The sequence below is a fragment of the Brachybacterium sp. AOP43-C2-M15 genome (assembly GCF_052446295.1).
GTDB lineage: Bacteria > Actinomycetota > Actinomycetes > Actinomycetales > Dermabacteraceae > Brachybacterium.
In genome coordinates this window covers 1-55,716 of sequence record NZ_JBQSWB010000014.1, presented here as the reverse complement: position 1 = coordinate 55,716, position 55,716 = coordinate 1, and the positions used below count along the sequence as shown (strand labels likewise).

At 71.9% G+C, this 55,716-nt stretch carries 54 protein-coding genes and 4 tRNA genes (1 of these 58 only partly in view); 16 read left to right on the top strand and 42 right to left on the bottom strand.

Annotated elements, in window-relative coordinates:
• The 4 genes in view from ACT3SP_RS15055 to ACT3SP_RS15040 are tightly spaced (at most 55 nt apart) and all read right to left on the bottom strand, a layout consistent with a single transcriptional unit that may run on beyond the window.
• A protein-coding gene (locus ACT3SP_RS15055) for an alpha-mannosidase (protein ID WP_444588117.1) crosses the window boundary here: on the bottom strand, positions 1-542 show its 5' end (the start). The gene continues 2,020 nt to the left of window position 1, outside the view; the window shows 542 of its 2,562 coding nt (coding positions 1-542); it begins with the start codon at positions 540-542; its stop codon lies beyond the left edge, outside the window.
• Positions 543-597: 55 nt separating this feature from the next.
• Complete coding sequence (locus ACT3SP_RS15050; RefSeq protein WP_444588116.1) at positions 598-1,692, bottom strand: Gfo/Idh/MocA family protein; 1,095 nt, start codon at positions 1,690-1,692, stop codon at positions 598-600.
• Entirely contained in the window at positions 1,677-2,393 is a 717-nt protein-coding gene (locus ACT3SP_RS15045; protein WP_444588115.1) for a ThuA domain-containing protein, read from the bottom strand. Before ACT3SP_RS15045 ends, ACT3SP_RS15050 begins: the two co-directional genes overlap by 16 nt.
• A complete protein-coding gene (locus tag ACT3SP_RS15040) occupies positions 2,390-3,256 on the bottom strand; it encodes a helix-turn-helix domain-containing protein (protein WP_444588114.1) in 867 nt (288 codons plus the stop codon). The genes ACT3SP_RS15045 and ACT3SP_RS15040 overlap by 4 nt, the downstream gene beginning before the upstream one ends.
• Before the next feature lie 193 nt (positions 3,257-3,449).
• Here ACT3SP_RS15040 and ACT3SP_RS15035 point away from each other — a divergent pair, with 193 nt between their 5' ends.
• From ACT3SP_RS15035 to ACT3SP_RS15010, 6 genes are all read left to right on the top strand, one after another.
• Complete coding sequence (locus ACT3SP_RS15035; protein ID WP_444588113.1) at positions 3,450-4,256, top strand: phytanoyl-CoA dioxygenase family protein; 807 nt, start codon at positions 3,450-3,452, stop codon at positions 4,254-4,256.
• A 94-nt stretch (positions 4,257-4,350) separates the two neighbouring features.
• Positions 4,351-5,370: a carbohydrate ABC transporter permease gene (locus ACT3SP_RS15030; protein WP_444588112.1), complete on the top strand. Its 1,020-nt coding sequence runs from the start codon at positions 4,351-4,353 to the stop codon at positions 5,368-5,370.
• Between the two features lie 4 nt (positions 5,371-5,374).
• On the top strand, positions 5,375-6,226 hold the full coding sequence (locus tag ACT3SP_RS15025) for a carbohydrate ABC transporter permease (protein WP_444588111.1): 852 nt from the start codon (positions 5,375-5,377) through the stop codon (positions 6,224-6,226).
• A gap of 59 nt (positions 6,227-6,285) precedes the next feature.
• Entirely contained in the window at positions 6,286-7,665 is a 1,380-nt protein-coding gene (locus ACT3SP_RS15020; protein WP_444588110.1) for an ABC transporter substrate-binding protein, read from the top strand.
• Between the two features lie 84 nt (positions 7,666-7,749).
• On the top strand, positions 7,750-9,606 hold the full coding sequence (locus tag ACT3SP_RS15015; protein ID WP_444588109.1) for a hypothetical protein: 1,857 nt from the start codon (positions 7,750-7,752) through the stop codon (positions 9,604-9,606).
• 106 nt (positions 9,607-9,712) lie between these two features.
• A complete protein-coding gene (locus ACT3SP_RS15010; protein ID WP_444588108.1) occupies positions 9,713-10,564 on the top strand; it encodes a sugar phosphate isomerase/epimerase family protein in 852 nt (283 codons plus the stop codon).
• A 98-nt stretch (positions 10,565-10,662) separates the two neighbouring features.
• On the opposite strand, the gene ACT3SP_RS15005 is transcribed toward ACT3SP_RS15010, so the two are convergent.
• The 12 genes from ACT3SP_RS15005 to ACT3SP_RS14950 form a co-directional block, all read right to left on the bottom strand.
• Positions 10,663-10,735 (bottom strand) — tRNA-Ala (locus tag ACT3SP_RS15005).
• 69 nt (positions 10,736-10,804) lie between these two features.
• The gene (locus ACT3SP_RS15000; protein WP_444588107.1) at positions 10,805-11,437 is read right to left on the bottom strand and encodes a histidine phosphatase family protein; all 633 of its coding nucleotides are present in this window, start codon (positions 11,435-11,437) and stop codon (positions 10,805-10,807) included.
• Positions 11,434-11,811 carry a ribosome silencing factor gene (gene rsfS, locus ACT3SP_RS14995; RefSeq protein ID WP_444588106.1) on the bottom strand — a complete coding sequence of 126 codons (378 nt, stop codon included), beginning with the start codon at positions 11,809-11,811 and terminating at the stop codon, positions 11,434-11,436. The genes ACT3SP_RS15000 and rsfS overlap by 4 nt, the downstream gene beginning before the upstream one ends.
• Positions 11,808-12,488: a hypothetical protein gene (locus tag ACT3SP_RS14990; protein ID WP_444588105.1), complete on the bottom strand. Its 681-nt coding sequence runs from the start codon at positions 12,486-12,488 to the stop codon at positions 11,808-11,810. Before ACT3SP_RS14990 ends, rsfS begins: the two co-directional genes overlap by 4 nt.
• A complete protein-coding gene (gene nadD / locus ACT3SP_RS14985) occupies positions 12,485-13,060 on the bottom strand; it encodes a nicotinate-nucleotide adenylyltransferase (RefSeq protein WP_444588138.1) in 576 nt (191 codons plus the stop codon). The genes ACT3SP_RS14990 and nadD overlap by 4 nt, the downstream gene beginning before the upstream one ends.
• 35 nt (positions 13,061-13,095) lie before the next feature.
• Positions 13,096-13,284 (bottom strand): hypothetical protein, encoded by a 189-nt coding sequence (locus ACT3SP_RS14980; protein ID WP_444588104.1) that lies wholly within the window; start codon positions 13,282-13,284, stop codon positions 13,096-13,098.
• An 88-nt stretch (positions 13,285-13,372) separates the two neighbouring features.
• The gene (locus ACT3SP_RS14975) at positions 13,373-14,668 is read right to left on the bottom strand and encodes a glutamate-5-semialdehyde dehydrogenase (protein ID WP_444588103.1); all 1,296 of its coding nucleotides are present in this window, start codon (positions 14,666-14,668) and stop codon (positions 13,373-13,375) included.
• Between the two features lie 58 nt (positions 14,669-14,726).
• Complete coding sequence (proB, locus tag ACT3SP_RS14970; RefSeq protein WP_444588102.1) at positions 14,727-15,872, bottom strand: glutamate 5-kinase; 1,146 nt, start codon at positions 15,870-15,872, stop codon at positions 14,727-14,729.
• Entirely contained in the window at positions 15,869-17,401 is a 1,533-nt protein-coding gene (gene obgE, locus ACT3SP_RS14965; protein ID WP_444588101.1) for a GTPase ObgE, read from the bottom strand. The genes proB and obgE overlap by 4 nt, the downstream gene beginning before the upstream one ends.
• Positions 17,402-17,497: 96 nt before the next feature.
• Complete coding sequence (gene rpmA, locus ACT3SP_RS14960) at positions 17,498-17,752, bottom strand: 50S ribosomal protein L27 (RefSeq protein ID WP_096165549.1); 255 nt, start codon at positions 17,750-17,752, stop codon at positions 17,498-17,500.
• 36 nt (positions 17,753-17,788) lie between these two features.
• Complete coding sequence (rplU, locus tag ACT3SP_RS14955; protein WP_444588100.1) at positions 17,789-18,097, bottom strand: 50S ribosomal protein L21; 309 nt, start codon at positions 18,095-18,097, stop codon at positions 17,789-17,791.
• A gap of 260 nt (positions 18,098-18,357) precedes the next feature.
• A complete protein-coding gene (locus tag ACT3SP_RS14950; protein WP_444588099.1) occupies positions 18,358-21,330 on the bottom strand; it encodes an Rne/Rng family ribonuclease in 2,973 nt (990 codons plus the stop codon).
• 457 nt (positions 21,331-21,787) lie between these two features.
• Between ACT3SP_RS14950 and ACT3SP_RS14945 the strand changes: the two genes are divergently transcribed.
• From ACT3SP_RS14945 to ACT3SP_RS14925, 5 genes are read left to right on the top strand one after another with little or no spacing between them, the layout of a single operon-like run.
• A complete protein-coding gene (locus ACT3SP_RS14945; RefSeq protein ID WP_444588098.1) occupies positions 21,788-23,344 on the top strand; it encodes a cytochrome ubiquinol oxidase subunit I in 1,557 nt (518 codons plus the stop codon).
• A 49-nt stretch (positions 23,345-23,393) separates the two neighbouring features.
• Positions 23,394-24,476, top strand: a complete 1,083-nt coding sequence (gene cydB, locus ACT3SP_RS14940; RefSeq protein ID WP_444588097.1) for a cytochrome d ubiquinol oxidase subunit II — start codon at positions 23,394-23,396, stop codon at positions 24,474-24,476.
• Between the two features lie 36 nt (positions 24,477-24,512).
• Positions 24,513-26,216: a thiol reductant ABC exporter subunit CydD gene (gene cydD / locus ACT3SP_RS14935; RefSeq protein WP_444588096.1), complete on the top strand. Its 1,704-nt coding sequence runs from the start codon at positions 24,513-24,515 to the stop codon at positions 26,214-26,216.
• Positions 26,213-27,898, top strand: a complete 1,686-nt coding sequence (gene cydC, locus ACT3SP_RS14930; RefSeq protein ID WP_444588095.1) for a thiol reductant ABC exporter subunit CydC — start codon at positions 26,213-26,215, stop codon at positions 27,896-27,898. The genes cydD and cydC overlap by 4 nt, the downstream gene beginning before the upstream one ends.
• Positions 27,895-29,028, top strand: coding sequence for a sensor histidine kinase (locus ACT3SP_RS14925; protein WP_444588094.1), 1,134 nt, complete (start codon positions 27,895-27,897; stop codon positions 29,026-29,028). Before cydC ends, ACT3SP_RS14925 begins: the two co-directional genes overlap by 4 nt.
• A 9-nt stretch (positions 29,029-29,037) precedes the next feature.
• Here the strand turns inward: ACT3SP_RS14925 and ACT3SP_RS14920 are convergent, their stop codons facing one another.
• The 10 genes from ACT3SP_RS14920 to ACT3SP_RS14875 form a co-directional block, all read right to left on the bottom strand.
• On the bottom strand, positions 29,038-29,667 hold the full coding sequence (locus tag ACT3SP_RS14920) for a response regulator transcription factor (protein WP_444588093.1): 630 nt from the start codon (positions 29,665-29,667) through the stop codon (positions 29,038-29,040).
• Positions 29,668-29,700: 33 nt separating this feature from the next.
• Positions 29,701-30,723, bottom strand: coding sequence for a bifunctional DNA-formamidopyrimidine glycosylase/DNA-(apurinic or apyrimidinic site) lyase (gene mutM, locus ACT3SP_RS14915; RefSeq protein WP_444588092.1), 1,023 nt, complete (start codon positions 30,721-30,723; stop codon positions 29,701-29,703).
• A 3-nt stretch (positions 30,724-30,726) separates the two neighbouring features.
• Positions 30,727-31,479: a ribonuclease III gene (gene rnc, locus ACT3SP_RS14910; protein ID WP_444588091.1), complete on the bottom strand. Its 753-nt coding sequence runs from the start codon at positions 31,477-31,479 to the stop codon at positions 30,727-30,729.
• Entirely contained in the window at positions 31,479-32,081 is a 603-nt protein-coding gene (locus ACT3SP_RS14905; protein ID WP_444588090.1) for a YceD family protein, read from the bottom strand. The genes rnc and ACT3SP_RS14905 overlap by 1 nt, the downstream gene beginning before the upstream one ends.
• A gap of 30 nt (positions 32,082-32,111) precedes the next feature.
• Positions 32,112-32,603, bottom strand: a complete 492-nt coding sequence (gene coaD / locus ACT3SP_RS14900) for a pantetheine-phosphate adenylyltransferase (protein ID WP_444588089.1) — start codon at positions 32,601-32,603, stop codon at positions 32,112-32,114.
• A 76-nt stretch (positions 32,604-32,679) separates the two neighbouring features.
• Positions 32,680-33,060: a DUF3224 domain-containing protein gene (locus ACT3SP_RS14895; protein ID WP_444588088.1), complete on the bottom strand. Its 381-nt coding sequence runs from the start codon at positions 33,058-33,060 to the stop codon at positions 32,680-32,682.
• A 19-nt stretch (positions 33,061-33,079) separates the two neighbouring features.
• Positions 33,080-33,652 (bottom strand): GNAT family N-acetyltransferase, encoded by a 573-nt coding sequence (locus ACT3SP_RS14890; RefSeq protein WP_444588087.1) that lies wholly within the window; start codon positions 33,650-33,652, stop codon positions 33,080-33,082.
• 18 nt (positions 33,653-33,670) lie between these two features.
• Positions 33,671-35,356, bottom strand: a complete 1,686-nt coding sequence (locus ACT3SP_RS14885) for an HNH endonuclease signature motif containing protein (protein ID WP_444588086.1) — start codon at positions 35,354-35,356, stop codon at positions 33,671-33,673.
• A 342-nt stretch (positions 35,357-35,698) separates the two neighbouring features.
• Positions 35,699-36,253: a 16S rRNA (guanine(966)-N(2))-methyltransferase RsmD gene (gene rsmD / locus ACT3SP_RS14880; protein ID WP_444588085.1), complete on the bottom strand. Its 555-nt coding sequence runs from the start codon at positions 36,251-36,253 to the stop codon at positions 35,699-35,701.
• A gap of 1 nt (position 36,254) precedes the next feature.
• Positions 36,255-38,468 (bottom strand): ATP-dependent DNA helicase RecG, encoded by a 2,214-nt coding sequence (locus ACT3SP_RS14875; protein WP_444588084.1) that lies wholly within the window; start codon positions 38,466-38,468, stop codon positions 36,255-36,257.
• 275 nt (positions 38,469-38,743) lie between these two features.
• On the opposite strand from ACT3SP_RS14875, the gene rpmB reads away from it, so the two are divergent.
• Together rpmB and ACT3SP_RS14865 are read left to right on the top strand one after the other, a co-directional pair.
• The gene (gene rpmB / locus ACT3SP_RS14870; RefSeq protein WP_444588083.1) at positions 38,744-38,941 is read left to right on the top strand and encodes a 50S ribosomal protein L28; all 198 of its coding nucleotides are present in this window, start codon (positions 38,744-38,746) and stop codon (positions 38,939-38,941) included.
• An 84-nt stretch (positions 38,942-39,025) separates the two neighbouring features.
• Positions 39,026-39,769, top strand: coding sequence for a Type 1 glutamine amidotransferase-like domain-containing protein (locus ACT3SP_RS14865; RefSeq protein ID WP_444588082.1), 744 nt, complete (start codon positions 39,026-39,028; stop codon positions 39,767-39,769).
• Between the two features lie 148 nt (positions 39,770-39,917).
• Here the strand turns inward: ACT3SP_RS14865 and ACT3SP_RS14860 are convergent, their stop codons facing one another.
• Positions 39,918-40,994, bottom strand: a complete 1,077-nt coding sequence (locus ACT3SP_RS14860; RefSeq protein WP_444588081.1) for an NAD(P)-dependent alcohol dehydrogenase — start codon at positions 40,992-40,994, stop codon at positions 39,918-39,920.
• A 51-nt stretch (positions 40,995-41,045) separates the two neighbouring features.
• Positions 41,046-42,110, bottom strand: a complete 1,065-nt coding sequence (gene thiL, locus ACT3SP_RS14855; RefSeq protein ID WP_444588080.1) for a thiamine-phosphate kinase — start codon at positions 42,108-42,110, stop codon at positions 41,046-41,048.
• 42 nt (positions 42,111-42,152) lie between these two features.
• On the opposite strand from thiL, the gene ACT3SP_RS14850 reads away from it, so the two are divergent.
• Entirely contained in the window at positions 42,153-42,641 is a 489-nt protein-coding gene (locus tag ACT3SP_RS14850; protein ID WP_444588079.1) for a DUF3515 family protein, read from the top strand.
• A gap of 30 nt (positions 42,642-42,671) precedes the next feature.
• Here the strand turns inward: ACT3SP_RS14850 and ACT3SP_RS14845 are convergent, their stop codons facing one another.
• The 7 genes from ACT3SP_RS14845 to leuC form a co-directional block, all read right to left on the bottom strand.
• Positions 42,672-43,787, bottom strand: coding sequence for a D-alanine--D-alanine ligase family protein (locus ACT3SP_RS14845; RefSeq protein WP_444588078.1), 1,116 nt, complete (start codon positions 43,785-43,787; stop codon positions 42,672-42,674).
• A gap of 14 nt (positions 43,788-43,801) precedes the next feature.
• The gene (locus ACT3SP_RS14840) at positions 43,802-44,800 is read right to left on the bottom strand and encodes an NAD(P)H-dependent glycerol-3-phosphate dehydrogenase (RefSeq protein WP_444588077.1); all 999 of its coding nucleotides are present in this window, start codon (positions 44,798-44,800) and stop codon (positions 43,802-43,804) included.
• Positions 44,797-45,600 (bottom strand): lysophospholipid acyltransferase family protein, encoded by an 804-nt coding sequence (locus tag ACT3SP_RS14835; protein ID WP_444588076.1) that lies wholly within the window; start codon positions 45,598-45,600, stop codon positions 44,797-44,799. The genes ACT3SP_RS14840 and ACT3SP_RS14835 overlap by 4 nt, the downstream gene beginning before the upstream one ends.
• Entirely contained in the window at positions 45,597-46,190 is a 594-nt protein-coding gene (locus ACT3SP_RS14830) for a hypothetical protein (RefSeq protein WP_444588075.1), read from the bottom strand. Before ACT3SP_RS14830 ends, ACT3SP_RS14835 begins: the two co-directional genes overlap by 4 nt.
• The gene (gene murA, locus ACT3SP_RS14825; protein ID WP_444588074.1) at positions 46,187-47,509 is read right to left on the bottom strand and encodes a UDP-N-acetylglucosamine 1-carboxyvinyltransferase; all 1,323 of its coding nucleotides are present in this window, start codon (positions 47,507-47,509) and stop codon (positions 46,187-46,189) included. The genes ACT3SP_RS14830 and murA overlap by 4 nt, the downstream gene beginning before the upstream one ends.
• Before the next feature lie 157 nt (positions 47,510-47,666).
• Positions 47,667-48,281 (bottom strand): 3-isopropylmalate dehydratase small subunit, encoded by a 615-nt coding sequence (gene leuD / locus ACT3SP_RS14820; protein WP_444588073.1) that lies wholly within the window; start codon positions 48,279-48,281, stop codon positions 47,667-47,669.
• A gap of 15 nt (positions 48,282-48,296) precedes the next feature.
• Entirely contained in the window at positions 48,297-49,736 is a 1,440-nt protein-coding gene (gene leuC / locus ACT3SP_RS14815) for a 3-isopropylmalate dehydratase large subunit (protein WP_444588072.1), read from the bottom strand.
• Positions 49,737-49,875: 139 nt separating this feature from the next.
• Here leuC and ACT3SP_RS14810 point away from each other — a divergent pair, with 139 nt between their 5' ends.
• Complete coding sequence (locus ACT3SP_RS14810; RefSeq protein WP_444588071.1) at positions 49,876-50,610, top strand: IclR family transcriptional regulator; 735 nt, start codon at positions 49,876-49,878, stop codon at positions 50,608-50,610.
• A 24-nt stretch (positions 50,611-50,634) separates the two neighbouring features.
• Here the strand turns inward: ACT3SP_RS14810 and ACT3SP_RS14805 are convergent, their stop codons facing one another.
• From ACT3SP_RS14805 to ACT3SP_RS14775, 7 genes are all read right to left on the bottom strand, one after another.
• Entirely contained in the window at positions 50,635-51,453 is an 819-nt protein-coding gene (locus tag ACT3SP_RS14805) for a universal stress protein (RefSeq protein WP_444588070.1), read from the bottom strand.
• A 160-nt stretch (positions 51,454-51,613) separates the two neighbouring features.
• Positions 51,614-51,686: transfer RNA gene (locus ACT3SP_RS14800), tRNA-Glu, on the bottom strand.
• 28 nt (positions 51,687-51,714) lie between these two features.
• Positions 51,715-51,787 (bottom strand) — tRNA-Glu (locus ACT3SP_RS14795).
• Between the two features lie 33 nt (positions 51,788-51,820).
• Positions 51,821-51,892 (bottom strand) — tRNA-Gln (locus tag ACT3SP_RS14790).
• Between the two features lie 193 nt (positions 51,893-52,085).
• Positions 52,086-53,615, bottom strand: coding sequence for a glutamate--tRNA ligase (gltX, locus tag ACT3SP_RS14785; protein ID WP_444588069.1), 1,530 nt, complete (start codon positions 53,613-53,615; stop codon positions 52,086-52,088).
• 44 nt (positions 53,616-53,659) lie between these two features.
• On the bottom strand, positions 53,660-54,445 hold the full coding sequence (locus ACT3SP_RS14780) for a fumarylacetoacetate hydrolase family protein (protein WP_444588068.1): 786 nt from the start codon (positions 54,443-54,445) through the stop codon (positions 53,660-53,662).
• A 75-nt stretch (positions 54,446-54,520) separates the two neighbouring features.
• Complete coding sequence (locus tag ACT3SP_RS14775) at positions 54,521-54,847, bottom strand: DUF4333 domain-containing protein (protein ID WP_444588067.1); 327 nt, start codon at positions 54,845-54,847, stop codon at positions 54,521-54,523.
• A 194-nt stretch (positions 54,848-55,041) separates the two neighbouring features.
• Between ACT3SP_RS14775 and ACT3SP_RS14770 the strand changes: the two genes are divergently transcribed.
• A partial coding sequence (locus ACT3SP_RS14770) for a hypothetical protein (protein WP_444588066.1) occupies positions 55,042-55,716 on the top strand: 675 nt, incomplete at its 3' end.

Genomic DNA, 55,716 nt, shown 5'->3' with positions numbered 1-55,716 from the left:
TCCCCCTCGGTCGAGCAGTACTCGAACGGGATCCGGCAGGCCAGGACCCACGATCCGTCCGGTGCCACCCACCGGAAGGGGGCGTCGGGGAGGTCGCCCGCCTCGTGCGGGCCCGGCCGGAGGAAGGTGTAGGAGTCCATCCCCTGCCCCCGCAGGATCGCCGGGATCATCGCGTGGTGGCCGAAGGGGTCGACGTTCATGCCGACGGTGGCGGCCTCCCCGAAATGTTCGAGGAGGAACCGCTGCCCGTACAGCCCCTGACGGACGAACGACTCGCCCAGCGGCAGGTTGCAGTCCGGCTCGACCCACCATCCCCCGGTGTTGACCCACCGTCCCTCGGCCGCCCGCTCGCGGATCCGCGCGAACAGCTCCGGGTCCTGCTCGCGGACCCAGTCGAGCAGCACGACCTGGTCGCAGGTGAAGACGAAGTCGGGATACTCCTCCATCCGGTCGATCGCCGAGCGGAAGGTCGCGCGGGCCTCCGCATAGCCCTCCTGCCAGGGCCACAGCCACACCGGGTCGATGTGGGAGTTGCCGATCATGTGGATCCTCCGGGCAGGGCGGGCCGGCACCGGGCCGGAGGGCGGTGCACCGGGGTCAGTCGTCATCGGGTCTGCTGCCGAGCGGGACGGGCTCGGGGCGGTCGCAGGTGCTGGTGATGCGGCGGGCCTCGCCGTCGGCGCAGGACTCCAGGATCCGGGTCATCACGTCGTTGACGTGGTGGCCGAACTCGGCCGACTGCCGGTGGGGCTCGCCGCGGCGCAGGGCGCGCGCCATGTCGGAGAGTCCCACGCCGCGGTCCGCGCCGACGAAGCCCGCCGTCGGCTCGACGGTGCGGAACTCCCCGCCCTCGCTCACCCTGACCGGGTCGTCGAAAGCGTTGGGATCGGGCACGAGCACCGTACCGGCGGTGCCATAGGCCTCGATCGGCGGCAGCGTCGTGGCGACCACGTCGTAGCTGGTCAGCAGGGTGGAGATGACGCCGCCGGCGTGGCGCAAGGTCGCCGAGACGAAGGTGTCGATGTCGACCGGCAGCTCCCGGCCGGCCTGTGGCGCGCCCTCGGGCACGATCCGGACGTCGCGTCCGCGGTCACCCTGGCCGTACACCGAGGTGATCGGGCCGAACAGCGACACCAGCGAGGCGATGTAGTACACCCCCATCTCCAGCAGCGGGCCCCCACCGGGCTGGTACATGAAGGCTGCGCCCGGATGCCACGACTCGAAGCCCTCGTTCAGCATGGTGGCGGTGGCGGCGATCGGCGTGCCGATGGTGCCGGAGTCGATCACCTGCCGCGCGGTCTGCAGGCCGGTGCCCAGGACGGTGTCCGGGGCGCTCCCGATCCGGCAGCCGCTCTCTCGCCCAGCACGCAGCAGGGCGTCGGCCTCCTCGCCGGCGGCGGCGAATGGCTTCTCCACGTAGACGTGCTTGCCGGCGCGCAGTGCCTCGATGCACAGGGGCGCATGGGCCCGCGGCGGGGTGATGTTGAGGACCGCGTCGACCTCCGGGTCGGCCAGCACCTCGGCCAGGTCGCGGCGGGGCACCCCCTGCTCGGAGGCCGCCTTCTCGGCCAGGTCCCGGTCGAGGTCGGTGACGCTGACGACCTCCACGTTGGACAGTCCCGCCAGGGTCGCGAAGTACGCGGCGCTGATCGATCCGCAGCCGAGCACGGCCACCTTCATCGGCTCGCCCATTCCAGTCCTCTCCCGATCAGTGCCGAGACCTCGGGTGAGGCCACGGTGTCCAGGTCATGTCCCGGAGTCGCCACGAACACGCGCCCTCGCCCCCAGTGCCGCACCCACACCGCCGGGGAGACCACCGGCCGGTGCCATGGCGTGCCGGGTCCGGCCGGCTGGGTGGTCGTGGCCAGGACGTCGACGTAGTCGTCCGCGAGGATCCAGTAGTTCTCCGAGACGAGCTCGAAATCGCTCAGCCCACGGGTCACGGGATGGTTCCTGCCAGCCTCGGTGAACTGCACCAGGTGCGGGACGTAGACCGACGGCTCGCCGTCCTCTCCCTCGCCCTCCGTGTCCCTCGGCGGGCCGGGCGGGTGCGCCGCGAAGACTCCTCCGACCAGCTGCATGAAGTCCGCGGTGCCGGGGAACGAGCCGGTGATGCCGCCGTGCCATCCGGCCAGTCCGGTGCCCGCGGCGACGGCCCGCGACAGCCCCGCCATCTCCTCACCGGTGATCTCTCCCCCGGTGATGCACTGGACGATCAGGTCCACCTCGGCGAGCAGGTCGGCGTCGGCATACACCGCGGGCCCTTCGCTCCGCTGCACTGTGAAGCCGACGCCCTCCAGGTGACGGGCGAAGTGCTCGGTGGTCGGGACGGGCTCGTGCCCGTCCCAGCCGCCGCGCACGACGAGGGCGCGGCGCGAAGCCGGCGTGGTCATGCGCTCTCCTCCTGGCGTTCCGGGGGACTGCTGGGCAGGCGGATCGGCTGTCGGCGATAGGTGCCGGGGGTGACGCCCGTGGCGCGCCGGAACTGACGGTGGAAGTGGGCGAGGTTCCCGAACCCGCACCTCCAGGCGATTGTGCCCACCGGTTCGTCGCTGCCGCTCAGCAGGCGGCAGGCGGCGGCGATCCGCGTGTGGTTGAGGAAGTCGGTGATGGTGCGGCCCGTCTGCTGGCGGAAGAACCGGCTGGTCGCGGTCGGGCTGAGGCACGCCACCCCGGCCAGGTCGTCCAGGGTGATCGGCTCGCCGATGTGCTGGTCGATGTGGACCAGCATCGCGTCCAGTCGCGTCATCATGCTGCGACCGAGGCGCGGTTGGTACCGCAGGCTGCTGAGCTCGTGCCCGTCCTCCCGGTCCGCCAGCGAGATCAGGTGGCCCAGCAGCCCGTGGGTCCTGAGTGCCGGCCCCGAACGGTAGGTGCTCCACCACTGCTCGAGGTCGTCGACGCGGAAGAGCATGCCCCGCCCGCTGCGGTCCAGCAGCCGCGCGATCTCGACGAACTCGGGCCGCTCGGTCCATCCCTCGCCCAGCAGGTCCCCGCCGAACTGGCAGCACAGCGAGGCCGCGGGCCCGTCGCTGACGAAGGTGTGCGGGAGGTTCGGGCCGACCAGCACCAAGTCCCCGACCTCGAACTCCTCGATCGCGTCCCCCACGTACAGGGTGCCCGCCCCCTCCACGATCACGGTGATCTCGTACTCGGGGTGGAAGTGCCACATGTAGCCGAACTGATCCGTCCGGTGGAACATCCGCCAGCTGTGGCGATCCCCGGACTCAATGCGTTCGTACCGCGCATCGTGCATGCCGCCGATGGTACTCAGCAGGCGTCCGAGGGCGGGTGGAACCGGAGAACAGGTCAACTGCGTACACAAAGAGGGCAACGCAGACGGCGCGCGGGGCGGCCCGGGATCGCAGAATCTCATCATGACCGATGCAATGACGCAACCAGGTTCCGACACGTCCGCCCAGGGGTCCTCGGAGGAGGGGCACCGGACCGTGACGACCCCGTTCCAGCTGGCCGAGGAGGATCGCCGGTTCTTCGACGAGAACGGCTACATCAAGCTGAGGGGCGTCCTCGACCGAGCTCAGCTCGAGCACTTCGGCCCGCTGATCACCGAGCAGGTAATCGCGCTGAACACCCAGGACCTCCCGCTCGAAGAGCGGGACACCTACGGGAAGGCGTTCCTGCAGATCGAGAACCTGTGGCGCCACGACGAAGCGGTCTCCCGCTTCGTGCACTCCCCCGACCTGGCCCGGCTGGCGGCCGGACTGCTCGGCGTGCGCGCCGTGCGCCTCTACCACGACCAGGCGCTGTACAAGGAGCCGAGCGGTGGGATCACCCCGTGGCACGCGGACCAGTACTACTGGCCGATGGACTCGGACCGGTGCTGCACGGTGTGGATCCCCCTGCAGGACACCGGCCCCGAGATGGGGCCGCTCACCTTCTACGCGGGCAGCCACACGTTCAGCGAGGGCCGGGACCTCCCGATCAGCGACGACTCGGAGCGTCGGATCGCGGAGCTGATGACCGAGCAGGGCTTCTCCCGCGACGACAACCCGTACCAGCTCGGCGACATCAGCTTCCACCTGGGCTGGACGTTCCACGGCGCCGGTGCCAATCAGGGCCAGGAGCCCCGACGGGTCATGACCATCATCTACATGGACGCAGATATGGTGATCAAGGAGCCGACCAACGACAACCAGCAGGCGGACCTCGAGAACTGGCTGGTCGACTCGCAGCCGGGGGACACCGTCGGCGGACCGTTCAATCCCCTGCTGTACGAGTCCTCCGGGACCGCATGAGTCCTCGGTCCGGCGTGACGACGCCGTCACAGCCCGGGACGGCGCGATCATCGCGTGGGGGACGGGGTCCGACAGCACTGCGAGGAGGCAGGCCGTGAACGGACAGGATCGAGGCGGGACGGCGGTGCCCGCACGCACCGACTCCCTCCCCTCGCAAGCGAGCGCGCACGAACCGCTCGCCCCGCCGGTGCCCGAGCTCACGGGACGCCCGAGCACGCCACGGCGCGGACGCGGCCGCCCCGGCCGGCGCCAGGCGACCGCGAACGCCTACCTGTTCCTGCTGCCGTCCATCATCGGACTGATCATCTTCATCGGCTATCCGGTCGTGACCTCGTTCTACTACTCGTTCACCGACTGGGACGGGATGGGGCCGGCGACCTGGATCGGGATCGAGAACTACACCTACCTTTTCACCGTCGACCCGACCTTCTGGCCGTCGATCCGCGCGACCTTCTACTTCGTGGCGCTGACGGTCCCGTCGACCCTGATCTGCGGCTTCCTGCTGGCCCTGCTGCTGAACCACCGGTACCCGGGGGTGAAGATCTTCCGCACGATCTTCTATCTCCCGGTGGTGCTTCCCGGGATCGCGGTGCTCACGCTGTGGGCCTACATCTACGAGCCCTCGTACGGACTGGCGAACCAGATCCTCGAGAGGCTCGGCCTCCCCACGAGCTCGTGGATCTACTCCGAGACGATGGCCATGCCCTCGATCGTGCTGATCGGGCTGTGGGGCGTCGGCGGCACCATGATCATCTTCCTGGCGGGCCTGCAGAACGTGCCCCAGGAGCTCTACGAGGCGGCGAAGGTCGATGGTGCCGGTCCCGTGCGGCGGATGCTCTCGATCACCCTGCCGATGATGACGCCGATCATCCTGCTGCAGGTGATCCTGTGCCTCAACCTCGCCTTCCAGGCCTTCAACCAGGTGCAGGTGCTGACCCAGGGCGGTCCCGGGACCAGCACGTACCTGCTGGGCTACAAGATCTTCATGAACGCGTTCGGCACCTACCCGCAGCTGGGACTGGCCTCCGCCGAGGCCTGGATCATGCTGCTGATGGTGGTGGGCGCGACCGCACTGGCCCTGAAGACGTCCTCGGCCTGGGTCTACGAGGAGTGAGCCGATGTCGCACCGAGTCCCCCTGATCCTCAGCCGCATCAGCTGGTACCTGCTGTGCTCCGTCTTCGGCGTAACCATGCTGGTCCCGCTGGTGTGGATGCTCTCCATCGCGCTGAAGCCCGACAGCGACATCCTCGCGCTGCCGCCGGAGTTCTGGCCCTCGAGCTTCGAGTGGGAGAACTTCGTGGTGGGGCCGCAGGTCATCAACTTCTACCAGCTCGCCGGCAACACCCTGGTGGTGACCGGGCTGTTCACGGTGGGGGCGGTGCTCAGCTCGATGCTCGCCGGCTACGCGATCGCGCGGATCGAGTTCCCGGGGCGCAAGGCCCTGTTCTACGCCTTCGTGTTCACGATGTTCATCCCGCCCATCGTCACCCTGGTGCCGCTGCAGCGCATGTACATCGGGCTCGGGCTCAACAACACCTGGTGGCCGCTGTTCCTGCACGGCTTCTTCGGGGTGCCGCTGTTCATCTTCCTGGCACGGCAGTTCTTCGCCTCGATCCCCAAGGCGCTCGACGAGGCAGCGCTCATCGACGGCGCCACGCACCTGCAGGTCTTCACCCGGATCATCCTGCCGCTCACCAAGCCGCTGTGGATCACCATGACGATCCTGGCCGTGCAGTCCTCGTGGAACGACTACATCAATCCCCTGGTCTACCTGCAGTCCCCCGAGAAGTACACGCTCTCGCTCGGCATGGCGTCCTTCCTGGGGTCCCTGCACGCCGGGGTCGACGCCACCTACAACTACTACATGGCCTCGAACCTGCTCTACATGCTGCCGGTGCTGCTGCTCTTCTTCTTCGCGCAGCGCTACTTCATGCTCGGGCTCGGCTCCCTGGGGATGACCCAGAAATGACGACCCCGGCGACGGACCACGGACCCACACACCGACCACGGATGACAGGAGGACCGACGATGATGCGACGACGCCAGTTGTTGGCCATGGGAGCGGGCGCCGCGGCGCTCACGGCGGCCGGCTGTGCCGGCTTCACCAACTCGGACGCGCCGGCGGGAGACGCCGGGGTCTCGGGAGACGACCTGGGCCCCGGCACGACTCCTCAGACGTTGCTGTGCTGGGCGAACCCCGAGCAGCTCGCCCTGTTCGAGAAGACCCTGGAGGCGTTCACCGAGGAATCCGGCATCGAGGTCACCGTGCAGTCGGTCTCGGGCGGCGAGTACTTCAACAAGATCAACTCGATGAACACGTCCAACTCGCTGCCGGACGTGTTCTGGGCGGACAACAACTCCGGCGTGGTCTCCCCCATGGCGGCCAACGGCAGGCTGTACGACTGGACGCCGCTGCTGGACGACCCGCCGGAGGGTGCCGAGCTGGACCTCGACGACTTCGGTCCCGGGTACCTGGACCTGTTCACCGTGGACGACAAGGTCATCGGGATGCCGCAGGAGGTCAACGTCGACGGCGTCTACTACAACAAGCGCCTGTTCGAGGAGGCCGGGGTGGACCTGCCCTCCCCCGAGTGGACCTGGGACGACCTGTTCGATGCGGCCGAGAGCCTGGCGGTCACCGAGGGTGGCAAGGTCACCCGCTACGGGATGCAGACGGGACTGCCCACCATCACCGACCCGTTCGGGGCCTCGATGTACTCGATGAGCAACGGCGGTCCGGGTCTGGCCGGGGACGCCTCGACCACCTTCCGGGGCATCACCTCGATCGAGGCCGGCCCCGAGTTCCGCGAGGGAGCGCAGCGGTTCGTCGACTCGGTGAAGGCCGGGGGGATGAACGGTCCGGACTTCTCCACCCAGAACACGATCGCCACGTTCATGAACGGCGAGGTGCCCATGATGTACGGCGGGCAGTGGTTCACCGGGTTCTACGGGGAGGCGCTGAAGGACGACTGGGGCTTCGTGTCCATGCCGCAGGGCTCGAGCGGATCGGTGTCGATCCTGCAGGGCAATGCGTTCTGCTCCCCCGTGGATCTCCCGGACCCGCTCGCCACCTGGAAGCTGATCCACTACATGCTGACCACGGGGTTCAACGAGGCGTACGCGGAGATCGGGATCACCCCCCTCGCCTACACCCCCGGCTCAGAAGGCTTCTTCACCTACATGGAGAACAAGGCCGAGGCGGAGGCCGGGTACGGCGAGGTGATCTCCACGGTGAGGGCCGAGCTGGAGAACCCGAACAAGTCCGGCACCACCTTCCTGGACCGGTGGGCCAACCGCGCCGTCGACGTCACCAAGGCGGTCTGGAACCCCATGCTGAACGACAAGACGCCGGTGGACGAGGCGGTCGACGACTTCGTCTCCCAGCTCGGGGCCCTTGCCGAGAGCTGACCGACCCGCCGTTCCCGTCGGACCGAGCTTCCCGCACGACCCGCAGTCCACGAAGTGCAGCAGCCCCCATCGAAGGAGATGAGCATGCCCGTTCGTCCTGCCGCCCCCCATCCCTCTCCCTCCGGTGACCGCCGATCCCGGACACGCGCTCTCCCGCCCCGCACGGCGGCCGCCGCCGCGGCGCTCGCCGTGGTCGCCGGCGGACTCACCGGCCTGGATCGCGCTACCGCCGAGCCGGGGCCGGAGGAGGTCCCCTCGTGCTCGGTCTCCACGTCCCGCAGCATCGCCCGCGGCGAGGTGCCCCTGGTGGCCACCACGTCGACGACGGCTGCCGGCGTGCAGTTCTTCCTCGACGGCGAACCGCTCGGCTTCGGGTTCACCCCCGACGCCGGCCCGGGGACGAGGTTCGACCTCGCCGTCTACGGCACCCTGGACGGCGGCTGGTCCACCCACGCCGTCGACAACGGCGACCACGAGCTCTCGTGCCGGGCCTGGAGCGAGGCAGGGCTCGGGGAGGCCGGTGACGCCCACGAGGTCGTGGTGCGCAACGGTCTGCAGGCCACGCTCAGCGCGCCCTCGGACCAGGTCGAGGTCGGCGGCGAGGTGGAGGTGGTGGCCGAGTTCACCGGTCACCGGCTGCCGGAGGAGGCGACTTTCCGCATGGACGACGAGGTGCTGGGCACCGGCGAGTGCACCCGCTCCGGCACGAGAGCCACCTGCACCTATCTGTGGGACTCGGAGTCGACCACCGATCTGAATCACTGGGACATGGTGGGAGGGCTGCGGGTCCTGAGCGCGGAGGCCGAGGTGGCCGGCGCGACGGTGAGCACGCAGCCGGTCCGCAGCATCGTCAACAACCGTCCCGGGGCGGAGCTGATCCTCTCGGCCTACGAGCTCGAGGGGCTCGGCCGGGTGGGACGGGACGGCGGCTGGTCGGTGGCCATGCCGGGCGATCCAGACAAGCACTTCGTGACCTTCGGCGACGGGATCTACCGTCCGATCACCGGGCCGCAGAAGGCCGAGGACGCGGTGGGGCGCTGGGGCAACAGCAACGTGGTCACCACTGCGGGGACCGGCATGTACGACCTGTTCCACGAGATCCCGAACACCACCAACGACCCGTTCAACGCACCTCCAGAGACCGCGATCAAGCCCGAGCACGGCGTGCTCAAGGCCGAGGACGGCTCGGACTGCGCCGAGGACAAGACCCTCGCGTGGAGCACCGGCGTGGTGGCCAAGCCGAACTCGGATAACCTCCTGCTGACCTACTGGGGCATGTGCTCCCGGGACGGCGATTGGCCGAGCCTGCAGGTGTATGGCGTGGCCGACTGGGACCTGGACAGCGGCACCGTCGAGATGCACGACGTCTTCGTTCAGGCCCCGGACCTGCCCAGTCAGATGCAGTTGTCCTCACCCAGCACCGACGGCGAGTACCTCTACTTCTGGCGTCCCGACGTCGGCGCGCACTACCTGGCCCGGGTGAAGATTCCGACCGAGGGTGATGACGAGCCGTGGACGGATCCGGCGCAGTATGAGTACCGCAACAGCGCAGTGCCCGGCGGGTGGGTCGCCGACCCGATGCAGGCGGAGAACCTGATGCCCGAGTCGTCGCTCGAAGGCAACACGTACTCGATCCTGCGAGCCACGAACCTTCCCGGGGAGCCCTGGCTGCTGATCACCCAGCCGTCCACCTGGGACACCGGGACGATCAGCGTCTACCTCGCCGACGAGCCCGGTGACCCGTGGCGCGAAGTCCCCGAGCTGCAGGACGTCACCGTGTGCGAGCCCTGCGGCAACACCTGGGATGACGGTGTCTACGTGGTCTACTCGCATCCCGAGCGCTCCACCGACACCGAGATGCTGATCACCTTCACCGACCGATCGAGCTCCCGGGTGCTGCAGAAGATACTGCCCATCCCGGAGTCCATGCGTCAGGGATGAGGGGGCGTCGGCCCGCGCCGACGAACAGCTCCCCACCCTGGCCCATCCCAACTCGCCCATCCCATGACGGGGCACGCCGCTGCCCCACGGAGCAGAGGAGAAGGCCATGTCCATCACGATCGGATGCTTCGCGCTGGTCGACCCGTTCACGACCCTGGACCATCAGCTGGACCGAATCCGTGACTGGGGCTTTCGGTACGCGGACGTCACCGACACCGGTGACGGCGCGGTGCTCGGGAACCACTTCGGCTTCAGCGCTGTCGCCAGCCTGGACGCCAACCCGTTCGACCTCGAGCGGCTCTTCGCCGATCGGGGCCTGAGGATCACCTCGTACTGCGCCCATTCCGATCTGCTAGACGCGACCGCGCCCTGGCGGTACGGCACCTCGCAGATCATCAAGGCCGTGCGGTCGGCGGCCGCCATCGGGGTCCGGCACGTCGTGACCACCGAGGGCGAGCCGGCGACCGCGTTCGGACGGTCGCTCAGCGAGGACCAGGGCGTGTTCCTCATCGCCGAGAAGCTGCACGAGCCGCTCCGGGTCGCCGAGGACCACGGGGTCTCGATCCTCCTCGAGCCGCACGGTCCGATCACCGGGACGCTCGACGGCACCTCGGCGCTGCTCGAGGCGATCGACTCGCGGGCCCTGGGGTTGAACCTGGACACGGGGAACGCCTGGCTCGCGGGCACCGATCCGGTGCAGTACGTGCAGCGGTTCTGCGACCGCATCCAGCACGTGCACTGGAAGGACCTCGGCCCGCAGTGGGAGGCGAGGCGCGGTGAGATCTTCGGCTGCGGCATGGCCGACATCGCCCTCGGGACCGGAGTGGTGGACATCGAGGGGGCGTTCAAGGCCCTGGTCGATGGCGGCTTCGACGGTCACTCCACGCTCGAGATCGGCGGCGACGAGGCCGTGCTCGAGTCCGCCCGGTTCCTCGAGGCCCTGGGAGCCGAGCGCTGACCGCTCCGCCCTGGGAGCCGACGATCCCCGGACAGCGGAAGGGCCCCGCCAAGCGGCGGGGCCCTTCCGACGAGTCACTGTCTCACGAGATTCTCGAGTGGAGCTAAGGGGATTCGAACCCCTGACCTCTTCCATGCCATGGAAGCGCGCTACCAACTGCGCCATAGCCCCGTGCCGTGCTCTCGCACCGCGTCGGTGCCGCCCGTCGGGCGACTCGTCGATATTACATCGTTCCCGAGGTCAGAGGAAATCGGGGGCGAGGTTGTGTGACACCAGCCTCATCAGCCCGTCGGCCGGCTCCGCGAGGAGCGGCTCGAGCACCGAGCGGTGGCAGTTCTCGAGCCCCGCGACACCTCGGAAACCGTCCGTGTCCAGGCCCAGCAGGGCCGTGATGCCGAGCGTGATCGCCGCTCCGTGGGCGACCACCATGACGGTGCCGCCGGCATGGCGGGAGACCAGATCGCGGCAGGCCGCCGCCACCCGCTCCCCCACCTCGGGGCGGTCCTCCACGCCGAGACCGCGCACCGGGCGGTGGGCGCGCCAGTCCGCGTGCTCCGCGGGCCAGCGGGTGCGGATCTCCTCGCCCTTCAGCCCTTCCCACTGGCCGAAGCCGCGCTCGAGGAAGGCCTCGTCGGTGATGATCTCGAGGCCGGTGCCCCGGGTGGCGATGCGGGCGGTCTCCACCGCCCGCTCGAGCGGCGAGGCGATGACGACGTCCGGCGGGTTCTCGGTGACGGTCGCGGCGAGCGATTCGGCCTGCCGGATGCCCGCGGCGTTCAGCGGGATGTCGACCTGCCCCTGCAGCCGGCCCTGGCGGTTGTAGTCCGTCTGTCCGTGGCGCACCAGGACCAGACGCGTGCGGGCGGACGTCACGCCGTGCGGTCCCCGTCGATCTGCAGGTCGATGACCGGCGCGTCGCGCCACAGCCGCTCGAGGGCGTAGAAGGCGCGATCCTCGGCGTGCTGGACGTGCACGACGATGTCGCCGTAGTCCAGCAGCACCCAGCGCGCGTCGCGCTCCCCCTCCCGGCGCAGCGGCTTGCGGCGGCGTTCCGTCAGCAGCGCCTCCTCGATGCCGTCCACGACGGCGGAGACCTGCCGCTCGCTGTCCCCGCTGCACACGAGGAAGACGTCGGTGATCACCACCAGCTCGGAGACGTCGAGGCCGATCACCTCCTCGGCGAGCTTGTCGGCGGCGGCCTGGCCGGCGACGCGGGCGAGGTCGAGGGATTCTTCGGGAGCGCTCACGCGGCAGGTTCCTCCGGGACGGGATGGGTGGGGAGCAGATCGGACAGGCCGGGGTCGGCCAGCGCGGCGGAGGCCGTGTCGGAGCCGAGGACACCGGTCAGCAGCAGGACGACGAGGACGACGATCGCGACGGCGATGAGGGCCCACACCAGCCACACCAGGGTGCGACCGCCGCCGGACTCGGGTCGGTGGAGCACCTTGCCGTCGAAGCGCGGCGCCGGGCGCGGGTCCGGGGCGTCGGTGATCGCCAGCTCGCCGAGCTCGACGCCGTCGTGATCTCGCGTCACGGTCGCTGCGGAGCCGTCCTCGGCGCTGGTCCCGTCGGCGGGCCCGCCGGCCCGTCCTGCGGCGGTCCCCGCCTCGGCGGTCGTGCCGCTGTCGGCGTCGCTCGCGGGGTCGGAGCCCGAGGGTTCGGTGCGCGCGGGGTCGGTGCTCGACGCGTCGGTGCTCGCGGGTTCGTCGCTGAGCTCGATGATCCGGGCGCGGCGGCCGAACTTGCGCAGGGTGGGCACGGGGGCGTCGCCCGACGGCGGGGCGACGGCCCCACGGACGCCGGGCACGGCCGCCTGCTCGCCGGTGGTCTCCTGCGCGGCACGCGCCTCGAGGGCCGCGCTCTCCTCGGGGCTCAGCGCTCGGGCGCGGCGCCCGTGGCGCGGCGTGGACTCGGGCTCGGTCATGGGCCGTCACCTCCTGTGTAGAGGGCGTACTTGTTGATGTATTGGACGACCCCGTCGGGCACCAGGTACCAGACCGGGGCTCCGGCGCCGACGCGAGTGCGGCAGTCGGTGGAGCTGATCGCCATCGCGGGCACCTCGATCAGGGTCACGCCGTCATCGGGGAGGCCGGAGGTGTCGAGCTCGTGACCGGGACGGGTCACGCCCACGAAGTGCGCGAGCTCGAAGATCTCCTCGGTGTCCTTCCAGGTCAGGATGTTCTGCAGCGCATCCGCACCGGTGATGAAGAACAGGTCCGCCTCGGGCTGCTCGCGGTGCAGGTCGCGCAGGGTGTCGATGGTGTAGGTCGCCCCGGGCCGGTCGATGTCCACCCGGGAGACGGTGAACACGGGGTTCGCGGCGGTCGCGACCACCGTCATCAGGTAGCGGTGCTCGGGATCGGAGATCTCCTGATCGGTCTTCTGCCAGGGCCGACCGGTGGGGACGAAGACGACCTCGTCGAGCGCGAAGACGCTCTGGACCTCGCTGGCGGCGACGAGGTGACCGTGATGGATGGGATCGAAGGTCCCGCCCATCACGCCGATCCGTCGTCGCTGCAGCTCCACGAGGCTCAGTGGTCGGAGTCGGAGGTGTGTCCGCTCTTCTTGTCCAGGCTGCGGTGGTGCGCGCCGCCGGTGAGCCAGGTGACGCCCAGCAGCGCCATCAGGATGACGAGGACGCCGATGCCGACGGCGGCGGGCGGCACGCCCTCGCTGGCGAGGGTGCCGGACTCGGCGAGGATCATGAGCTGGTCGATCATCTTGTCGGAGGCCTTTCCACGGGTGACCGGGCCATCATCCCACAGCGGCGCACGGGCTCACGCCTCGACGCGCATGATGGGAGTGGGCTCACGGCCGCACGTGCCCCTGCCCCACCACCAGCCATTTGCTCGCGGTGATCTCCCGCAGCCCCATCGGTCCGCGGGCGTGGAGCTTCTGGGTCGAGATCCCGATCTCCGCGCCGAAGCCGAACTCCCCGCCGTCGGAGAAGCGGGTGGAGGCGTTGGCCATGACCACGGCGGAGTCCACCTCGGCGAGGAAGCGCTGCTGGCTGCGCAGGTCGCGGGTGAGGATCGACTCGGTGTGCCCGGTGGAGTGCTCGCGGATGTGGGCCAGGGCGCCGTCGAGGTCGTCCACCATCGCGACGGCGAGCTCGAGGGCGAGGTACTCGGTGTCCCAGTCCTCGGCGATCGCGGGGACGGCGTCGACGTCCTCGGGCAGCAGCGCGGCGATGCGCTCGTCGACGTGGAGCCGCACCCCCGCCTCCCCCAGCGCGGCGGCGAGGCGCGGGACCGCCTGCTCCGCGATGTCGCGATGGACCAGCAGGGTCTCCAGGGCGTTGCACACGCCGACCCGCTGGGTCTTGGCGTTGACCACGATCTGCCGGGCCGTCTCGAGGTCGGCCGTGGCGTCGATGAGCACATGGGTCTTGCCGGTGCCGGTCTCGATGACGGGGACCAGCGAGTTCTCGACCACCCGACGGATCAGGCCGGCGCCGCCGCGCGGGATCAGCAGGTCGACCAGGCCCCGCGCGCGCATCAGCACGTCCACACCCTCACGACCGTGCTCGTCGATGCCGACGATCAGGTCCTCGGGCAGGTCGTGCGCGGCCAGCACGGAGCGCAGCACCGCGATGAGAGCGGTGTTGGAGTGCAGCGCCGCGGAGCCGCCGCGCAGCACGACGGCGCTGCCCGCCTTCAGGGCGAGTCCCGCGGCATCGACGGTGACGTTCGGGCGGGCCTCGTAGACCATCCCGATCACGCCCATCGGCACCCGCACCTCGCGCAGCTCCAGTCCGTTCTCGAGCACCGAGCCGCGGATCACCTCGCCGACCGGATCGGGAAGAGCGGCGGCGTCGCGCAGCTGCTGGGCGATCCTCTCGACCCGGAACGCGTCCAGGGCGAGACGATCCCGCAGACCGGGGGCGATCCCGGCGGCATCTGCCGCCTCGAGATCCCGGGCATTGGCCTCGACGATCTCCGCGGCGCGCTCGACGAGGGCCTCGGCCATCGCCCGCAGCACCTCGTCCTTGGTGCCGCGGTGCAGGCGGGCGAGCGCCGGCTGGGCGTCGCGGGCCGCACGGGCGGCGGCGAGGACGGCGGGCTCAGCAGCCACGGGCTCAGCGGTCACAGGCTCAGCAGTCATGTGCCGAGGATACGCCGCAGGTCAGCGGGGGTCCCGCGGTGTCCGCACCTCGGCCGGTTCAGAGCACCACCAGCTGGTCGCGGTGGATGGCGGGGCGGCGGAACCGCTCCCCCAGGGTCTCGCGCGCCTCGTCCGTGCCGCGCCCGGCCATCGCGCGCAGCTCGTCGCTGCTGAAGGAGGTGAGACCGCGGGCGATCACCTCGCCGTCCGGCGCGGCGAGGTCCACCGGCACACCGGCCGGGAAGGTGCCCTCGACGCCGGAGATCCCGACGGCCAGCAGGGAGCGGCGCCGGCTGCGCACCGCTCCGGCGGCTCCCTCGTCCAGGTGCAGGGTCCCGGCGCCGCGGGTCGCGAAGCGCAGCCACACCAGCCGGGAGCGACGGCGCCCGTGATGGGCGGGGAAGAAGGTGCCCACGTCCTGGCCCGCCACCGCGGCGGCGAACTGCGCGGCGGAGGTCATGAGCGCGGCGGTGCCGGTGGTGGAGGCGAGCTGAGCGGCCGAGAGCTTGGTGACCATCCCTCCGGTGCCGACCTTCGAGCCGACCGAGCCGATGTTCACCCCGGCCAGGCGTGCGACGTCGTCGACCCGTCCGATCCTCTCGGCGCCCGGCTCCCGCGGCGGTGCCGTGTACAGGGCGTCGACGTCGGTGAGCAGGATCAGCGCGTCCGCTCCGATCAGCTGGGCGACCAGTGCGGCCAGTCGGTCGTTGTCGCCGAAGCGGATCTCGTGGGTGGCGGTGGTGTCGTTCTCGTTCACCACCGGCACGGTGCCGAGGCCGAGCAGGGACTCCAGTGCGGAGCGCACGTTGCGGTAGGTCTGGGGGCGGATCACGTCCGATTCGGTGAGCAGCACCTGCCCGGTGACCAGGCCGTGCGCGGCGAAGGCGCCCTGCCAGGCGGTGGCCAGGAGCGCCTGGCCGACGCTCGCGGCGGCCTGCTGCAGCTCCACGGCGGCGGGACGCTCGGGCAGCCCCAGCGGGCCCAGGGCCGCGGCGATCGCCCCCGAGGAGACGATGACCAGCTCGGTGCCGTCGGCGACGAGGGTCGCGGCGGTGTCGGCGATCACCTGCACCTGCGAGCGGTCCAGACGCCCGTCGGCGTCGGTGAGGCTCGAGGAGCCGATCTTCACGACGAGGCGACGCGAGGCCGCGAGCGACTCGCGGGTGGTGAGCCGCTCCGGCTGGCGCAGCCCCGCCACGCTCACCGGGGGTCCTCCTCGCCGGCGGGGTCGGCCCAGTGCCCGGACCTCCGCTCGGCCTCCATGGCTGCGATGCGGTTCATCCGTGCCTCCGTGCGGGCACGCTGCTCCTCGCGCTTCGCGTCACGAGTGGGGCGATGGTGGTCCTCGAGCCGCTTGTCGGTGCCGCGGCGGCCCAGCAGCTCGGCGCCCCCCACCATCGTCGGCTCCCAGTCGAAGACGACCGCGTCGTCGCCGGGGCCGATCAGCACGGTGGAGCCCGCGACGGCGCCGGCCGCGTAGAGCCGGTCCTCGACCCCCAGCTTCGCCAGCCGGTCCGCGAGGAACCCGACGGCCTCGTCGTTGGAGAAGTCGGTCTGACGCACCCAGCGTTCGGGCTTGTCGCCGCGGACCCGGAAGGCGGTCCCCCCGTCGTACTGCTCGGTGACCACGTGGAAGTCCTTCTCGTCCACCGCCCGGGGGGCGATCACGATCGGCGCCGCCTCCGGTGCGGGCAGCGCGGCCCGGGCCTGCTCGACCTGCTCGCCGAGGGTGAAGGCGAGCTCCCGCAGCCCCTTGCGGGAGACGGCGGAGACGTCGTGGATCGGGACCTCGCGCTCGGCGAGCTGCGCGCGGACCATATCGGCCATGTCCGCACCGTCGGGCAGATCGGTCTTGTTCAGCACGATCACGGTGGGGCGCTCCATGAGCGGCACCCGGGTGCCGGCCTCCTCGTCGAGGCTCGCCGCATAGGTCGCGAGCTCGTTCTCGATGGTCACGAGGTCACCGACGGGATCGCGATCGGACTCCATCGCCGCGGCGTCGAGCACGTGGACGATGACGTGGCAGCGCTCGATGTGCCGCAGGAAGTCGAGCCCGAGGCCCTTGCCCTGGCTGGCGCCGGGGATGAGGCCCGGGACGTCGGCGACCGTGAAGCGGTGCTGGCCCGCCTCGACGACCCCGAGGTTCGGGACCAGGGTGGTGAAGGGGTAGTCGGCGATCTTGGGCCGCGCCGCGCTCATGGCCGCGATCAGCGAGGACTTCCCGGCGCTGGGGTAGCCCACGAGCGCCACGTCCGCGACGGTCTTCAGCTCGAGCACGAGGGACCGCTCCTGCCCGGGCTCGCCGAGCAGCGCGAAGCCGGGGGCCTTGCGCTTGGTGTTCGCCAGCGCTGCGTTGCCCAGTCCCCCGCTGCCTCCACGGGCGGCGGTGTAGCGGGTGCCGATGCCGATCATGTCCACCAGGACGGTGCCGTCCTGGTCGGTGACCACGGTGCCGTCGGGCACGGGCAGCACGAGGTCCTGACCGCGGGCGCCGTGACGCAGGTCGCCCTTGCCGAAGCCGCCGCCGGTGGCGCGCTGGTGGGGCTTGTGGTGGTACTCGAGCAGCGTCGTGGTCGAGGCGTCGACCTCGAGGATCACGTCGCCACCGCGGCCGCCGTCCGCACCGTCGGGACCGGCCAGGGGCTTGAACTTCTCGCGACGGATCGAGGCGGCGCCGTGGCCGCCCGATCCCCCGACGACCTGCAGCTGGACGCGGTCGACGAATGTGGCCATGGGTGACTCCGATGGTGGTGATGAACGACGAGGGGCGGAGCGCTCGGCTCCGCCCCTCGAAGGACGCTGTGCGCCCCGGCATGCCGGGGCGAGCGGTCAGACCGTCTCGACGACGCTGACCACGCGACGATCGCGCTTGCGACCGAACTCGACGGTGCCCGCGGTGAGCGCGAACAGCGTGTCGTCGTTGCCGCGGCCCACACCGTCACCGGGGTGGATGCTGGTTCCGCGCTGACGGACGAGGATCTCGCCCGCGCCGACGACCTGGCCGCCGAAGCGCTTGACGCCGAGGCGCTGGGCGTTGGAGTCACGCCCGTTCTTGGAGGAGCTGACGCCCTTCTTTGATGCCATCTGGAATCAATCCTTCTCTGTGTTCGAAGGGATCGCTCAGGCGATGCCCGTGATCTTCAGCCGGGTGAGCTCCTGGCGGTGGCCCTGGCGCTTCTTGTAACCGGTCTTGTTCTTGTACCGGAGGATCCGGATCTTCTCGCCGCGGAGGTCCTCGACCTTCTCGGCGGTGACCTTCACCTCGGCAAGCTCGTTCTGGGCGGACGTGACCTTGTCACCGTCGACCAGCAGCACGGGAGCGAGATCGATGCTGTCGCCCGCCTCGCCTGCCACGCGGTTGATCACGATGGTGTCACCGACCGACACCTTCTCCTGACGACCGCCTGCGCGGACGATTGCGTACACCACGTCAATGCTCCATCTTGTGAATCGGATCTGCTCTACGAGTCGTGCGCCCTGCCGGGTGTCACCGCGGACCTGCGACCGTCAACCTGTCCCGCGCTCTGCTCGCGCAGTGCTCGGGCGGGAGATGCGGTCGCGCGATGTCCACCGGGAGCACGACTGCGACGCGTTCTGCGCCACGGGACAGCCTACGACCCCGGGACCGGCCGGTCAACCACCGGAAGCGGTGCGACCTGCGAGAACGCGGTCACACCCTGTGGAACACGTCACCCCTGATCGGGGGTGGCCGGCCCGTCGGCCTCCGGGACGTCCACGACCTCCCCGTCGACGACCACCTCGGGCTGCGCATGGCTGCCCGAGGCCGCGGCGATCGAGGCGATCGTGGCACGGGCGAGGGCCCGGCTGTCGGCATCGTCCTCGAGACGGTGCACGTCCGGGTTCTCCTCGGTGCCGTTCTCCGGGGTCTCGTTCTCCTCCTTGGCCCCGCCGCGCGAGCGCCGGCCCCGTCGCCGCGAGGACTTCGAGGACTCGTCCCCGCCGTTCCCGCCGCCGTTGCCGCCGCCTCCGTCGTGGTGGTGCTCGCCGTCGATGTCGACGACGAGCCCGCGACCGTGGCAGTGCTCGCAGGGGGTGGAGAAGGTCTCGACCAGGCCCTGACCCACGCGCTTGCGGGTCATCTGCACCAGGCCGAGCGAGGTGACCTCGGCGACCTGGTGCTTGGTCCGGTCGCGGCCCAGGCACTCGACCAGGCGACGCAGCACGAGGTCACGGTTGGACTCCAGCACCATGTCGATGAAGTCGATGACGATGATGCCGCCGATGTCGCGCAGCCGGAGCTGGCGCACGATCTCCTCGGCCGACTCGATGTTGTTCTTGGTGACCGTCTCCTCGAGGGAGCCGCCGGAGCCGGTGAACTTGCCGGTGTTCACGTCGACGACGGTCATCGCCTCGGTGCGGTCGATGACCAGCGAGCCGCCCGAGGGCAGGTAGACCTTGCGGTCCATGGCCTTCAGCAGCTGCTCGTCGATGCGGTGCTTGGCGAAGACGTCCTTGCCCGGCGTGGTCGGGACGTGCTTGGTCACCCGCTCGAGGAGGTCCGGGGCGACCTCGGAGACGTAGTCGTGGACGTCCTGGTGGACCTTGTCGCCCTCCACGATCAGCGAGGTGAAGTCCTCGTTGAAGACGTCGCGCACCACCTTGATGGCGATGTCGGGCTCCTGGGAGAGGGCCACCGGCGCGGACTTCGACTTCTGCGCCTTGGTGATCTTCTCCCACTGCGCGCGCAGGCGTGCGACGTCCTGCGTCAGCTCCTCCTCGCTCGCGCCCTCGGCCGCGGTGCGCACGATGACGCCCGCGTCCTCGGGGATGATCTGCCGCATGATCTTCTTCAGCCGGGTGCGCTCGGTGTCGGGCAGCTTGCGGGAGATGCCGGTCATCGAGCCGCCGGGCACGAACACGACGTAGCGGCCGGGAAGGGAGATCTGGCTGGTCAGGCGGGCACCCTTGTGACCGATCGGATCCTTGGTGACCTGCACCAGCACCGGGTCGCCGCTCTTGAGGGCCAGCTCGATGCGGCGCGGCTGGCCCTCGAGGCCCACCGCGTCCCAGTTGACCTCGCCGGCGTAGAGCACCGCGTTGCGGCCCTTGCCGATGTCCACGAAGGCCGCCTCCATGGAGGGCAGCACGTTCTGGACCTTGCCCATGTAGACGTTGCCGACCATCGAGGTCTGCGACTTCTGGGCGACGTAGTGCTCGACCAGGACGTCGTCCTCGAGCACGGCGATCTGGGTGCGGCCGGGGCGCTCGCGCACCACCATCGAGCGCTTGACGGACTCGCGGCGCGCCAGGAACTCGGCCTCGGTGATGACATTGCGCTTGCGGCCGGCGTCGCGACCCTCGCGGCGGCGCTGACGCTTGGCCTCGAGCCGCGTCGAGCCCTTGACGGCCTTGACCTCGTCGCGGGCCTCGCGCACCTTGACGACCGTGTTCGGCGGATCGTCCGACGTGCCGGGCTCGTCGTTGCCGCTGCCGGAGCGGCGCCTCCGCCGACGTCGACGCGAGCTGGAGGATCCCGAGGAGCCGGAACCGGAGCTCTCGCCGTGGGAGTCGCCGTTCTCGGTCCCGTTCCCGTCCTCGTCCTCGCGGGAGGAGGAGTCCTCTCCCCCGTCGTCGTCCCCGTCGCTGTCGCTGTCGGTGCCGTCCTCGTCGCCGCGGCCGCGGCCGCGGCGGCCCCGGCCCCCGCGGCGACGACGGCGGCGTGAGCCGCCGCCCGAGCCGCCGCTGCGGCCCTCGGAGCCGTCCTCCTCCTGGGAGTCGCCGTCGGAGTCGCCATCGTCGGCGGAGCCGGAGGTGCTCTCGGAGCCCCCGCGGGCCTCCTCGACGGAGCCGGCGTCGCGCTGCGAGGAGCGGCGCGAGCGGCTGCGGCTGCGGCGGGAACCCTGCGTCGACTCGTCCTCGCCCTCGGAGTCCTCCTCGCGCCGGTCCCGCTCCTCCTCGACGCCCTCGAAGGAGATCTCGGCGCTGCCGGCAGGGGCGTCCTGCGGGCCGACGGTGGTGCGGGGCTGCGGCGTCGGCGCCTGGAAGAGCAGGGAGGCGAAGTCCATCTGGACCTGCTCGCGGCGGCGGGCGCGGTCGTCGTCGGCGTCGGCGTCGGAACCGGATCCTGCGTCCGAGCCGGGACCTGCGTCGGGTCCGGAACCTGCGGCGGAGCCGGAGCCCGTGGCAGTACCGGAGCCTGCGGCGGACGCGGAGCCGCGCTCCCGCTCACCCGAGGCGCCGCGGGAGGAGGCGAGTGCGCGCAGGTCGCCGACGACCGGGTTGTCCTCGGCGCCTTCCTCGGCGGTGTCCTCGTCGGTGGTGTCCTCCTCCGCGGTGGGCTCGGCGGCGGTGTCCGCGTCATCGGCGGACGGCTGCTCGGTCCCGACCTCCTCGGCCGGAGCCTCCTCGGCGGTGGTCTCCTCGGCACCGGACTCCGGTGCGGGGATCACCGGAGCGCCGGCGGGGGCACCGGCGCGACGGCGCCGGCGCCGGGTGCTCGTGGTCGTGGCGGGCTCGGCCGGGCCCTCGTCCTGGGCGGCGACGACGGTGCGGGGTGCGGTGCTCTCCGGCTCCGGGACCGAGGGCGGCGTGAAGGCCGGTGCTCCTGCGGGGGCGCCGGCACGACGGCGGCGGCGCGCGGGGGGCGGTGCCTGGGTCTCCTCCGACGAGTCGTTCTCGGGATCATGGGTGCTGTCAGCCATACGGCCGTCTCCTTCTGGAGGACCAGCGCACCCTGGTCCCGTCTGGTCATCGTCCCTGAGGACGGAAGTCTCAAGCCCTCGCCGTCGCGCAGCTCCCCGATGGAAGCGCTGCGATGCCGACCGGGGGAGCACTGCGGTCGCGGTCCTCCGCGTAGCCGGTGCTCCGACGTCACGACGCCGGGAGGTTCCCTCACCCGGTACGGGGCGAGAGAGTGCCTCGGCCAGTATGGCACAGGGCCCCGGCCGGGCCCCGGAGGACATGCGCTCGTCGCTCGGGGCGAGGCGTCGGCGCGGCGCGGCTCCGCGATGTGGCGTCCGCCTCACCCGCGCGGAGCGGCCCGCCCGTCGCAGGCACGGGGATGGCCGACGCCGTGCCCAGGGAGGACCATGGTCCTGTCGCGCACCCGGCCCGCTCCTTAGGTTTCATGACAGCGCGTCGTTCACTCGGGAGGACCCCATGGAAGCCCTCGACATCGCACGGTGGCAGTTCGGCATCACCACCGTGTACCACTTCATCTTCGTCCCGCTCACGATCGGGCTCTCACTGCTCGTCGCGATCATGCAGACCACGGCCGTGGCGTCCAAGGACCCCGACCGCAAGGACGCCTGGACGCGGATGACCAAGTTCTTCGGCTCGATGCTGATCGTCAACTTCGGCATCGGCATCGCCACCGGGATCGTCCAGGAGTTCCAGTTCGGCCTGAACTGGTCCGAGTACGCGCGCTACGTGGGCGACGTGTTCGGGGCCCCGCTGGCCCTCGAGGGCCTCGCGGCCTTCTTCCTCGAGTCCGTCTTCCTGGGTCTGTGGATCTTCGGGTGGGGGAAGATGCCCGAACGCATCCACCTGCTCACCATCTGGGCGGTCGCGATCGGCACCATGCTCTCGGCGTACTTCATCATCGCCGCGAACTCGTTCATGCAGCACCCCGTCGGCGCCCTGCTGAACCCCGAGACGGGGCGCGCGGAGCTCGATCCCTCCCAGGGCTCGCTCCTGGCAGTGCTCACCAACATCACCACCCTGGCCGCCTTCCCCCACGTGATCTCCGGGGCCTGGCTGGTCGCCGCCGCCTTCGTCACCGGCATCGCCTCCTGGCACATGGTGCGCCACCACATCAAGGCCCGCGAGCACGGTCTCGAGACCGCCGAGGGAGCGGACCACCACCACGCCGCGAAGGACCTGTTCCGCCCGGTGGTGCGCTTCGGCGTCGTCGCCATGTTCGCCTCCGCCCTCGTGCTCGTGGTCTCCGGGGACTTCCAGGCGAAGATCATGTTCGAGCAGCAGCCGATGAAGATGGCCTCGGCCGAGGCGCTGTGCACCACCCAGGAGAGCGCGCCGTTCTCGATCCTCGCCGTCGGCGGCCCGGATGCCTTCAGCACCGACTGCGACGGCGTCACCCACCTCATCGAGATCCCGTACGTCACCGCGATCCTCGCCACCAACGATCCTGGCGCCACCCTGCAGGGCGTCGACGACCTCAACGCCCAGTACAAGGAGGAGTTCGGGGAGACCGTCACCGACATCCACGGCCAGGAGATCGCCGCGGACTACCGCCCGAACCTCTTCGTCACCTACTGGTCCTTCCGCCTCATGATGGGCCTGGCCGCCTTCAGCGGGGTCCTCGCCCTCTGGGCCCTGTGGGTCACGCGCGGCCGGGGCGACAGCGCCCGCACCACGGGCTCGAAGGCCTTCCAGTGGTTCGCGGTGCTCTCGATCCCCATGCCCTTCCTCGCGAACTCGGCGGGCTGGGTGTTCACCGAGATGGGTCGCCAGCCCTGGGTGGTCCACCCCAATCCCGACGACCCGACGGTCCGCCTGATGACCACCCAGGCCGTCTCCAACCATCCCGCCTGGATGGTCGCCACCAGCCTGATCGCCTTCACCCTCGTCTACGGCGTGCTCGCGGTGGTCTGGTTCCAGATGATGCGCCGAGCAGCCCTCAAGGGCGTCCCCCTGCCGAAGCGGGATCCGGAGACGGACGAGCTCGACACCCCCACGCTCTCCTTCGACTACTGATCCTTCGACTCCTGATCCTTCGACTACTGAGAAGGGACCCGTACAGATCATGGACGCCATGCTCGACCCCACGGCCCTGCAGACCCTGTGGTTCGCCCTCATCGGCTTCTTCTTCCTGGGCTACTTCGTCCTCGAGGGATTCGACTTCGGGGTGCAGATGAACGTCGCCGCCTTCTGGCGGCGCGGCTCCGGCACCCGCGGCACCATCCTGAAGACGATCGGCCCCGTCTGGGACGGCAACGAGGTCTGGGTGATCACCGGAGGGGCCCTGCTGTTCGCGGCCTTCCCCGAGTGGTACGCGACGCTGTTCTCCGGCTTCTACCTCGCCCTGCTGCTGCTCCTGCTGGTGCTCATCGTGCGGGTGTGCGCCTTCAAGTGGCGCGACAAGGTGGACGACGAGCGCTGGCGCACCGCCTGGGACGTCGTGCACGTGCTCGGCGGGTTCGCCCCCGCGCTGCTGTGGGGCGTGGCCTTCGCGAACATCGTCGCGGGCGTCGCGATCGACGAGAACCGCTGGGTCACCACCTCCCTGCTCGGGCTGCTGAACCCCTTCGCCCTGCTGGGAGGCGTCGTCTTCGTGCTCCTGTTCTGGCTGCACGGCACCCTCTACCTGACCCTCAAGGTCGAGGGACGGCTGCGCGCGGACGCCAACCGCCTGGCGGGGATCCTGGTGTGGCCCGCGCTCCTGGCGGGGGCCGCCTTCCTGCTCTGGTTCCAGCTGGCCCATTCGAACACCGGGTACACGCTGATCCCGGTGGCTCTCGCCGCGGTGGCCCTGATCGCCGTGATCCCGCTGAACCGGGCGCGCCGGGAGGGGTCCGCCTTCGTCGCCACCACGACCGCGATCGCCGCCGCCACGATCAGCCTGTTCGGGGGTCTCTTCCCCGACGTGATGCCGGCCAGCAACGATCCGGCGAACTCGCTCACCGTCGCCAACGCCTCCTCCTCGCCGCACACCCTGACCGTGATGCTGGTGGCGCTGGTGGTGCTGCTGCCGATCGTGATCGCGTACACGATCTGGACCTACCGGGTCTTCCGCCACCGGATCGCCGACGAGGACTCCCCCGCGCCCGGCGAGCAGCTCCTCGAGAAGGCGAAGCAGGGCTACCGCGACGCCTTCGAGCAGGACTGACAGGGACCGACAGGGAGGACTGGCAGGCTGAGCCCCATGACCACCGCGACCGCCGCGCCCGACGTCGACGCCCCCGCCCCGCCGCGGCGGCGCCGGCCGCCGTTGGACCCGCGCCTGGTGCGCGAGGTGCGGGCCGCTCGCCGACATGTGGCGCGCACGGTCGCCCTGGGCCTGGTGCAGGCGCTGTGCGTGATCGTCACCGCGCTGGTGATCGCCCGGCTCGGGGCGCGCCTGCTGGTCGAGGGCGAAGTGCCCGAGGGCACCCCCGGCCTGCTGCTGCTCCTGGTGGGGGCGCTCGCCCTGCGCGCGGGGGCCGTGCTGGTGGAGGAGGCCACCGCCCACCGTGCCGCGACCGCGGCGATCAGCGAGCTGCGCGGACGTCTCGTCGCCCATGCCGCCCGCCTCGGGCCCCGCTCCGGCGCGGGCCGCGGCGCGGATCTCACGGCGCTGGCGACCACCGGGATCGAGAACCTGCGCCCCTACCTGGTGGGCTACGTCCCCCAGCTGATGCTCACGCTCACGGTGACGCCGCTGTGCCTGCTCACCATCGGCCTGCTGGACCCGATCAGCGCCGTCATCGCGGTGCTCACCCTGCCGCTGGTGCCCCTGTTCATGATCCTGGTCGGGAAGCTCACCGCGGGCCGCTCCGAGCGGCTCATCGCGGACATGCGCTCCCTGTGGTCGCAGCTGCTCGATCTCGTCGACGGACTGCCGACCCTGCGGGCGCTGGGCCGCGAGCGGGGCCCCGAGAAGGTGGTGCACCGCCTCGGGGAGCGCCACCGCACCTCGGCGATGGGCTCGCTGCGGTACGCCTTCCTCTCCTCGATGGTGCTCGAGCTGCTGGCGACGCTGTGCGTGGCCCTGATCGCGGTGAGCATCGGGATGCGCCTGGTCTACGGGGAGATGGATCTGCTGCCGGCGCTCGCGGTGCTCGTGCTCGCGCCCGAGGTCTACCAGCCGCTGCGCAGCGTCGGCGCCCAGTACCACTCCTCGACCGACGGCCTGGCCGCGGTCGGCGCCGCCTTCGAGGTGCTCGACGAGCCCGCGCCCCGGGACGGCGATCTCCCCGCACCGGACCTGCGCGGGGCGGGCCTCGCGCTGCGCGGGGTGAGCGTGCGCTCGCGCGACGGCCTGGCGCCGCACGAGGCGGAGCTCGTGGTGCGGCCCGGGCGCGTGCTCGCCCTGACCGGCCCCTCCGGCGCCGGGAAGACGACGGCGGTGCAGGTGCTGCTGGGGCTGCAGGAGCCCGACGAGGGGCGCGCCGAGGTGATCGCCGCCGACGGCACCGCGACCGACGTGCGCGCCCTGGACCGACGCACCCTCTGGGACCAGGTGGCCTGGCTGCCCCAGCGACCCGTGCTGCCCGCGGGGACCATCCGCTCCGTGCTCGGTGCCGCCCGGCCCGACGCCGAGCCGGCCGAGCTCGAGGCGGCGGCTGCCGCGACCGGGCTCGACGCCGTGATCGACGAGCGCGGCTGGGAGGCGGATCTGGGGCGCGCCGGCCACGGCATCTCGCTCGGCGAACGGCAGCGCCTCGCGCTCGCGCGCGCGATCCTCTCCCCCGCCCCTCTGGTGGTGCTCGACGAGCCCACGGCCCACCTCGACGGCGCGACCGAGCAGGTGGTGCTCGACCTGATCGCCGCGCTGCGCGCCGAGGGCCGCACCGTGATCGTGATCGCCCACCGCTCCCGTCTGGTGGACGTCGCCGACGAGATCGCCCGGGTGGAGGCGAGCCGATGAGCGCCCCGCCCCGCTCCCCGAGCGCCCTGCGCCGCGCCGAGCACGCCCTGGAGATCCCCCGCGCCCGCCTGCTGGCCGCGGTGCTCACCGCCTGCGCGACCCTCGGCTCCGCCTTCGCCCTCGCCGCCGTCTCCGCCTACCTGGTCACCCGGGCCTGGACGATGCCGCCGGTGCTCGACCTCACCGTCGCCGTGGTGATGGTGCGCGCGCTCGGCGTCTCCCGCGGCGTGCTGCGCTGGCTCGAGCGGATGCTCACCCACGACGTCGCCCTGCGCGGCGTGGTCTCGCTGCGCACGAACCTGTTCACCGCGCTCGCGGCCCGCACCGACGACGCACTGACCCGGCTGCGCCGCGGCGACCTGCTCTCCCGGCTCGGGGACGACGCCCAGGAGCTCGGCGACCACGTCATCAGGGCGATCGTGCCGAGCCTGGTCGCGATCGTGATGGCCGTGGCGGTGCTCGCGACCTTCCTCCCTCTGTCCCTGCCGGCCGCCGGGACCATGCTCGCCGCCCTGCTGCTCGCCGGAGGGATCGCACCGCTGGCCTCGCACCGTGCCGCCCGGCTCGCCCAGCAGGCCGTGGTCACGACCCGCTCGGCCGTCGGCGCGAAGTCGCTCGAGATCCTCGACGACGCGACCGCGCTGCAGGTCGAAGGGCGCCTCGGGGACGCGCTCAGCGAGCTCCGTGCACGGCAGGCCGCGCACGACGCGGCGATCGACCGGGCCGCGCTGCCGACGGCGGTCGCCGCCGCGGCGGTGCCGCTGACCATGGTCCTCGCGGTGACCGGCTCGCTGCTGGCCGCCGGGGCGCTCTGGGCCGTCGGCGGCGCCTCCGCCGGGCAGATCGGGATCCTGCTCCTGCTGCCGCTGTCCTCCTTCGAGGCCGTCACCGCGCTGCCCGCGGCCGCCGCCCAGCACGCCCGCTCCCGCGCCGCCGCCGAGCGCCTCGCCGAGCTGGCCGGCGCCGAGCCTGAGGAGCCCGCGCCCGCACCAGCACCAGCACCCGAGCAGCGGGGGTCCGCCGCACTGCGCGCCGTCGGGCTCACCGCGGGGTGGAGCGCCGATGCGCCCCGGGTGCGGGGACTCGACCTCGACCTGCCCGCCGGGTCACGGCTGGCCGTCCTCGGCCCCTCCGGCTGCGGGAAGTCGACGCTGCTGTCCACCCTCGCCGGCCTGCTGACCCCGCTGGCGGGTCGGGTCGAGCTGGACGGGAGGGACCTCGCCGAGCTCGGCGCCGCGGAGATCCGCGCCGGAGCGACCATGTTCGCCGAGGACGCCCACGTCTTCGCCACCACCGTGCGGGAGAACCTGCGCGTGGTCCGCGGGGGTCTCGAGGACGACACCGCCCTCGCGGCGCTCGCCGCCGTCGGCCTCGACGACTGGCTCGCGACCCTCCCGGCGGGTCTGGACACCATGCTCGGTCCCGACGGCACCACCGTCTCCGGCGGCGAGCGGCGCCGGCTGCTGCTGGCCCGCGCCGTGGTGCGCCGCGGCCCGGTCCTGCTGCTGGACGAGCCGACCGAGCACCTCGACACCGAGCACGGCGACGCGCTGCTGCGCGCCCTGCTCGACCCCGACGACGACTCCTTGGTCCCGCGGGACAGCACCGTCGTGGTGGTCACCCACCGCGTCGAGGCGATTCCCGCCGGCACCCCCACCCTCCGTCTCGAGGAGCACCGATGACCCCGACCACTCCTCCCTCCCGCGCCGACCGGTCCCGGATCCAGGACCTCGCCGGCGCGGTGCTCGCCGGCGGGGACACCGAGGAGCTTCTGGACCTGCTGCTGCGCTCGGCCCGCAGCGACCTCGGCGCCCGCAGCGCCGTGCTGGTGATGCCGCCCGCGCCGGGGCGATGGAGCGTCGAGATGGTCCACGGCCCCGATGCCGGGGCCCTGCTCGGCGAGGAGGTCCCGAGGGATTCCGCGACCGGGCAGGCCCTCGAGCGGGCCGACGCCGACGCCCTCGAGGCGATCGGGTTCCTCGAGGTCGGCGCCGAGCGCTGCCGGGCGCTGCTCGGGGTGATCGACGCCGCCGAGCAGGGGACGGGGCTGCTGGCCGTGGTGAGGCCGGCGCAGTCCTCCCCCTTCGACGCCGCGGACCGCGAGCGTCTCGATGCGCTCTCGGGTCTGATCGCCCTCACCCTGCGCGCCCCCTCGCTCGGGTCCAGCGCGGAGATCGACGACGAGCGCAGCCGCATCGCCCGGGACCTCCACGACCTCGCGATCCAGGAGCTGTTCGCGGTGGGCATGGAGCTCGAGGGGCTCGTGGACTCCCTCGAGTCCCCGGGGGCGCCGCCCTCGAACGCGCGGATCCGCAGCTCCGTGTCCACCTCGGTGCAGGGGGTCGAGAACGCGGTCGCTCAGATCCGGCAGATCGTGCAGTCGCTGCGGCGCGAGCGCGCCGAGGCGACCCTCACCGAGCAGCTGCGCCGCGAGGTGGGCCTGGCCACGGCGGGGCTCGGCTTCGTGCCCTCGATGCGACTGCCCCCGCACCCTGCGGAGATGGACGCGGAGCTGCCGCCGGAGATCGCCGAGGACGTGGTCGCCGTGGTGCGCGAGAGCCTGGCCAACGCCGCCCGCCACGCCCATGCGACGGCGGTGGCGGTCTCGGTGAGCGTGTTCTCCGAGGGGGTGGACCGGGTGGTGCAGGTCAACGTCTCCGACAACGGCCGCGGCATCGATCCTGCGGTGCGGCGCCGCAGCGGGCTGGCGAACATGTCCTCGCGGGCCCGGCGACACTCGGGCTGGGTGGACGCGATCAGCCTGGAGCCGGGCACGATGATCTCCTGGCGGGTCACGCTCCCGGCGGTGTGAGCCGCGGAGCTACTGCGGCTTCCACCCGGCGCGGCGCCGGGCGGCGACCAGCGCGGCCACCTGGGTGCGACGCTGCATGCCGAGCGCCTGCAGGATCACGGTGACCCGGTTCTTCACCGTCTTCTCCGCGATGCCGAGCGCCTCGGCGATCTCGCGGTTGGAGTGCCCGTCGCCGATCAGCTCGACGATCCGCTGATCGGACTCCGACAGGTCCGGGCCGTCCTCGACATGGGCGCTCGGCCAGACCTCCCTGCCCTCGTGCACGGCTCGGATCGCCTCGACGATCTCCTGGGAGCGGGCGGATTTCAGGATCAGCCCGGCGGCTCCGGCCGCCCGGGACTCGCGCTGCGCGGCGTCGTCGTCGAAGCTCGTCAGCACCAGCATCCGCTGCTCGGGATCGAGCTCGCGCGCGGTCCGAATGACGTCGATGCCGGTGCCGTCGGGCAGCTGGAGGTCGACCACCAGCACCTGGGGCCGGATCGCGGGCAGGCGACGGGCCGCCTCGGCCACCGAGGAGGCCTCGCCGATCACGCTGAGCGCCTCGCTCGCATCGATCGCGGTGACGAGACCGCGGCGGACCACCTCGTGGTCGTCCACCAGCATCACGCGGATCGGGCCGTCCTGTCCGGTCGCTGTCACGGAGCGTCCTCCCTCACGTCGTCCTGCTTGACCTCATGCCGACCTGCGCTGGCACCGGGGGCAGTAGTGACTGCTCCGCCCCTGGTGGACCGCTCGTCGAAGCAATCTACCGCACCGCGCGCAGGGCAGGCCCTCGCGGCCGTAGGCGGACAGCGAGCGGGCGAAGTACCCGCTGCGCCCGTCCACGTTGACGTACAGCGCGTCGAAGCTGGTGCCGCCGACCTCGAGCGCGCGCTCCATCACCGTGCGCGTCGCGCGCAGCAGCTCGAGAGCCTTGCGCTGGCCGATCGCCGAGCCCGGGGTGTCGAAGCGGAGCCGGGCCGCCCACAGCGCCTCGTCGGCGTAGATGTTCCCGATGCCGGAGACCAGCTCCTGGTTCAGCAGCAGCGACTTCACCCCGGCGCGTCGCGCGCGCAGGGCGCGGGCGACGGAGGGCAGGTCCAGCGCGGGGTCGAGCAGGTCGCGCGCGATGTGGGCGGCCCCGACGGGCAGCAGCGCATCGGGACTGCCCAGTCCCGAGACGTCCCCGTCGGCCGCCTCCACCAGCGGACTCGTCCACAGGCCGCCGAACAGCCGCTGGTCGATCAGATCGACCCGCGCGCCGTCGTCGAGGTGGAGGGAGAGACGGCGGTGCCGCAGCGGATCGGAGGCCGGGCCCTCGGAGGTGATCGGGAGCACCGGCTCCGCGGCGGGATCCGCGATGTCCGCGGGGTCCGCGATGTCCGCGGGGTCCGCGCGGTCCTCGGCAGTCCTCCTGGCGGTCGCGGCGCCGGGTGGTGTCGTCATGCGCAGCTGCCCGCTCATGCCGAGGTGCCCCATCAGCGCCTCGCCGGTGTCGGCGCCGTCGGGATCTGCCAGGCGCCACCACAGGAACTTCCCGCGCCGGGCGAGGGCCGACAGCGTGGAGCCGAGCAGCGCCGCGCGCAGGCGGTCCGCTCCCCCGACCTGACGGCGGATGATCCGGGGGTCCAGCAGCTCGACCTCGGTGACGGTGCGACCGAGGGTGCGCGGGGCGAGACCGCGCCGGACCACCTCGACCTCGGGGAGCTCGGGCACGGCTCAGCCCCGCGGGATGAGGGTCTCGCCGCGCTCGGCGAGGATGCCCCGCACGGCGTTCTGGGCCGCCGCGAGCTCGGCGTCCTTCTTCGAGCCGCCGTCACCGCGCGCGGTGACCACGCCCTCCACGGTCGCCGTGGCGGTGTAGACCTTCTGGTGCTCGAGGCCGGACTCGGTGATCGAGTAGGTGACGCTCGCGCCCTCGGCGGCGGCGATCTCCTGCAGACGGGACTTGAAGTCGTAGCCGGTCTCGAGGAACTCGTCCGAGTCCAGCAGCGGCCGCAGCAGGTCCAGCACGAAGCGCCGGGAGACGTCCTGACCGAGCGCGAGGTGGACGGCGCCGATCACGGCCTCGGTGGTGTCGGCGAGGATCGAGGCCTTGGCGCGACCGCCGGTGAGGTCCTCGCCGCGGCCGAGCCTCACGTAGGCGCCGAGGTCAAGCTTGGAGGCGATCACGGCGAGCGCGCGGGTGGACACGGTCGCGGCGCGACGCCGGGCCAGATCCCCCTCGGGCAGGGTGGGGTGGGCGGAGTAGAGATGCTCGGTGACCGCGAGCTGCAGCACGGCATCGCCGAGGAACTCGAGGCGCTCGTTGTGGGGCAGGCCGTCGTGCTCGTAGGAGTAGGAGCGGTGGGTCAGGGCCAGCTCGAGCAGCCCGGAGCCGGTGAGGTCCTCGCTCTGCGCGCCGTCCAGCGGCAGGCGCTCGAGCAGGCCCTGCGGGGCGGCGGCCTCGGTGGCGCGGCGCCTGCGGGCCATCAGGCCTCCTCGTTCTGCTGCTCGTCGTCCTGCTTCTCGTCGTCCTGCTGCTCCTCGTCGAACAGGCCCTTCAGCGCCGCGAAGCGGTCGTCGATGACGTCGTGGTGGTGGTCGGGATCGTCCTCCATCCGGGCGCCGCACTGGCCGCACAGGCCCGGGCAGTCCTCGCGGCACAGAGGGCGCTCCTCGGCGGCCATCGCGAGGGCGTCGCGCACCAGGGGGCCGAGGTTCACGTCGTCGTCCTCGAGGAGGACGGTGTCCTCCTTCTCCTCGGCCCTGACCTTCTCGGGGAACATGAACAGCTCGTCGATGCGGGCGGTGACGTCCTGCTCGACCGGGTCGAGGCAGCGGGAGCACTCGCCCTCGAGGTGGGCGACGGCGGTGCCGTGGACGTAGACGCCTTCGACCACGGACTCGAGCTCGGCCTCGACGGCGATCTCCTGGCCCTCGGGGACCTGCATCGCGATGCCGCCGGCCTCGCGGGCGGGGGCGGGGACGGCGCGCTCGACGCGGCGGTGCGATCCGGTGCGGCCGACGAGGTCGACCGCGTCGAACCGCAGAGCGGTGTCGAGCGTCGTGGAGCTGTCGTTCTCGGAAGTCATCGGGGTGGGTCCTTCGTTCGAGGGGGCTGTTCAGGATACGGCGGAGGCGGCGCGCAGCGCGTCCAGGGAGGGCGCGGGAAGCATGTCGGAGACATCACCCCCGAGGGCGTGCACCTCCCGCACGAGCGAGGAGGAGATGTGGGAGTAGGCCGTGTCGGTGAGCAGGAAGACGGTGTCGGTGCCAGCGAGGTGCCGGTTCATTCGGGCCATGGGCTCCTCGTAGGCGAGGTCGAGCTGGGAGCGCAGCCCGCGCACCACGGCCTCGGCGCCCACCTCGCGGCAGAAGTCGACCAGCAGCCCTCGGGGAAGCGTGCGGACCTCGACGCTCGCGTCGAGGCCGTCCTGGACGAGGGTGCGGGTGATCGCACCGGTGCGGGCCTCGAGGTCGAGCGTCCCCTTCTTCGAGGGGTTGTGGGAGACGGCGATGATCACGCGGTGGCCGAGGGCGGCGGCCCGGCGGGTGAGATCGAGGTGTCCCAGGGTGAAGGGGTCGAACGAGCCGGGCAGGACGACGGTGCTCATGGCGTCACTCTAGTGGGGCGTCACTCCGGTGGGCGTCACGCCGCTGCGCCCCTGCCCGCGGGGCCGGGCCGGCATCTCATGAGAGCTCGAGGGTCACCTGGTGCACGCCGTCCTCGTCGATGGTGCCGATGACGAGGGTGCCGGTGGCGCCCTCGAGCTCGCCGGTGCCGGAGCCGGGGGCGAGCACGTAGTGCAGGACGGGCTCCCCGGCGTCCATGATGCCCAGCTGCTGGAGGGCGACGGTGCCGCGGCGCCCGTCGATGGCGCCCTCGAAGGTCTCGGACGCGATGTAGCCGGCGCTCCCGCTGGCCGGGTCGCCGGCGGTGAGCATGAGGCCGTGGGAGGTTCCCTCGAGGCCACCGGTCCAGGTCTTGACGAGGTCGAAGCGACCGTCGGCACCGGGGAGCGCCTCGGCGGGGGTCATCTGCACGGTGAAGGATCCGGTGAGAGTGGTCATGGCTCCAGTCTCCGCCCCGTCAGCGGGAGCGTCCACGGTATTCCGAGGCGAGCAGCGCATAGGACATGCCGTCGAGCCAGCGTCCGCTGCGGTGCAGGGACTCCTCGCGGAAGACGCCCTCGAGACGGAGCCCGATCTTCTCCATCACGCGACGGGAGGCGTGGTTCTCGGCAAAGCAGGAGGCCTCGATGCGGCGCACCCCGAGTCCGTCGATCGCGAGGTCGAGGAGGGCGGCGGCGAACTCGGTGCCGAGGCCCTGGCCGTGCGCGGCGGGGTCGAGCACCCAGCCCAGCTCGGCCTGCTGCCCCTCGGCCTGTGCGCGCACGTCCGCCTGGGACCATGCGTCCTGACGCTCGACCTTGCCGCTGGCGACGATGCGCCCGTCCCGCAGGCCGACGATGCAGCTCGCCAGCGTCCCGTCCCACCACCGCTGATGCTCCTCGAGCGTGGGGCTGAGGGTGGTCGTCCACTCCTGCACCTCGGGCCTGCGGTACCAGGGCCACACCGCGGCGGCATCCTCGGGGAGTCCGCGGCGCAGCTCGAGCCGGTCGGTGGGCAGGGGCCAGTCGAGGTCGTCGAGGGTGAGGGCCATGGGGTCAGGCTACGTCCGTCAGAACGGTGGCGCGCCCTGCCCGGGCGGCGGTGGGAGCGGTGGTGGACCGGTATCGCGCTCCTCCTCGTACTGGGGGTCGGAGTAGTACGCGAGCAGGTGCATCCCCCATCGCTGCGCCTCCTCGCGATCGGCGGCCTCGGCCGGTGACTCGTCGAGGACCCCGAGACGGGTCAGGGCCTCGAACTCCTCGTCGTCGAGGTGTCGCTGCCAGGCGTCCTGCAGGAGGTCGGCGAGCTCGCGCGTGACGAGATCGGTGTTCTGAGCGACCTCGCACACGGCGATATCGCCCACTCGCCAACGGGTGCCCTCGGTGCCCTCCTCTCGTACGGGGTCGAGTCGGCCCGCGGACTTCATCCGGTGGTGGGTGCGACACAGCCGGTGCAGGTTCTCGATCCTGGTCGGTCCTCCGCGAGAGGGATGCTCGAGGTCGAACTCCTCGATGTGGTCCGCCTCCCCGACGGTCATGACGTTGCGGGTGCAGCCGGGGACCGCGCAGACGGGGTCGATCAGGCGGAGGTTCTCGGCCATCGCGCTCGTGGAGCGGTAGGTCTGCGAGGCCGATGCCGCGTAGGCGCCCTTGATCGGGTGGGTGAGCACCCGTTCGAAGGCAGGGGCCCTGGCCACGAGCTCACGCGCCATGCGCGGCGGGATCGGGACGGTGCCGTCCAGCGTCGCGGGGGCGCTGGAGAGGCCCAGCAGGGTCAGCACCGGCACCACCACGGAGATCCGGAAGGCGGGCTCGGGCACCTCCACCGGACCGGTCTCCAGCATCGATCGCACCGCCACCGCGTACTGGAGGGCGGCGAGCGTCATCTGGCGCCCTTCGCGGGCGACGTCCCCGTCGAGGTCGAAGGGGATCGGGGCACCGTCCTCGAGCGCTCGGCGCTGGGCGTCCTGGACGCTGCGCGCGGCGGCGTCCAGGCGCCGTCCGAGGACGATGATCTCGGGGATGGGCCCGCGCACGGTGAGGCAGGCGGTGCCGTCCCCGTCCTGCGAGGGCTGGACGGAGACGCTGCGCTGCTCGCGCGGGGACTCGTGGACCGCGGATCTGCCGAACCACTCGACCAGGAGGCGCAGCTCGCGGTAGAAGCGCTCGACGTCGATCGAGTCCAGCTGCCAGAGGGCGACCCGTTCGTCGACCTGGTGCCGCTGGTGCGAGGTCAGGCGCAGCACGCTACGGAGGAGCCACTCGAACCACTCCGCGGGAAGTGCTCCCTCCTCGACCCGGGCGAAGCAGGCCGGGAGATCCGTGACGGCGATGTGGGCGTCACGGAGGCGGTCCTCGCCGCGGGGGAGCTTGGCCCGCAGCCCCGCGGCGGCCGCGAGCGCGTTCAGAGCCTTCTCGTCGCCCTCGTCCTCCTCGGACCAGAGCGAGGCGAGGTCCCGCATCTCGGCGACGTAGAAGGCGGCGTGCTCCTGCCGACGACGGCGGAAGATCCGCAGGACCGTCTCCGCCTCGGCGGACTGCGGAGCGACCTCTGCGCGGCCGACGACGGCGTGCGGGGTGAGCTCCGTGCGGGCGCGCACCCGGCGGCGCGGCGGCTCGCCGGGGCGGACGGGGAGCGCGACCGGTCCCGGGCCCTCGGGCAGGGCAGGGACGGGGAGCTGGCGCGGGGGCGGGAGCGGGGCGCCGTCGGGCGCGGCGGCATCCGAGCGGGCGGAGACCCGGCGAAATCGTCCCATGACCCCTCCCCTCGTTCCCTCGACGATCGCGGAGCGCCGACCTCGGACCCGCTTCCCGACCCTCCCCATTTTAGAACGTACGGTCGACTTGCGCCAGAGCACGGCGAGATATCCGCACATCTGTGGACGACCATGGGCGGTGGAGGAAGCGTCACATGATCCACATTCCGCCCACATCCTGTGGATACTCCCAGGTCACATAGCGCACGGGGAATCCGTGCCGGCGCCGCCGACTTCCCTCCCGAGCTGAGGATCCCCGAGAATGCGCAGGGCGCACACGACGCCCCGAAAAGGCATATTCTGCGACGCAATGCAAGGCCCGCCGAAAAATGTGGACAATCCTCAGGCCGGTCCACCGAACTGCAGCACGGTCTCGCCGTAGGTCTTCGTGCCGTCGTCCGCCCACCCCTCGGGCCAGACCAGCGGGCGAGTGCGCGAGGAGCGCTCCGCGACCACGAGCGCCTCGTCCGTGAGCGCGGGACGCAGCGTCAGCAGCAGCTGCTCGAGCGCCTCGGTGGGCACGTCGTAGGGCGGGTCGAGGAAGACCAGGGTCGTTCCGTGGCCGGCGAGCGAGCCGGCGACGGTCGCCGCTCTCCCGGCCCGGATCTCGGTGCGCTCGGCGAGGCCCAGCTCCGCGGCGGTGCGACGCAGCTGCTTCACCGTCGGCGAATGGATCTCCACCAGAAGCGCGTGATCGGCGCCGCGCGAGAGCGCCTCGAAGGCGAGCGCGCCGGTGCCGGCGTAGAGGTCGAGGACGCCGGCGCCGGCGAGCGCTCCCCAGCCCTCGAGACGGTTGAACAGCGCCTCGCGCACCTTGTCGGAGGTGGGACGGGTGCCCTTGCCGGGCGGGCCGGGGATGGTGCGGCCGCCGAGGCTGCCGGAGACGATGCGCGGCATGTCAGCTCCTCTCCACGTCGGGGTCGGCGTCGCGCAGGCGCTCCTCGACCGCCCCGGCGAGGGCCGGATGGGCGGTGAGCTCGGGGTCGGCGGCGACCACGGCGAAGGCGTCCTCGCGGGCCTGCTCGATCGCGCGGGCGTCCCGCAGCACGTCGAGGTGCTTGAGGGTGCGCTGCAGGCCGGACTGCTCCTCCCCCACCAGGTCGCCGGCGCCCCGACGGCGCAGGTCGAGCTCGGCCAGGGCGAAGCCGTCGGGGGCCTCGGCGATGCGCTGCAGGTGCTGGGAATGCGCCTGATCGGGCTCGGCGCTGGTGTCGAGGAAGGCGATGCCGGCGTGCTCGCCGCGGCCCACGCGGCCGCGCAGCTGGTGCAGCTGGGAGACGCCGAACCGCTCGGCGTCCAGGATCACCATCACCGAGGCGTTGGGCACGTCGACCCCCACCTCGATGACGGTCGTGGAGACCAGCAGATCGATCTCCCCGCGCCCCATCCGCTCCATGACCTCCTGCTTCTCTTCGCCGCTCAGCCGCCCATGGAGAACGGCGAGGCGGGCGCCGGCGAGCTCGGGCCGCTCGGCGAGCCGGCGGACGGTCTGCAGCACGCCGCGGGCGGGCTCGAGCGGGGGCGCCTTCTCCCTGCCCTCCTCGTCGAGAGCCGGCGGGGCCGGGGCGTCCGCCTCCTCCTCGTCGATACGGGCGCAGACCACGAACACCTGGCGCCCCGCGGCGATCTCCTCCGCGGCACGCTGCCACATCCGCGTCACCCAGCTCTCGACCTTCTCGTGGACCACGAAGCTGGAGACACCGGCCCGGTGCCCGGGGCTCTCGCGCAGCGTGAGCACATCGAGATCGCCCACCGTGGCCAGAGCGGCGGTGCGCGGGATCGGGGTCGCCGTCATGACGATCACGTGGGGGCTCTGCCCGGATGGGCCCTTCGCACGCAGGCGCCGGCGATGGTCCACCCCGAAGCGGTGCTGCTCGTCGATCACCGCGAGGCCCAGGGAGGCGAACTCGACGCCCTCGGTGAGCAGCGCATGGGTGCCGACGACGATGCCGGCCTGTCCCGAGGTGACGTCGAGCAGCGTCTCCCGCCGATGGGCGGTGCGCTGGGAGCCGGTGAGCAGACGCACCCGGGTCGCCTCGGGGTGGGCGTCGAGCTGTCCGGCGCGGGAGAGCTCGCCGAGCAGGGTGGTGAGGGTGCGGTGGTGCTGCTCGGCGAGCACCTCGGTGGGGGCCAGCAGCACGGCCTGATGGCCGGAGTCCACCGCGCGGAGCATGGCACGCAGGGCGACGACGGTCTTGCCGGAGCCGACGTCCCCCTGCAGCAGGACGCTGGTGGGGTGGCCGTTGCCGATGCGCTCCTCGAGCTTCGCGCCGATCTCCCGCTGCCCGTCGGTGAGGGCGAAGGGGAGCCGCTCGTCGAACAGGCCCTGCAGCGGGCCCTCGGCCGCGAGGACGGGGGCGGGGGTGCGCTCGTCCTGGGCGCGGCGCTGGGCGAAGATCGTCTGCAGGACGAAGGCCTCCTCGTAGCGGAGGTGGGCCATGCCCCGGCGGGTGTCCTCGACGGTGAGCGGGAGGTGGACCCGGCGCACGGCCTCCTCGAGCGGGGACAGACCACGGCGGGCGAGGGCCTCGGCGGGGACCGGGCGGGAGAGCGAGCCCGCGTACTCGAGCCCCTTCTCGGTGGCCGATCGCATGGTGGCCTGAGCGATGTTCTGGCGCAGCGGGTAGACCGGGCGGGGGCGCTGGGCCCAGGCGCGGCCCTCGTCGGTGTCCTCGACCGGTTCGTAGTCCGGGTGGGTGAGCTGCAGCGCCTTGCGATAGCCGTCGTAGCCGACGGTGCCGCGCACGAGGATCCGGGCGCCGATCGGGAGTCGGCCGCGATGCCACTGGACCTGGTGCTGCTTGGTGAGGAAGAAGGTGAGCGGGAGGGAGTCGGTGCCGTCGGAGACGGTGACCTCGAGGACGAAGCCGTGCCGGCTGCGCATCGCCCGGTCGCGCACCGACTCCACCTCGACGATGGCGCTGACCTCCTCGCCCTGGTGGATCTCGCGCAGGGAGCGCAGCGGGGCGGGGACCATGTAGCGCCGAGGGGCGAAGCGCATCATGGTGTCCAGGTCGCGCACCCCGAAGGACGCCATCGCCCTGGACTCCTTGGAGACCAGCAGCTCCGAGAGCGGCATCGAGCCCCGGGCGGACTCCTGCCTCCTGGCCATGCGGACCTCTCCTCGTGCTCGGCGATCGCAGTCCCGGTCGGCGCGACCTGCGAGGTCCTATCGTGCCACTGCCCTGCGACGCTGTGGCGGAATCCACAGCGGCCCGGAACACCCCTCCCCTTCAGGCGCGCGGGCATCTGGGCTATGCTTCCGTGGTTGCCCTGACCGCCGGGGGCTCGCACCTCCGTGCTCACCCAGGTCACCGACCCCGCCGCACTCGGCGCGGGGGTGGAGCGGGCACCGCGATCAGAACATCGACGTACCAGGAGACGACAGTGGCTGCTTCCACGTGTGACATCTGCGCCAAGGGCCCGAGCTTCGGCAAGGCCGTGTCTCACTCGCACCGCCGCACCTCGCGTCGCTGGAACCCGAACATCCAGTCGGTCCGCACTGTGATCAACGGCACCAGCAAGCGCGTGAACGTGTGCACCTCCTGCCTCAAGGCAGGCAAGGTCAGCACGCTCGGTGCCTGAGCGAGACCGCAAGGACTCATTCCCAGGAGCCCTCACCCGATCGGGTGAGGGCTCCTGCGCATCCCGGGGGTACGCTCGCGTGGCATGACCGCCGCCGCACCCACGATCCTGGCCACCAGTGCCGGCTACCGCCCGCACGCCCGTCTGCGCTTCGGCTTCGGGCCGATGATGGCCCTCGCCGTGGAGCTCGGCCAGGAGCGGGGCCCGCGTCGCGAGGGCCCGCCGCGGATCTGCAACGTCTCGACCGCCTCCGGCGACGACAAGGGCTTCCAGCGCGACATGGAGGAGGCGGCGCGTGAGGCCGGGTACGCACTGCACCACCTGAGTCTGTTCTCGCAGCCGAACGTCGAGGACGTGGAGGGCTACCTGCGCACGTTCGACGTGGTGTGGGTCAACGGCGGCTCGGTGGTCAACCTCCTCGCGGTGTGGCGGGCGCACGGCCTGCCCGAGATCCTGCACCGCCTCTGGCAGGACGGTGTGGTGCTCGCCGGGATCTCCGCGGGCTCCATCTGCTGGTTCGAGGGCGGGGTCACCGATTCCTTCGGACCGGTCCTGCGGCCCGTCACCGACGGCCTCGGATTCCTTCCCGGGGCCAACGGCGTGCACATGGACAGCGAGGCGACGCGCCGGCCCCTGCTCCGCTCCCTCGTGGCGGACGGGACGCTGGGGCCGGCGCTGTGCACGGACGACGGCACCGGGCTGCTGTTCCGCGGGACGACGCTCGTCGACGCCGTCAGCGAGGTCGACGGGGCGCGCGCCGGCCGGATCTCGCGCGATCCGGACGGCACCGTGGTCGAGACCGAGCTGGAAGTGCGTCGACTGGAGTGAGGCCGGTGGCGCGGCGGACGCCCCGGCACCCTGCGCCCCGTCGCCCAGCACGTCAGCTCGCCCCGCCCCATGCCCCCTCCTACAGCGACATTCATCTGTTTTTCACGGCACGGCACGAATGTGCTGTGGAGTGAGGGTGGGGCGATGCTCAGACCGGCTCGGCGTCCGCGAAGGTCGCCGTGTCGATGACGGCGCGGAAGTGCACGTCGCCGGCGACCACTCGGTCGTAGGCGGCGTCCGCGCCGTCGACCCCGATCGTCTCGATCTTCGCGGCGATGCCGTGCTCGGCGCAGAAGTCGAGCATCTCCTGGGTCTCGGCGATGCCGCCGATGTTCGAGCCCGCGAGAACCTTGCCGCCACCGATCAGGGAGCCGAAGCCGAGCGGCTGCTTCGCCGGCGGCAGCCCCACGACGGCCATCACCCCGCGCGGGGCGAGCAGTCTCAGGTAGCGGTCCACGGGGATGTCGGCGCTGATGGTGTTGAGGATGATGTCGAACTCGCCGCGGTGGTCGCGGAAGAAGCCCTCCTCCGTGGTGGCGAGGACACGGGTCGCGCCGAGGGCGAGGGCGTCCTGCTCCTTCCGCAGGGAGCGGGAGAGCACGGTGACCTCGGCGCCCATCGCAGCCGCGATCTGCACGCCCATGTGGCCCAGCCCTCCCAGGCCCAGCACGGCCACGCGCTTGGCGCGCCCGTCGACCTGCTGGTCGGCGCCCCAGCGGCGCAGCGGGGAGTAGGTGGTGATGCCCGCGCACAGCAGCGGTGCGGCGGCATCGAAGGCGATCTCGTCCGGGATCCGGCACACGAAGCGCTCGTCGACGACGACCTTCTCGGCGTAGCCGCCCTGGGTGATGGTGCCGTCGACGTCCTCGGCGTCGTAGGTGCCGACATTGCCCTCGAGGCAGTTCTGCTCCTGATCGGCGCGGCACTCCTCGCACTGCCCGCAGGAGTTGACCATGCAGCCCACGCCCACGCGGTCGCCGACCTCCCAGCCGGTCACCGACTCGCCGACGGCGGAGACGACGCCGGCGATCTCGTGGCCGACGGTGAGCGGGAAGTGCGCCTCGCCCCACTCGTTGCGGATCGTGTGGATGTCGCTGTGGCAGATGCCCGCCGCCTCGATGTCGATGACCACGTCCCCGGCGCGCGGGTCGCGGCGCTCGATGGTGGCGACCCGGAAGGGCTGGTCGGGGCCGGTCTTCTGCAGGGCCTTGACGGTGATCGGCATGGGTGGGCTCCTCGGGTCTCGGGGGTGCGACGTGGCACATCCTAAGCCCGCTCAGGCGAAGTGGTCCCAGCCCTCTCCCGGAATCGGAGCGCCGTCCAGCAGCACCGTCGGCTCAGAGGCCGCCGGCGCACGGAGCAGGCCGATCGGCCGGAAGCCGTCGGGCACCTCCCCCGGAGCGAAGGCGGCGAGCATCGCATGCTCCTCGCCGCCGTGGAGCACCCAGTCCCAGGGGTCCGCGCCGAGCTCGGCGGCGAGATCGGCGAGCAGCTCCGCGTCCGGGCGGAGCGCGGCGCGATCGAGGTCCACGGTGACGTGCGAGGCGGCGCCGAGCCGGCCGCCGTCGCGGACCAGGCCGTCGGAGAGGTCCATCATGGCGTGCGCGTCGCGTCCCGCGCCCCAGCCCAGCGCGAGGTCCGGGTCCGGAGCGTCGTGCCGGCGCACCAGCTCCGCGGCCGACGGATCCGCGACGCCGGAGAGCACCACCCGCGGAGCGGCGGGATCGATCTTCTCCACGCGCACCCGGCCGGCGAGGACCAGGGCGAGACCGGCGGCGGAGCGGCCGAGCCGCGGGGCGCCGATCGCGAGCACATCGCCGGGGCGTCCGCCGGCGCGCGTCACCGCGGGCCGGTCCTCCTCGAGCGAGCCCATCGCGGTGACCGTGACGGTGAGCCCGTCGGCTCGTCCCAGGTCCCCGCCGACCACCGAGGCGCCGTCGGCCTCGGCGCGGGCGGCGAGTCCGATGGTCAGCTCCTCGAACACGGCGGCCGGGGTGTCGGCCGGGGCGGAGAGCGCGACCACCAGGGCGAGCGGGCGGGCTCCCATGGCGGCGACGTCCGCGAGGTTCTGCACGGCGGCCTTGTGGCCGATCCAGCGCGCGGCGGTGGTGTGCGGCAGGAAGTCGTGCCCCTCGACGAGGGTGTCGGTGGTCACCACCAGGCGCGGGGAGGGCAGGCGCACCACCGCGGCGTCGTCGCCCGGCCCCAGCTCGACCTCGGCGCCGGAGCGCAGGTGCGGGAGCATGCGGGCCAGCAGGCCCGCCTCGCCGGTGGGGCCCGCCTCGCCGGTGGGGCCCGCGTCGCCGGAGGGCGGTGGGGCGGGAGCGGTGTCGCCGGTCATGCGCCCAGTGTGCCCGATGGGCGCCGACGGTAGGCTCGGGCGGTGCTCCGCTCCCGACCGCTCGCCCTGCCCGCCGCCGCGCTGATGGCCCTCGGCCTCCTCTCCTGCGGCACCGTCCAGGTGCCCGCCGGCCCGTCCGCCGCGGACCCGGTCTGCGCCGACGTCCTGCTCAGCGCACCGCCCGAGGTGCTGGGGATGAGCAGGGTGGAGACCTCGAGCCAGGGCACCGCGGCCTGGGGGTCCGGGGAGGAGACCGTGGTCATGCGCTGCGGCGTCACGCCTCCCGGCCCCACCACCGACATGTGCACCACCCTCGCCGACGGCGACGGGGTCGAGGTGGACTGGATCGTCCGGGAGCTCGACGAGGGCGGGTTCCTGTACACGACCTACGGCCGGGAGCCCGCGATCGACGTCTCGGTGCCCGCGGCGTCCCCGGACCAGCCCTCGGCGGCGGCCCTGGACCTCGGACAGGTGGTCAGCCGGAACATCGAGGCCACGGACTTCTGCGTCGGCCCCGGCGACGCGGGGTGAGCCACCGGGCGGGCAGCGCGGGAGCGGCGCTCAGCGGGGCCCGAGGCGCCGCGTGCGCGCCTGCTCGATCAGCTCGGCGATGAGGTCCGCGTAGCCCAGGCCCATGTTCTCCCACAGCACCGGGAACATCGAGTACGGGGTGAAGCCCGGCATCGTGTTGACCTCGTTGATCAGCACCCGGTGATCGGGGGTGACGAACATGTCCACCCGTGCCAGCCCCTCCAGCCCGAGGGCGCTGAAGGCGCGGCGGGCGGTCTCGCGGATCTCCTCGAGCACCCCGTCCGGGAGCGCGGCGGGCACGTCGATGCTCACGGTGCCCTTGCCGAAGTACTTCGCCTCGTAGTCGTAGAAGTCGAGGTCGTCGCCGACCTTGACCTCACCGGGCAGGGTGGTGCTCGGCTCGCCGCCGTCGCGGCCCTGGAGCACGCCGCACTCGATCTCGCGGGCCTCCAGCCCCTCCTCCACCAGCACCTTCGGATCCTCGGCGAAGGCGTCCTTCATCGCGGCCTCGAGCTCGGCGGGGTCGCTCACACGGGTCACGCCGAGGCTCGACCCGGCCCGGGAGGGCTTGACGAACCAGGGCAGCGGATGGTTCCTGCGCAGGTAGGAGGCGACCCGATGCGCGTCCGCGGCCCACCGGTCCTCGTGGACCACGATGCCGGGGGCGCAGTCGAGGCCGGCCGAGCGCAGCACGAGCTTGGTGGCCGCCTTGTCCATCGCCGCGGCGGAGGCGAGCACGCCGCTGCCCACGTAGGGGATGTCGAGCATCTCGAGCATGCCCTGGACGGTGCCGTCCTCACCGTAGGAGCCGTGCAGGAGGGGCCAGACCACGTCGACCTCGGCCAGCTCGCGCACTGCGCCGTCGACCACGGTGCGCAGTGCGATGCGCTCCCCGGGACGGTGACGGGACCGCGGCAGCAGCACCTCGTCCCCCGAGGGGTCCACCTCAGGGGTGCGGCCGTCGACCAGTGTCCAGTCGGACGGGTCCGCCGAGACGTGGACCCAGCGGCCCTCGCGCGAGATGCCGACGGCGATCACGTCGAAGCGCTCGCGGTCGATCGCGGCCAGGATGCCGCCGGCGGTGACGCAGGAGATGCCGTGCTCGCCGCTGCGGCCGCCGAACAGGAGGGCGACGGTAGTTCTCATGGGGCGAGGATATTTCACTCGGGGCGGAGGGGACGCGACAGCAGGGCCGTGGTGACCTCATCGATGCGCGCGCCGTGGTCGACGACGGCGACCACGGCGCGCGTGATCGGCATGTCCACGTCCAGGCGCGCCGCGAGATCCGCGACCGCCCGCGCCGTCGCGACGCCCTCGGCGGTCTGCCCCACCTCGGCGGCGGCGGCGGAGACATCGAGCCCGCGGCCGAGGGCGAGGCCCAGGCGATGATTGCGGCTGAGGGGCGAGGCGCAGGTGGCGACCAGGTCTCCCATGCCGGCCAGCCCCGAGAAGGTCTCCCGGCGACCGCCGAGGGCCACGCCGAGGCGGGTGATCTCCGCCAGTCCGCGGGTGATCAGGGAGGCGGTGGTGTTGTGGCCGTGGCCGAGCCCTGCCGCGGCGCCGACCGCGATCGCGATGACGTTCTTCACGGCGCCCGCGATCTCCACCCCGAGCACGTCGGTCGAGGTGTAGGCACGCAGATACGGGGCCTCGCACCAGGCGGCCAGCACCTCGGCGAGCTCCTGGGACGGAGCGGCGACGACGCTCGCGCACGGACGGCGCTCGGCGATCTCCGCCGAGAGGTTCGGTCCCGAGAGCACTCCGACCGCCTCCCGGTCCGCTCCCCCGGCGTCGACGACGATCTCGCTCAGGCGGGCGTCGGTGCCGCGCTCGATGCCCTTGGTCAGCGAGAGCACCGGCACCGCGGGAAGGGGCGGCCGGGAGGCGAGGGTCGCGCGCATCGACTGGGCGGGGATCGCGAGCACGATCCCGTCGGCGCCCTCGAGCGCCTCCTCCCAGCGGGAGCTGCCGTGCACCGCTGCGGGCAGCTCGTGCTCACCGAGGTAGGTGCGGTTGCGGTGCTCCTCGCGGATCTCGCGCGCCACCTGCTCGCGGCGGGCCCAGAGGGACACCTGGGCCCCGCCGTCGGCGAGGACCTGGGCGAAGGTGGTGCCCCAGCTGCCCGCGCCGAGCACGGCCAGACGGAGTGCGGTGGTCATGAGCTCTGCCTCCAGGCACGATAGCCGCGCCGCGGGGCGCCGATCTCCGGGCGGTGGGCGTCCCGGCGCCCGTCGTGGAGCACGCTCGGCGGCTCCTGGCCGCGCAGCTGCCCCAGCAGGGCCGCGATGGCCGCCATCAGCTCCTCGGTGACGCGCAGCGCGGCCTGCTGGACGGTCTCTCCCTCCTCCTGGACGGCGGTGAACGGCTCGCCCACCAGCATCTGCACGCGCCGTCCCGGGCGGGGACGCGGCAGCGGGGAGCCGACGGGCCACAGGGCGCGACCGCCCCAGGCCGCGATCGGCAGCAGCGGCGCGCCCGTCTCGAGCGCGAGCCGGGCGGCGCCCAGCCGTGACCGCATCGGCCACAGCGCGGGATCGCGGGTGTAGGTGCCCTCGGGGAAGATCATGATCAGCTCCCCGCGCTCGAGGGCCGCACGAGCGTCGGTCAGGGCGTCGGCGCTGCGGGAGGTGCCGCGGCGCACCGGGATCTGCCGGGCCGAGCGCAGCAGCGCGCCGAGCACGGGGATCCGGAACAGCGTCTCCTTGGCCAGGAAGCGGGGCGCGATGCCCGATGCCTGCAGCAGATGCCCGTAGCCGAAGGGGTCGAAGGCGCTGAGATGGTTCCCGCAGGCGATCGCCGGGCCGGCGGTGGGCAGGTTCTCGGTGCCCTGCCAGCGCGGACGCGCGAGCAGGGTGAGCAGGGGTCGCAGCGGGAGCTGGGCGAGGTCGATGACGAGTCCGGCGCGGCGCTCGGGGATCCGGGCGGTGCCCACGTCCCAGCTGCGCAGCAGGCTCGTCATCGCGGGGAGGAGGGTCCCCGGCCCAGCGCCCTGCGCGAGACCTGGCCGGTCAGGGAGGCGGCTCGAGGGTCGCTCGCCAGGGCGCGCCGACGCAGCGTGGTGGGCGCCCGGCGGGCCAGGGTGTTCACGGCCGCGGCGTGCATCAGCCGGCGCGGTGCGAAGGCGAGGCGCCCGCGCACGGAGCGGTACTTCACCGCGGTGGTGACCTGCAGCAGGTCCCCGCCCGGCAGCAGCGCGACGCCGATGCGCACCCGCAGCTTCTCGTCGTCGTCGACGATCAGGGCCTCGGAGCCGACCACCTCGTCCGCCACGAACTCCTTCTCGGGCGGCGGGACCATGTCGAACAGGCGGATCGCCTCGTCGCGCAGCGCCCGCAGGCCGCGGGAGCTCAGCGGGGTGTTCTCGTGGGCGAAGATCGCCTCGGCCCAGACCCGCGGGTCGGGCTCCTCGACCCCGGCGGTGGGGACGATCACCACGTCGCAGTAGTCGGGGATGGGGATGTCCCGCAGGGCGAGCGAACCGCCGGCCGCGGAGACCGTTCCCGGAGAGGGGCCCGCCAGCTGCTGGGGATCGGGATCGCTCGCCGTCATCGTCCCTCCTCCCAGTACTCGGCCCCGAGGGCGGTGAGCTTCTCGCGGAACGACTCGTAGCCGCGGTCGATGAGGTCGATGCCGCGGATGGTCGAGGCGCCGTCGGCGCCGAGGGCCGCGATGAGGTAGGAGAAGCCGCCCCGGAGATCCGGGACCGTGATGTCCGCCGGGTGCAGCGTCTTGGGCCCGGAGACGACCGCGGAGTGGTTGTAGTTGCTGCGCCCGAATCGGCAGCGCGATCCGCCCAGGCATTCGCGATAGACCTGGATGTGGGCGCCCATGTCGTTCAGCGCGCGGGTGAAGCCGAGCCGGTTCTCGTAGACCGTCTCGTGCAGGATCGAGATGCCCTCCGCCTGGGTCAGGGCGACCACCAGCGGCTGCTGCCAGTCGGTCATGAACCCGGGGTGGACGTCGGTCTCCAGGGCGATGGCGCGCAACGGGGTGCCGGGGTGGAAGAACCGGATGCCGTCCTCCTGGATGTCCATCCCTCCGCCGACCTTGCGGTAGACGTTGAGGAAGGTGGCCATCGGCTTCTGCTGGGCGCCGCGCACGAAGACGGAGCCCTTGGTGACCAGGGCCGCGCAGGCCCAGGACCCGGCTTCGATGCGGTCGCCGAGGGCCACGTGGTCGTAGCCGCCCAGGCGCTCGACGCCCTCGATGGTGATGGTCCGGTCGGTCTGCAGGGAGATGATCGCCCCCATCTTCTGCAGCACGGCGATGAGGTCCTCGATCTCGGGCTCGACCGCGGCGTTGGTGAGCTCCGTGACGCCCTGGGCGCGGACCGCGGTGAGGAGCACCTGCTCGGTCGCGCCGACGCTGGGGTACTCGAGGTGGATCTTGGTGCCCCGCAGGCCGTTCGGCGCGGTGATGTAGATGCCCATCTCGCGCTTGTCCACGACGGCGCCGAAGCTGCGCAGCACGTCGAGGTGGTAGTTGATCGGGCGGTCCCCGATCCGGCACCCGCCGAGGTCGGGGATGATCGCCTCGCCGAGGCGGTGCAGCAGCGGGCCGCAGAACAGGATCGGGATCCGGGAGCTGCCGGCGTGGGCGTCGATGTCCGCGACGTGCGCGCGCTCGACGTTCGAGGGATCCAGGTGCAGGGAGCCGCCCGCCACGTCGTGCTCGATCTTCACACCGTGGATGGACAGCAGGTTCGAGACGATCCGCACGTCGCTGATGTCGGGCACCGAGTGCAGCACGCTCGGCGCCTCCCCGAGCAGAGCGGCCACCATCGCCTTCGAGACGAGGTTCTTCGCGCCGCGGACGGTGATCTCACCGTCGAGCGGGCGCCCTCCGCGCACATGGAATGTCGAAGTCATGGTGTCCTTGCCTCGATGGACGGGCGTCCAGAACGCTCGTATCTGACCGGGTCACCCTACCGGAGGGTCCTGCACCCCAGCCTGAGGGACCTGCGCCCCGGCCGGAGGTGGCTGCGCCCCGGCCGCCGCGGCCCGCCCGCACCGGAGGGGCCCGGGCTCACCCCTCGGTGCGAGCGGGCAGGGTCTTCGGCATCCAGGAGGGACGGGTCGCCTCGAACGCGGAGATGTCCGCCTCATGGCGCAGGGTCAGACCGATGTCGTCCAGCCCCTCCATCAGGCGCCAGCGGGTGTAGTCGTCGACGTCGAAGCGGAAGACGGCTCCGGCCTCCCCGGCGTGGACCTGTCGGTTCTCGAGGTCCACGGTCAGCTCGGAGCCGGGGTTCTCCTCGAGGATCTTCCACAGCTGCTCGATGTCGTCCTGGGCGAGGACGCCGGCGACGAGGCCCTGCTTGCCCGAGTTGCCGCGGAAGATCTCCGCGAACCGGGTGGAGAGCACGGCCTTGAAGCCGTAGTCGCGCAGCGCCCAGACGGCGTGCTCCCGGGAGGAGCCGGTGCCGAAGTCCGGGCCGGCGACGAGCACCGAACCCTGCGCATAGGCGGGCTTGTTCAGCACGAACTCGGGATCGTTGGTGCGCCAGGCGTGGAAGAGACCGTCGTCGAAGCCGGTCTTCGTCACCCGCTTGAGGTAGACGGCGGGGATGATCTGGTCGGTGTCCACGTTGCTGCGGCGCAGCGGGACGCCGATGCCGGTGTGGGTGGTGAAGGCTTCCATGGAGGGCGCTCCTGATCAGGCGACGGGCTGGAGGTCGGAGGGGGCGACGGGCGCACCGAGGTCCGACGGCGAGGACAGGGTTCCGCGCACGGCGGTGGCGGCGGCGACCACGGGCGAGACCAGGTGGGTGCGGCCGCCCTTGCCCTGGCGGCCCTCGAAGTTGCGGTTCGAGGTGGAGGCGGCCCGCTCGCCGGGGGCGAGCTGATCGGGGTTCATGCCCAGGCACATCGAGCAGCCGGCCTGGCGCCATTCGGCGCCGAAGTCGAGGAACACGCGGTCCAGCCCCTCCTTCTCGGCCTGCAGGCGCACTCGCGCGGAGCCCGGCACGACCATCACCCGAACGTCGGGGTGCTTGGTGCGCCCCTCGAGCACGGAGGCGAAGGCGCGCAGGTCCTCGATGCGGCCGTTGGTGCACGAGCCCATGAAGACCGTGTCGACCCTGATCTCCTTGAGCGGGGTGCCGGGGACCAGGTCCATGTACTCCAGCGCGCGCTCGGCGGCGAAGCGGTCCGACTCGTCCGCGAAGTCCTCCGGGGCGGGCACGGAGGCGGACAGCGGCAGGCCCTGACCGGGGTTGGTCCCCCAGGTCACGAAGGGCTCGAGCTGGTCCGCGTCGATGAACACCTCGGCGTCGAAGACGGCGTCGTCGTCGCTGCGCAGCGTCCTCCAGTGCTCGACGGCCTCGTCCCAGTCCGCGCCCTGCGGGGCGTGCGGGCGGCCCTTGACGTACTCGAAGGTGATCTCGTCCGGCGCGATCATGCCGGCGCGGGCACCGGCCTCGATGGACATGTTGCAGATCGTCATGCGGCCCTCCATGGAGAGGGAGCGGATCGCCTCGCCGCGGTACTCGAGCACGTAGCCCGCGCCTCCGCCGGTGCCGATCTTCGCGATGACGGCGAGGATGACGTCCTTCGCGGTCACGCCCGGCCTGAGGGAGCCGGTGACCGTGATCGCCATGGTCCTGAAGGGGTTCAGCGGCAGGGTCTGGGTGGCCAGCACGTGCTCGACCTCGCTGGTGCCGATGCCGAAGGCGAGCGCGCCGAAGGCGCCGTGGGTCGAGGTGTGCGAGTCGCCGCAGACCACGGTGATGCCGGGCATCGTCAGCCCCAGCTGCGGGCCGACGACGTGCACGATCCCCTGCTCCTTGTCGCCGAGCGGGTGGATGCGCACGCCGAACTCCTCGGCGTTGCGTCGCAGGGTCTCGATCTGGGTGCGGGAGGTGATGTCGGCGATCGGCTTGTCGATGTCGATCGTGGGGGTGTTGTGGTCCTCCGTCGCGATCGTCTGATCGATGCGGCGCGGGGCGCGGCCCTCCTGGCGCAGGCCGTCGAAGGCCTGCGGGCTGGTCACCTCGTGCAGCAGCTGGAGGTCGATGTACAGCAGGTCCGGCTCGCCGTTCTCACCGCGACGGACCACGTGATCCGCCCAGACCTTCTCCGCGAGGGTCCCCGCCATGTCGATCCTTCCCTGCGCCCGTCGTGGGGGCGCGCTGCTGATGCCGAGACGCGCTCGGGGTGCGAGCGCCCTCCCATCGTGGTGCGGTCCACGATGCGACGCACTTGCGTCTCACTGAATAAGACGGCAGTATCGGAGCATGGACAAGACCTCGGAGGAGAACGGCAGCGGCGTCGGCGTGCTGGACAAGGCGGCGATCGTGCTCGGCGCCCTGGAGGCCGGACCCGCCACGCTCGCCCAGCTCGTGCAGTCGACGGGCCTCGCCCGCCCCACCGCCCATCGCCTGGCGGTGGCGCTGGAGTTCCACCATCTGGTCTCCCGCGACATGCAGGGCCGCTTCATCCTGGGCCCACGGCTCGGCGAGCTGGCGGCCGCGGCCGGCGAGGACCGCCTGCTGGCCTCGGCCGGGCCGGTGCTGGCGGCGCTGCGCGACCACACCGGGGAGTCCGCCCAGCTGTACCGCCGTCAGGGCGACCATCGCATCTGCGTCGCCGCCGCCGAGCGACCCATCGGCCTGCGGGACTCGGTGCCGCTGGGCGCCGCGCTGACGATGCGCGCCGGCTCCGCGGCGCAGATCCTGCTGGCATGGGAGGAGCCGGACCGCCTCCACCGAGGGCTGCTCGGCGCGCGCTTCACCGCCACCCAGCTGTCGGCCGTGCGACGGCGGGGCTGGGCGCAGTCGATCGGCGAGCGCGAGCCGGGCGTGGGATCCGTCTCCGCCCCGGTGCGCGGCCCCCATGGCCGCGTGATCGCGGCCCTGAGCATCTCCGGGCCCATCGAGCGCATCACCCGCCAGCCCGGCCGACTGCATGCGGCCTCCGTGATGAGCTCGGCGAACCACCTCACCGAGCTGCTGCGCCGCGCGGGCGCCTGAGCCCGGCGCCGACGCACCGCGGCCTCAGTCCCGCTCGATCCAGACCGGGGTGTTCGCGAAGCGCAGCACGTTGACCAGCTGGCGCGGCGCGGCGACCTTGCCACCTGCTCCCGGTGACCGCTCCCCCGCCACCAGCATCAGGCAGGCGTCCTCGCTCGCATGGATGAGCTCGCGCGGAGTGTCCGAGGCGGCGATGGTGACGTCGCGGACGAAGACGGACGGGTGGCTCCTGGCGATCCGCTGAGCGGTGGCGGCGAGGATCTCCTGCGCCTCCTCGGGGGTGGTCTCGGGGCGCACCACCAGATGGATGTCGCGCCCGTAGGCCTCCGCGAGGTCCGCGGCCCGGATCACCACCTCGGTGGCGATGTCGTGGTGCACCAGGCCGATCGGCCCGTCTCCCCCGACCTCGCCGCGGACCACCACCACCGGGCAGTGGGCGCGGGCGGCCAGCGCGAGGGACTTCGAGCCGACGATGAGCGTCATCAGGCGCCCCATGCCGCGCCCGCCGAGCACCAGCAGATCCGACTCCTCGCTGGCCTCGACGAGGACCGGCACCGCATTGCCGTCGACGATCTCCGAGGTGATGGACAGGTCGGGATGCGTCTCGCGGACGATGTCGGACGCGTCCTGGATGAGGCTGTGGGCGGCACTGCGGAACCCTGAGCCGGCCATCCCGGAGATCGGGTCGATGTTGACGTCGAGCTCCGTCCACACGAAGGCGTGGACCAGATGGAGGCTGCCGCCGACGGCGGCGGCGTGGAGGGCGGCCCAGCGGACCGCCTGATCGGACTCGTCGGCATCGAACACACCGACCGTGATTCTCGGAGCAGCGCTGTGCGTCATGTCACGACGATACTCCCGGACGGTCCGGTCCGGGGCCGGTCCGCCCGGAGAGACCGCGGACGACGAGCCGGGGGATGACGAGTCCGGGCACGACGAGCCCGAGGACGACGACCGCGCGAACGACGAAGGAGCCGGCACCGATGGTGCCGGCTCCTGCTCGTACCCCGTACCGGATTTGAACCGGTGTTACCGCCGTGAGAGGGCGACGTCCTGGGCCGCTAGACGAACGGGGCGGGTGCGGGATCCGTGGATCCCGCCTCGTACCCCGTACCGGATTTGAACCGGTGTTACCGCCGTGAGAGGGCGACGTCCTAGGCCGCTAGACGAACGGGGCGCGGACTGCACGACTCCGAGGAGCCGCTCAGCGCTGGGGTACCAGGACTCGAACCTAGAACGACGGTACCAGAAACCGCTGTGTTGCCAATTACACCATACCCCATGGTGAGAGCACGATTCTTCGACGTCCTCCGGCCGTTTCCGCGGTGGTCTCCGTGGATCTTCCGAACTCTGCTTCAGTGCCGTACCGAGGTAAGACTCTAGCGGGTTCCGCGACCGAGCACAAAGCGAGAGGGGCCCTGGACGCTGTGAGGCTCGGCACCCCGGATCGGTGCCCGGGCTCGACGCCCGCGTCCTCAGGCGCCGGCGGCCAGACGCTCCCGCAGGGCGCGCAGACGTGTGAGGCTCGAGGGCTTGCCCAGCAGCTCCATGGACTCGAACAGCGGCGGGGAGACGCGACGGCCGGAGATCGCGCTGCGCAGCGGGCCGAAGGCGAGGCGGGGCTTGATCCCCATCTCCTCGACGATCGCCTCGCGCAGGGCGGGCTCGAGCAGGGCGGCGGTGAAGGAGTCGCCGGGCACCGCCTCGACCTCGGCGACGGCGCGGTCGAGCACCGCGACCGGGTCCTCGCCGAGCTTCTTCAGCGCGTCGTCGGCGACCACGAGGTCCTCGTCGGCGACGAAGAGGAACCCCATCAGGTCCGGCGCCTCCCCCAGGAGGTTCATCCGCGTCTGGACCAGCGGGGTCGCGGCGACGACCAGGGCGCGCTGCTGAGCGGTGACCTCCTCGCCGAGCACGCCGCCGGCCTGGAGGTAGGGGATCAGGCGCTCGGCGAGCTCCGCCTCGGGCAGCAGGCGGATGTGGTCGGCATTGATGGCGGTGGCCTTCTTGAGGTCCACTCGGGCGGGATTGGGGTTCACGTCCGAGGCGTCGAAGCGCTCGATCATCTGCGCGCGGGAGAAGATGTCCTCGTCGGCGCTGTACCCCCAGCCCAGCAGGGCCAGGTAGTTGACCATTCCCTCGGGGATGAACCCCTGCTCGCGGTAGAGGAAGAGGTCCGCCTGGGGGTCGCGCTTGGAGAGCTTCTTGTTGCCCTCCCCCATCACGTAGGGCAGGTGTCCGAACTCCGGCACCCGCTCGGCCACGCCGATGTCGACCAGGGCGCGGTAGAGCGCGATCTGCCGAGGGGTGGAGGAGAGGATGTCCTCGCCGCGCAGCACGTGGGTGATGCGCATCAGCGCGTCGTCCACGGGGTTCACCAGCGTGTACAGCGGCTGCCCGTTGGCGCGGACCACCACGAAGTCGGGGGTCGAGCCCGCCTTGAAGGTGATCTCGCCGCGCACCATGTCGGTGAACGTGATGTCCTCCTGAGGCATCCGGAGGCGCCAGGTGGGCTCGCGGCCCTCGGCGCGGAGGGCCGCCCTCTGCTCCTCGGTGAGGTCTCGGTCGAAGCCGTCGTAGCCGAGCTGCGGATCACGGCCGGCGTCGCGGTGTCGCTGGGAGATCTCCTCCGCGGTGGAGAAGGACTCGTAGATGTGTCCGGCCTCCTTGAGCCTCGCGATGACGTCCTGGTAGATCTCACCGCGCTGGGACTGGCGGTAGGGGCCGTCGGGCCCGCCCACCTCCACGCCCTCGTCCCAGTCGATGCCGAGCCAGCGCATGGCGTCGAGCAGCTGGTGGTAGGACTCCTCGCTGTCACGGGCGGCATCGGTGTCCTCGATGCGGAAGACCAGCGTGCCGCCGTGGTGACGGGCATGCGCCCAGTTGAACAGGGCGGTGCGCACCATGCCGACGTGCGGGGTGCCGGTGGGGCTGGGGCAGAAGCGCACCCGGACGTCGCCGGCGGAGCCGGTCGGGGTCGGGTCCTGCAGGGGGGAGGTGGTCACGCGAAGAGCTCCTGGGGGTAGCGGGAGGACGGGGGCGCGGCGGCTCAGCGGCGCACGATCGGATTGGTCAGGGTGCCTATGCCCTCGATGGTGATGTCGACGCTCGCGCCGGCCTCGACCGTGCGCACCCCGGCCGGGGTGCCGGTCAGGACGAGGTCGCCCGGCAGCAGGGTGACGACTCCCGAGATCTCGGCGATCAGCTCGGCGACGGGGCGGATCATGTCCGCCGTGGAGCCCTGCTGGGCGCTCTCCCCGTCGACGGCGCTGGTGAGGGCGAGGCCTGCGGGGTCGGCGAGATCCAGGTCGGTCTCGATCCAGGGGCCGATGGGGCACGAGGTGTCGAAGGCCTTCGCCCGGAACCACTGGTCCTCCTCCCGCTGGGCGTCGCGGGCGGTGAGGTCGTTCGCGCACGTGTAGCCGAGCACGTGATCCGCGACCTGGTCAGGGGTGAGGTCCTTGGCCATCCTCTTGATGACCACGGCGAGCTCCGCCTCGAGGCTCAGCTCCTGGCTGTAGGAGGGGATCACGACGGGGTCGCCGGGGCCGACGACGGCGGTGTTGGGCTTGAGGAAGAACAGCGCCCGCTCGGGCACCTCGTTGCCGAGCTCCGCGGCGTGCTCGGCGTAGTTGCGGCCGACGCACACCACCTTGGAGCGCGGGATGACGGGCGCCAGCAGGCGCACATCCTCCAGGGGCACGATGGTGCCGGTGGGGCGGATGTCTGTGTACAGGGGGTCACCGGTGATCCCGTAGACCATGTCCTGGCCGTCCTTCTCCTGGACGATGCCGTACATGGGATCCTCGCCGGTGGTGAATCGGGCGATGCGCATGCGCGCCAGTCTAGGCGGTCGCGCACGGACCTCGGGCCGTCGGTGCGCGGCGGCAGGGCGCCCCCCGGGCTCACCTCACTCGTTGGGCGCGTCCGCGACCTCGATGTCGAAGTTCACGTTGCCGTCCTCGACGGAGGTGACCGTGACCGCGACGTCGATGGTCTCCCCGCCGTCGCTGAGCACGCAGGTCATCTCCGCGCCCTCCTCGGCCGGGAGGTCGTCCGGGCAGGAGATGTCCTCCGGGGTCTGCCCCACCATCTCGGTGAGCTTGTCGCTGATCTGGGTCTCGACCTCGTCGGCGGGGACGGAGCCGGTGCCGAGCGCCCCGCAGCCGGCCAGCGCGAAGGCGGCAGCGGCGGCGAGGACGAGCGGACGGACGGTGGTGCGGCGTCGCGTGTTCATGGGGGTCTCCAGGTCTGGGCCCGGTCGCCGGGTCGGACCTCGTGGCCGACGGTGCCGGGCGTGTGCGGCCATCCTGCTCCGCCCGGGGCCGCTCGTCGATGGGGAGCAGTCCCCATCCGCTCCTCATGGCTCGTGTGCCCTCACGACTGCTGGGTACGATGTACGGACCGGTCATCTTCACGGGGGAACTGCACTTGACGACCTACCAGATCTCCGAGCACGAACGGTCCCTGCTGGCCGCCGGCGCTCTCGCCAAGGACCTGCCCTCCTCGCCCCGACTCCTGACAACTCTGACCGACGAAGAGCTGCTGGCGCTCACCGGTCCGGACCGGTCCGGGGAACGACTCCCGTGGATCGACGGCCTGCGGGAGAGGGCCGAAGGCTTCAGCCTCGAGGACGCCGTGCTCACGGGGGCACGATTCCTCCGCGCCCGCGGCCTGACAGCGCCGGAGTCCGTCCTCGCGGGCATCGAGAGCCGAGCCATCATCGGCGAAGGATCGCAGGTGAGGGCGGGTCTGGTCGTGACCGGCATCGTCGCACGTCGAGCGGCATCGAGACGGCGGGTCACCGTCACCCGCGAGAGTGAACCGCGAGGGGTCGCCGTGCGCTTCTTCGCCGATACGGATACATCGGTGCTGCAGGAGCAGATATCCGAGGACGGCCTTCACCACTTCCTGATCCAGGACTCGGCATCCGCCCGGCGTGCCCTGCGGAGCCTGCTCGAGGACCGTGGGGACGACGCGCCGGACCCGTCCCACCGTGGCGTCATCACGGGAGGCTGGGCGGAGGTGAGCTCCGCGCTCGGCATCGCTGATCCATCGAACGTCCGACGCCTCGATCTGTTCGATCGGTCCGACGGCACCGAGGAC

Excerpts from the sequence above, each read along its gene's own strand:
- leuD (WP_444588073.1), bottom strand. The coding sequence starts at position 48,281 with ATGGAAGCCTTCACCACCCACACCGGCATCGGCGTCCCGCTGCGCCGC.
- ACT3SP_RS15025 (WP_444588111.1), top strand. The coding sequence starts at position 5,375 with ATGTCGCACCGAGTCCCCCTGATCCTCAGCCGCATCAGCTGGTACCTG.
- rpmA (WP_096165549.1), bottom strand. The coding sequence starts at position 17,752 with ATGGCATCAAAGAAGGGCGTCAGCTCCTCCAAGAACGGGCGTGACTCC.
- ACT3SP_RS14975 (WP_444588103.1), bottom strand. The coding sequence starts at position 14,668 with ATGACTGCTGAGCCTGTGACCGCTGAGCCCGTGGCTGCTGAGCCCGCC.
- ACT3SP_RS14980 (WP_444588104.1), bottom strand. The coding sequence starts at position 13,284 with ATGATCGACCAGCTCATGATCCTCGCCGAGTCCGGCACCCTCGCCAGC.
- murA (WP_444588074.1), bottom strand. The coding sequence starts at position 47,509 with ATGACTTCGACATTCCATGTGCGCGGAGGGCGCCCGCTCGACGGTGAG.
- thiL (WP_444588080.1), bottom strand. The coding sequence starts at position 42,110 with ATGACCGGCGACACCGCTCCCGCCCCACCGCCCTCCGGCGACGCGGGC.
- cydC (WP_444588095.1), top strand. The coding sequence starts at position 26,213 with ATGAGCGCCCCGCCCCGCTCCCCGAGCGCCCTGCGCCGCGCCGAGCAC.
- ACT3SP_RS14835 (WP_444588076.1), bottom strand. The coding sequence starts at position 45,600 with ATGACGAGCCTGCTGCGCAGCTGGGACGTGGGCACCGCCCGGATCCCC.
- ACT3SP_RS14780 (WP_444588068.1), bottom strand. The coding sequence starts at position 54,445 with ATGCGCATCGCCCGATTCACCACCGGCGAGGATCCCATGTACGGCATC.
- ACT3SP_RS15015 (WP_444588109.1), top strand. The coding sequence starts at position 7,750 with ATGCCCGTTCGTCCTGCCGCCCCCCATCCCTCTCCCTCCGGTGACCGC.
- cydD (WP_444588096.1), top strand. The coding sequence starts at position 24,513 with ATGACCACCGCGACCGCCGCGCCCGACGTCGACGCCCCCGCCCCGCCG.
- ACT3SP_RS15020 (WP_444588110.1), top strand. The coding sequence starts at position 6,286 with ATGATGCGACGACGCCAGTTGTTGGCCATGGGAGCGGGCGCCGCGGCG.
- rsmD (WP_444588085.1), bottom strand. The coding sequence starts at position 36,253 with ATGCCGCGCATCGTCTCCGGCAGCCTCGGCGGCCGCACCATCCCCGGC.
- ACT3SP_RS14905 (WP_444588090.1), bottom strand. The coding sequence starts at position 32,081 with ATGACTTCCGAGAACGACAGCTCCACGACGCTCGACACCGCTCTGCGG.
- leuC (WP_444588072.1), bottom strand. The coding sequence starts at position 49,736 with ATGGCGGGGACCCTCGCGGAGAAGGTCTGGGCGGATCACGTGGTCCGT.
- ACT3SP_RS14925 (WP_444588094.1), top strand. The coding sequence starts at position 27,895 with ATGACCCCGACCACTCCTCCCTCCCGCGCCGACCGGTCCCGGATCCAG.
- ACT3SP_RS14895 (WP_444588088.1), bottom strand. The coding sequence starts at position 33,060 with ATGACCACTCTCACCGGATCCTTCACCGTGCAGATGACCCCCGCCGAG.
- ACT3SP_RS14945 (WP_444588098.1), top strand. The coding sequence starts at position 21,788 with ATGGAAGCCCTCGACATCGCACGGTGGCAGTTCGGCATCACCACCGTG.
- ACT3SP_RS14950 (WP_444588099.1), bottom strand. The coding sequence starts at position 21,330 with ATGGCTGACAGCACCCATGATCCCGAGAACGACTCGTCGGAGGAGACC.
- ACT3SP_RS14805 (WP_444588070.1), bottom strand. The coding sequence starts at position 51,453 with ATGACGCACAGCGCTGCTCCGAGAATCACGGTCGGTGTGTTCGATGCC.
- obgE (WP_444588101.1), bottom strand. The coding sequence starts at position 17,401 with ATGGCCACATTCGTCGACCGCGTCCAGCTGCAGGTCGTCGGGGGATCG.
- nadD (WP_444588138.1), bottom strand. The coding sequence starts at position 13,060 with ATGGGCGGGACCTTCGATCCCATCCATCACGGTCACCTCGTCGCCGCC.
- ACT3SP_RS15010 (WP_444588108.1), top strand. The coding sequence starts at position 9,713 with ATGTCCATCACGATCGGATGCTTCGCGCTGGTCGACCCGTTCACGACC.
- ACT3SP_RS14810 (WP_444588071.1), top strand. The coding sequence starts at position 49,876 with ATGGACAAGACCTCGGAGGAGAACGGCAGCGGCGTCGGCGTGCTGGAC.
- rnc (WP_444588091.1), bottom strand. The coding sequence starts at position 31,479 with ATGGCCCGCAGGCGCCGCGCCACCGAGGCCGCCGCCCCGCAGGGCCTG.
- ACT3SP_RS14890 (WP_444588087.1), bottom strand. The coding sequence starts at position 33,652 with ATGGCCCTCACCCTCGACGACCTCGACTGGCCCCTGCCCACCGACCGG.
- ACT3SP_RS15050 (WP_444588116.1), bottom strand. The coding sequence starts at position 1,692 with ATGGGCGAGCCGATGAAGGTGGCCGTGCTCGGCTGCGGATCGATCAGC.
- coaD (WP_444588089.1), bottom strand. The coding sequence starts at position 32,603 with ATGAGCACCGTCGTCCTGCCCGGCTCGTTCGACCCCTTCACCCTGGGA.
- ACT3SP_RS14775 (WP_444588067.1), bottom strand. The coding sequence starts at position 54,847 with ATGAACACGCGACGCCGCACCACCGTCCGTCCGCTCGTCCTCGCCGCC.
- ACT3SP_RS15045 (WP_444588115.1), bottom strand. The coding sequence starts at position 2,393 with ATGACCACGCCGGCTTCGCGCCGCGCCCTCGTCGTGCGCGGCGGCTGG.
- ACT3SP_RS15040 (WP_444588114.1), bottom strand. The coding sequence starts at position 3,256 with ATGCACGATGCGCGGTACGAACGCATTGAGTCCGGGGATCGCCACAGC.
- cydB (WP_444588097.1), top strand. The coding sequence starts at position 23,394 with ATGGACGCCATGCTCGACCCCACGGCCCTGCAGACCCTGTGGTTCGCC.
- ACT3SP_RS14860 (WP_444588081.1), bottom strand. The coding sequence starts at position 40,994 with ATGCCGATCACCGTCAAGGCCCTGCAGAAGACCGGCCCCGACCAGCCC.
- ACT3SP_RS14845 (WP_444588078.1), bottom strand. The coding sequence starts at position 43,787 with ATGAGAACTACCGTCGCCCTCCTGTTCGGCGGCCGCAGCGGCGAGCAC.
- ACT3SP_RS14990 (WP_444588105.1), bottom strand. The coding sequence starts at position 12,488 with ATGACCGAGCCCGAGTCCACGCCGCGCCACGGGCGCCGCGCCCGAGCG.
- ACT3SP_RS14840 (WP_444588077.1), bottom strand. The coding sequence starts at position 44,800 with ATGACCACCGCACTCCGTCTGGCCGTGCTCGGCGCGGGCAGCTGGGGC.
- ACT3SP_RS14875 (WP_444588084.1), bottom strand. The coding sequence starts at position 38,468 with ATGGCCAGGAGGCAGGAGTCCGCCCGGGGCTCGATGCCGCTCTCGGAG.
- ACT3SP_RS14865 (WP_444588082.1), top strand. The coding sequence starts at position 39,026 with ATGACCGCCGCCGCACCCACGATCCTGGCCACCAGTGCCGGCTACCGC.
- ACT3SP_RS14830 (WP_444588075.1), bottom strand. The coding sequence starts at position 46,190 with ATGACGGCGAGCGATCCCGATCCCCAGCAGCTGGCGGGCCCCTCTCCG.
- ACT3SP_RS14885 (WP_444588086.1), bottom strand. The coding sequence starts at position 35,356 with ATGGGACGATTTCGCCGGGTCTCCGCCCGCTCGGATGCCGCCGCGCCC.